The 57,671-nt window shown below is 37.9% G+C and carries 59 protein-coding genes, 1 pseudogene and 1 other annotated feature (2 of these 61 running past the window's edge); of the genes and pseudogenes, 48 read left to right on the top strand and 12 right to left on the bottom strand.

Going from position 1 to position 57,671, the window contains the following annotated elements; translation table 11 throughout:
- On the top strand, positions 1–354 hold the final stretch of the coding sequence (locus ACWM35_RS06245) for a DNA internalization-related competence protein ComEC/Rec2 (protein ID WP_454816514.1). Its footprint begins 1,980 nt before the window's first position; the window shows 354 of its 2,334 coding nt (coding positions 1,981–2,334); its start codon lies beyond the left edge, outside the window; the stop codon is at positions 352–354.
- 68 nt (positions 355–422) lie between these two features.
- On the opposite strand, the gene ACWM35_RS06240 is transcribed toward ACWM35_RS06245, so the two are convergent.
- Entirely contained in the window at positions 423–557 is a 135-nt protein-coding gene (locus ACWM35_RS06240) for a YqzM family protein (RefSeq protein WP_454816512.1), read from the bottom strand.
- A 314-nt stretch (positions 558–871) separates the two neighbouring features.
- Between ACWM35_RS06240 and holA the strand changes: the two genes are divergently transcribed.
- Positions 872–1,888 carry a DNA polymerase III subunit delta gene (holA, locus tag ACWM35_RS06235; RefSeq protein WP_454816510.1) on the top strand — a complete coding sequence of 339 codons (1,017 nt, stop codon included), beginning with the start codon at positions 872–874 and terminating at the stop codon, positions 1,886–1,888.
- 42 nt (positions 1,889–1,930) lie between these two features.
- Here holA and rpsT read toward each other — a convergent pair whose 3' ends face one another.
- A complete protein-coding gene (gene rpsT, locus ACWM35_RS06230; protein ID WP_454816508.1) occupies positions 1,931–2,191 on the bottom strand; it encodes a 30S ribosomal protein S20 in 261 nt (86 codons plus the stop codon).
- A gap of 212 nt (positions 2,192–2,403) precedes the next feature.
- Between rpsT and gpr the strand changes: the two genes are divergently transcribed.
- The 12 genes from gpr (at position 2,404) to mtaB (ending at position 16,504) form a co-directional block, all read left to right on the top strand.
- Entirely contained in the window at positions 2,404–3,528 is a 1,125-nt protein-coding gene (gene gpr / locus ACWM35_RS06225) for a GPR endopeptidase (RefSeq protein ID WP_454816506.1), read from the top strand.
- A gap of 94 nt (positions 3,529–3,622) precedes the next feature.
- Positions 3,623–4,813, top strand: a complete 1,191-nt coding sequence (locus tag ACWM35_RS06220; protein ID WP_454816504.1) for a stage II sporulation protein P — start codon at positions 3,623–3,625, stop codon at positions 4,811–4,813.
- A 19-nt stretch (positions 4,814–4,832) separates the two neighbouring features.
- The gene (locus ACWM35_RS06215; protein WP_454816502.1) at positions 4,833–5,162 is read left to right on the top strand and encodes a DUF3679 domain-containing protein; all 330 of its coding nucleotides are present in this window, start codon (positions 4,833–4,835) and stop codon (positions 5,160–5,162) included.
- Positions 5,163–5,331: 169 nt separating this feature from the next.
- The gene (gene lepA, locus ACWM35_RS06210; protein ID WP_454816500.1) at positions 5,332–7,167 is read left to right on the top strand and encodes a translation elongation factor 4; all 1,836 of its coding nucleotides are present in this window, start codon (positions 5,332–5,334) and stop codon (positions 7,165–7,167) included.
- A gap of 78 nt (positions 7,168–7,245) precedes the next feature.
- Complete coding sequence (gene hemW / locus ACWM35_RS06205; RefSeq protein WP_454816499.1) at positions 7,246–8,379, top strand: radical SAM family heme chaperone HemW; 1,134 nt, start codon at positions 7,246–7,248, stop codon at positions 8,377–8,379.
- A gap of 111 nt (positions 8,380–8,490) precedes the next feature.
- Entirely contained in the window at positions 8,491–9,519 is a 1,029-nt protein-coding gene (gene hrcA, locus ACWM35_RS06200; protein ID WP_454816497.1) for a heat-inducible transcriptional repressor HrcA, read from the top strand.
- A gap of 105 nt (positions 9,520–9,624) precedes the next feature.
- Positions 9,625–10,221 carry a nucleotide exchange factor GrpE gene (grpE, locus tag ACWM35_RS06195; protein WP_454816495.1) on the top strand — a complete coding sequence of 199 codons (597 nt, stop codon included), beginning with the start codon at positions 9,625–9,627 and terminating at the stop codon, positions 10,219–10,221.
- A 32-nt stretch (positions 10,222–10,253) separates the two neighbouring features.
- Positions 10,254–12,083: a molecular chaperone DnaK gene (dnaK, locus tag ACWM35_RS06190; RefSeq protein ID WP_454816493.1), complete on the top strand. Its 1,830-nt coding sequence runs from the start codon at positions 10,254–10,256 to the stop codon at positions 12,081–12,083.
- Between the two features lie 120 nt (positions 12,084–12,203).
- On the top strand, positions 12,204–13,331 hold the full coding sequence (gene dnaJ / locus ACWM35_RS06185) for a molecular chaperone DnaJ (RefSeq protein ID WP_454816491.1): 1,128 nt from the start codon (positions 12,204–12,206) through the stop codon (positions 13,329–13,331).
- Between the two features lie 18 nt (positions 13,332–13,349).
- Entirely contained in the window at positions 13,350–14,291 is a 942-nt protein-coding gene (prmA, locus tag ACWM35_RS06180; protein WP_454816489.1) for a 50S ribosomal protein L11 methyltransferase, read from the top strand.
- A 96-nt stretch (positions 14,292–14,387) separates the two neighbouring features.
- On the top strand, positions 14,388–15,137 hold the full coding sequence (locus tag ACWM35_RS06175) for a 16S rRNA (uracil(1498)-N(3))-methyltransferase (protein WP_454816487.1): 750 nt from the start codon (positions 14,388–14,390) through the stop codon (positions 15,135–15,137).
- An 8-nt stretch (positions 15,138–15,145) separates the two neighbouring features.
- Positions 15,146–16,504, top strand: a complete 1,359-nt coding sequence (gene mtaB / locus ACWM35_RS06170; RefSeq protein ID WP_454816485.1) for a tRNA (N(6)-L-threonylcarbamoyladenosine(37)-C(2))-methylthiotransferase MtaB — start codon at positions 15,146–15,148, stop codon at positions 16,502–16,504.
- A gap of 21 nt (positions 16,505–16,525) precedes the next feature.
- On the opposite strand, the gene ACWM35_RS06165 is transcribed toward mtaB, so the two are convergent.
- Positions 16,526–17,449 carry a Na/Pi symporter gene (locus ACWM35_RS06165; protein ID WP_454816483.1) on the bottom strand — a complete coding sequence of 308 codons (924 nt, stop codon included), beginning with the start codon at positions 17,447–17,449 and terminating at the stop codon, positions 16,526–16,528.
- 212 nt (positions 17,450–17,661) lie between these two features.
- On the opposite strand from ACWM35_RS06165, the gene rpsU reads away from it, so the two are divergent.
- The 23 genes from rpsU (at position 17,662) to ACWM35_RS06050 (ending at position 39,312) form a co-directional block, all read left to right on the top strand.
- Entirely contained in the window at positions 17,662–17,835 is a 174-nt protein-coding gene (gene rpsU / locus ACWM35_RS06160; protein WP_007087607.1) for a 30S ribosomal protein S21, read from the top strand.
- Between the two features lie 14 nt (positions 17,836–17,849).
- Complete coding sequence (locus tag ACWM35_RS06155) at positions 17,850–18,296, top strand: GatB/YqeY domain-containing protein (RefSeq protein ID WP_454816482.1); 447 nt, start codon at positions 17,850–17,852, stop codon at positions 18,294–18,296.
- A gap of 126 nt (positions 18,297–18,422) precedes the next feature.
- Positions 18,423–19,055 (top strand): NfeD family protein, encoded by a 633-nt coding sequence (locus ACWM35_RS06150; RefSeq protein ID WP_454816480.1) that lies wholly within the window; start codon positions 18,423–18,425, stop codon positions 19,053–19,055.
- Between the two features lie 26 nt (positions 19,056–19,081).
- Positions 19,082–20,074, top strand: a complete 993-nt coding sequence (gene floA, locus ACWM35_RS06145) for a flotillin-like protein FloA (protein ID WP_454816478.1) — start codon at positions 19,082–19,084, stop codon at positions 20,072–20,074.
- 35 nt (positions 20,075–20,109) lie between these two features.
- Entirely contained in the window at positions 20,110–20,520 is a 411-nt protein-coding gene (locus ACWM35_RS06140) for a hypothetical protein (RefSeq protein ID WP_454816476.1), read from the top strand.
- A 64-nt stretch (positions 20,521–20,584) separates the two neighbouring features.
- The gene (yqfC, locus tag ACWM35_RS06135; RefSeq protein ID WP_454816474.1) at positions 20,585–20,884 is read left to right on the top strand and encodes a sporulation protein YqfC; all 300 of its coding nucleotides are present in this window, start codon (positions 20,585–20,587) and stop codon (positions 20,882–20,884) included.
- The gene (gene yqfD, locus ACWM35_RS06130) at positions 20,884–22,077 is read left to right on the top strand and encodes a sporulation protein YqfD (protein ID WP_454816472.1); all 1,194 of its coding nucleotides are present in this window, start codon (positions 20,884–20,886) and stop codon (positions 22,075–22,077) included. The genes yqfC and yqfD overlap by 1 nt, the downstream gene beginning before the upstream one ends.
- Entirely contained in the window at positions 22,074–23,045 is a 972-nt protein-coding gene (locus ACWM35_RS06125) for a PhoH family protein (RefSeq protein ID WP_454816471.1), read from the top strand. The genes yqfD and ACWM35_RS06125 overlap by 4 nt, the downstream gene beginning before the upstream one ends.
- Positions 23,046–23,205: 160 nt before the next feature.
- Positions 23,206–25,377, top strand: a complete 2,172-nt coding sequence (locus ACWM35_RS06120; protein ID WP_454816469.1) for an HD family phosphohydrolase — start codon at positions 23,206–23,208, stop codon at positions 25,375–25,377.
- Entirely contained in the window at positions 25,374–25,847 is a 474-nt protein-coding gene (ybeY, locus tag ACWM35_RS06115; protein ID WP_454816467.1) for an rRNA maturation RNase YbeY, read from the top strand. The genes ACWM35_RS06120 and ybeY overlap by 4 nt, the downstream gene beginning before the upstream one ends.
- On the top strand, positions 25,825–26,214 hold the full coding sequence (locus ACWM35_RS06110) for a diacylglycerol kinase family protein (RefSeq protein ID WP_454816465.1): 390 nt from the start codon (positions 25,825–25,827) through the stop codon (positions 26,212–26,214). Before ybeY ends, ACWM35_RS06110 begins: the two co-directional genes overlap by 23 nt.
- A gap of 278 nt (positions 26,215–26,492) precedes the next feature.
- Positions 26,493–27,410, top strand: a complete 918-nt coding sequence (gene era, locus ACWM35_RS06105) for a GTPase Era (protein ID WP_454816463.1) — start codon at positions 26,493–26,495, stop codon at positions 27,408–27,410.
- Between the two features lie 161 nt (positions 27,411–27,571).
- Complete coding sequence (locus ACWM35_RS06100; protein WP_454816461.1) at positions 27,572–27,712, top strand: YqzL family protein; 141 nt, start codon at positions 27,572–27,574, stop codon at positions 27,710–27,712.
- A gap of 34 nt (positions 27,713–27,746) precedes the next feature.
- Positions 27,747–28,499 carry a DNA repair protein RecO gene (gene recO, locus ACWM35_RS06095; protein ID WP_454816459.1) on the top strand — a complete coding sequence of 251 codons (753 nt, stop codon included), beginning with the start codon at positions 27,747–27,749 and terminating at the stop codon, positions 28,497–28,499.
- Between the two features lie 50 nt (positions 28,500–28,549).
- Positions 28,550–28,721 (top strand) — a binding site (T-box leader).
- A 65-nt stretch (positions 28,722–28,786) separates the two neighbouring features.
- Positions 28,787–30,169 (top strand): glycine--tRNA ligase, encoded by a 1,383-nt coding sequence (locus ACWM35_RS06090; protein WP_454816457.1) that lies wholly within the window; start codon positions 28,787–28,789, stop codon positions 30,167–30,169.
- Positions 30,170–30,287: 118 nt separating this feature from the next.
- On the top strand, positions 30,288–30,920 hold the full coding sequence (locus tag ACWM35_RS06085; RefSeq protein WP_454816455.1) for a helix-turn-helix transcriptional regulator: 633 nt from the start codon (positions 30,288–30,290) through the stop codon (positions 30,918–30,920).
- 34 nt (positions 30,921–30,954) lie between these two features.
- Entirely contained in the window at positions 30,955–31,764 is an 810-nt protein-coding gene (locus ACWM35_RS06080; protein ID WP_454816453.1) for a pyruvate, water dikinase regulatory protein, read from the top strand.
- 593 nt (positions 31,765–32,357) lie between these two features.
- On the top strand, positions 32,358–34,178 hold the full coding sequence (dnaG, locus tag ACWM35_RS06075) for a DNA primase (protein ID WP_454816451.1): 1,821 nt from the start codon (positions 32,358–32,360) through the stop codon (positions 34,176–34,178).
- Between the two features lie 45 nt (positions 34,179–34,223).
- On the top strand, positions 34,224–35,354 hold the full coding sequence (gene rpoD / locus ACWM35_RS06070; RefSeq protein WP_454816449.1) for an RNA polymerase sigma factor RpoD: 1,131 nt from the start codon (positions 34,224–34,226) through the stop codon (positions 35,352–35,354).
- Between the two features lie 365 nt (positions 35,355–35,719).
- Positions 35,720–36,859 (top strand): acyl-CoA dehydrogenase family protein, encoded by a 1,140-nt coding sequence (locus ACWM35_RS06065; protein WP_454816447.1) that lies wholly within the window; start codon positions 35,720–35,722, stop codon positions 36,857–36,859.
- A 182-nt stretch (positions 36,860–37,041) separates the two neighbouring features.
- Complete coding sequence (cccA, locus tag ACWM35_RS06060) at positions 37,042–37,401, top strand: cytochrome c550 (protein WP_454816445.1); 360 nt, start codon at positions 37,042–37,044, stop codon at positions 37,399–37,401.
- A gap of 86 nt (positions 37,402–37,487) precedes the next feature.
- Positions 37,488–38,219 carry a tRNA (adenine(22)-N(1))-methyltransferase gene (locus ACWM35_RS06055; protein ID WP_454816443.1) on the top strand — a complete coding sequence of 244 codons (732 nt, stop codon included), beginning with the start codon at positions 37,488–37,490 and terminating at the stop codon, positions 38,217–38,219.
- Positions 38,197–39,312, top strand: coding sequence for a Nif3-like dinuclear metal center hexameric protein (locus ACWM35_RS06050; protein WP_454816441.1), 1,116 nt, complete (start codon positions 38,197–38,199; stop codon positions 39,310–39,312). The genes ACWM35_RS06055 and ACWM35_RS06050 overlap by 23 nt, the downstream gene beginning before the upstream one ends.
- Before the next feature lie 27 nt (positions 39,313–39,339).
- Here the strand turns inward: ACWM35_RS06050 and ACWM35_RS06045 are convergent, their stop codons facing one another.
- Together ACWM35_RS06045 and vrrA are read right to left on the bottom strand one after the other, a co-directional pair.
- Positions 39,340–40,278, bottom strand: coding sequence for a 4-hydroxy-3-methylbut-2-enyl diphosphate reductase (locus ACWM35_RS06045; protein ID WP_454816439.1), 939 nt, complete (start codon positions 40,276–40,278; stop codon positions 39,340–39,342).
- Between the two features lie 134 nt (positions 40,279–40,412).
- Positions 40,413–41,081, bottom strand: coding sequence for a VrrA/YqfQ family protein (gene vrrA, locus ACWM35_RS06040; RefSeq protein ID WP_454816437.1), 669 nt, complete (start codon positions 41,079–41,081; stop codon positions 40,413–40,415).
- A gap of 256 nt (positions 41,082–41,337) precedes the next feature.
- On the opposite strand from vrrA, the gene ACWM35_RS06035 reads away from it, so the two are divergent.
- Both ACWM35_RS06035 and ACWM35_RS06030 read left to right on the top strand, forming a co-directional pair.
- The gene (locus ACWM35_RS06035; protein ID WP_454816435.1) at positions 41,338–42,648 is read left to right on the top strand and encodes a DEAD/DEAH box helicase; all 1,311 of its coding nucleotides are present in this window, start codon (positions 41,338–41,340) and stop codon (positions 42,646–42,648) included.
- Positions 42,649–42,669: 21 nt separating this feature from the next.
- A complete protein-coding gene (locus ACWM35_RS06030; RefSeq protein ID WP_454816434.1) occupies positions 42,670–43,563 on the top strand; it encodes a deoxyribonuclease IV in 894 nt (297 codons plus the stop codon).
- 26 nt (positions 43,564–43,589) lie between these two features.
- On the opposite strand, the gene ACWM35_RS06025 is transcribed toward ACWM35_RS06030, so the two are convergent.
- A complete protein-coding gene (locus tag ACWM35_RS06025; RefSeq protein WP_454816433.1) occupies positions 43,590–43,844 on the bottom strand; it encodes a DUF2624 domain-containing protein in 255 nt (84 codons plus the stop codon).
- Between the two features lie 174 nt (positions 43,845–44,018).
- Between ACWM35_RS06025 and ACWM35_RS06020 the strand changes: the two genes are divergently transcribed.
- The 3 genes from ACWM35_RS06020 to ACWM35_RS06010 are packed head-to-tail and all read left to right on the top strand — an operon-like array spanning position 44,019 to position 46,064.
- On the top strand, positions 44,019–44,798 hold the full coding sequence (locus ACWM35_RS06020; protein ID WP_454816431.1) for a metal ABC transporter ATP-binding protein: 780 nt from the start codon (positions 44,019–44,021) through the stop codon (positions 44,796–44,798).
- Positions 44,795–45,640 (top strand): metal ABC transporter permease, encoded by an 846-nt coding sequence (locus ACWM35_RS06015; RefSeq protein WP_454816429.1) that lies wholly within the window; start codon positions 44,795–44,797, stop codon positions 45,638–45,640. Before ACWM35_RS06020 ends, ACWM35_RS06015 begins: the two co-directional genes overlap by 4 nt.
- 13 nt (positions 45,641–45,653) lie before the next feature.
- Positions 45,654–46,064 (top strand): Fur family transcriptional regulator, encoded by a 411-nt coding sequence (locus ACWM35_RS06010; protein WP_454816428.1) that lies wholly within the window; start codon positions 45,654–45,656, stop codon positions 46,062–46,064.
- Positions 46,065–46,102: 38 nt separating this feature from the next.
- On the opposite strand, the gene ACWM35_RS06005 is transcribed toward ACWM35_RS06010, so the two are convergent.
- Positions 46,103–46,666 (bottom strand): hypothetical protein, encoded by a 564-nt coding sequence (locus ACWM35_RS06005; protein ID WP_454816426.1) that lies wholly within the window; start codon positions 46,664–46,666, stop codon positions 46,103–46,105.
- A 185-nt stretch (positions 46,667–46,851) separates the two neighbouring features.
- Between ACWM35_RS06005 and ACWM35_RS06000 the strand changes: the two genes are divergently transcribed.
- Complete coding sequence (locus ACWM35_RS06000) at positions 46,852–47,220, top strand: hypothetical protein (protein ID WP_454816424.1); 369 nt, start codon at positions 46,852–46,854, stop codon at positions 47,218–47,220.
- Between the two features lie 63 nt (positions 47,221–47,283).
- Here the strand turns inward: ACWM35_RS06000 and ispG are convergent, their stop codons facing one another.
- The 3 genes from ispG to ACWM35_RS05985 all read right to left on the bottom strand — a co-directional run bounded on the left by ispG (position 47,284) and on the right by ACWM35_RS05985 (position 49,699).
- The gene (ispG, locus tag ACWM35_RS05995; protein ID WP_454817099.1) at positions 47,284–48,387 is read right to left on the bottom strand and encodes a flavodoxin-dependent (E)-4-hydroxy-3-methylbut-2-enyl-diphosphate synthase; all 1,104 of its coding nucleotides are present in this window, start codon (positions 48,385–48,387) and stop codon (positions 47,284–47,286) included.
- 116 nt (positions 48,388–48,503) lie between these two features.
- Positions 48,504–48,833 (bottom strand): hypothetical protein, encoded by a 330-nt coding sequence (locus ACWM35_RS05990; protein WP_454816422.1) that lies wholly within the window; start codon positions 48,831–48,833, stop codon positions 48,504–48,506.
- Positions 48,834–48,919: 86 nt separating this feature from the next.
- A complete protein-coding gene (locus ACWM35_RS05985) occupies positions 48,920–49,699 on the bottom strand; it encodes a DUF1189 domain-containing protein (protein WP_454816420.1) in 780 nt (259 codons plus the stop codon).
- 132 nt (positions 49,700–49,831) lie between these two features.
- Here ACWM35_RS05985 and ACWM35_RS05980 point away from each other — a divergent pair, with 132 nt between their 5' ends.
- On the top strand, positions 49,832–50,314 hold the full coding sequence (locus ACWM35_RS05980; RefSeq protein ID WP_454816418.1) for a DUF456 domain-containing protein: 483 nt from the start codon (positions 49,832–49,834) through the stop codon (positions 50,312–50,314).
- 147 nt (positions 50,315–50,461) lie between these two features.
- On the opposite strand, the pseudogene ACWM35_RS05975 reads toward ACWM35_RS05980, so the two are convergent.
- Both ACWM35_RS05975 and ACWM35_RS05970 read right to left on the bottom strand, forming a co-directional pair.
- Positions 50,462–51,701 (bottom strand): annotated as a pseudogene (locus tag ACWM35_RS05975) (transposase).
- A gap of 141 nt (positions 51,702–51,842) precedes the next feature.
- Entirely contained in the window at positions 51,843–52,538 is a 696-nt protein-coding gene (locus ACWM35_RS05970; protein WP_454816416.1) for a Crp/Fnr family transcriptional regulator, read from the bottom strand.
- A 268-nt stretch (positions 52,539–52,806) separates the two neighbouring features.
- On the opposite strand from ACWM35_RS05970, the gene ACWM35_RS05965 reads away from it, so the two are divergent.
- The 4 genes from ACWM35_RS05965 to ACWM35_RS05950 all read left to right on the top strand — a co-directional run.
- A complete protein-coding gene (locus ACWM35_RS05965) occupies positions 52,807–53,415 on the top strand; it encodes a superoxide dismutase (protein ID WP_454816415.1) in 609 nt (202 codons plus the stop codon).
- Positions 53,416–53,571: 156 nt separating this feature from the next.
- On the top strand, positions 53,572–54,789 hold the full coding sequence (locus ACWM35_RS05960) for an MFS transporter (RefSeq protein ID WP_454816413.1): 1,218 nt from the start codon (positions 53,572–53,574) through the stop codon (positions 54,787–54,789).
- 137 nt (positions 54,790–54,926) lie between these two features.
- Positions 54,927–57,065, top strand: a complete 2,139-nt coding sequence (locus ACWM35_RS05955; RefSeq protein WP_454817097.1) for a peptidoglycan D,D-transpeptidase FtsI family protein — start codon at positions 54,927–54,929, stop codon at positions 57,063–57,065.
- Between the two features lie 260 nt (positions 57,066–57,325).
- Positions 57,326–57,671, top strand: the beginning of a protein-coding gene (locus ACWM35_RS05950) for a PstS family phosphate ABC transporter substrate-binding protein (RefSeq protein ID WP_454816411.1). 617 nt of this gene lie beyond the right edge of the window; 346 of the gene's 963 nt are visible here — the first part of the coding sequence; the start codon lies at positions 57,326–57,328; the stop codon falls past the right edge of the window.

Below are 57,671 nucleotides of genomic sequence, written 5' to 3'. Positions count from 1 at the left end.
ATCGCCATTTTTGCTAAAGTCGGAGGACTTAAATGGTTTTTTGGCGGTGATCTTGATCAAGCGGGGGAAGAAAAAATTATTGAAAAATATCCCGATTTAACGATCGACGTTTTAAAAGCAGGGCATCATGGCAGTAAAACGTCTACAAATGAAAAATTTATAAACCATCTCGGGCCGCGAGCGGCATGGATTTCTGCAGGTGATAATAACCGCTATGGGCATCCACACGAAGAGGTTTTAGAAAGGCTAAAGGATACAATTATTTTCCGGACGGATTTCCAAGGGGCGATTACCTATCGTTTTTATCTGGAGAATGGAACCTTTTCTCCCTTTTTACATAAGATAAAGCAATAAAACTTGAGACAAATGAAAAGAGACTGCATTTACCTGCAGTCTCCAAATGATATTATGTAGCCATTTATTTAGGATCCGATTACTTTAATGACAGTAGCAATAATAAACATGGTTGCAAAAAAACCAAAAGAAACGATAAAACCTACTCCAGAATCAATTGCGTCATTACGTTTACTTTGCACATTCTTTTCAAATTCATTCACAGTATACCCCTCCTATTTTCACATTTTAGTATAAGCGATTTATTTGGAAAAATCCAGCCCGCTTGATAAAACAGCTTTCCTTTATTGACAAGAGTTGTCACAAATACTTTTTCATAGGTAGGGTGACACTAATTTTACACAGCGAAACCCCGCCAGACTGCTAAAGATCCTAGGGCTTTAGCTGACGGCGTTCAATATAGATCGGGAATTGGCCCAGCTTAGGATGCTGCCAATTCCCTTTTACCACTTGTCAAATGGTCCAAGCTTCTTTACGATAATAGGTGGAAAGAGAATTGAAGGGGAGCGCTGGATAGATGGTATTCGATATATGGAAGCAAATCAGACAACGGGAAATTGCTCCCATTTATTTATTATATGGAACAGAAGCATTTTTAATCAACGAAACCAAGCATTTATTGGTTAATCAGGTGTTAAATGATGATGAAATGGATTTTAATTTCAATGCCTACGATCTAGAAGAAACACCGATTGAATTGGCGTTGGAAGATGCAGAAACCTTTCCTTTTTTGGGGGACCGAAAAGTCATCTTTTTACATAACCCAACATTTTTAACAGCGGAAAAAACGAAAGAAAAGGTGGAGCATAATGTTTCCAAGTTGGAAGCATATTTGAAGGAGCCTGCACCTTATACTGTTCTTGTTATTTCAGCACCTTATGAGAAATTGGATGAGCGTAAGAAAATAACCAAGGAATTAAAGCGTACAGCGGTTACCGTTGAAGCGAAAAAGTTAAATGAGCATGAGTTAAAGAATTGGATAAAGGAAAGAGCGAAAGGAAATAGCATTATATTTGATCCCGAAGCGCTCGAACGGCTAATTACCCTCGTTGGAACGAATATGTTTATGATTGCTAGTGAAGTCGATAAATTAGCTTTATATGCGAATGAGGATAAACAAATAGATGCTGCTACCGTAGAGAAATTGGTTTCCCGCTCGCTGGAACAAAATATTTTTACATTAATAGAGAAGGTTGTTCAAAGACGGCTTGATGATGCTTTAAGAATTTATTATGATTTATTAAAGCAAAATGAAGAACCAATCAAAATATTAGCCTTAATTGCTGGTCAGTTTAGACTTATCTATCAGGTAAAGGAACTTTCACGGAGAGGTTATGGTCAACAGCAAATTGCCGGCTATTTGAAAACTCATCCGTTTCGGGTTAAGCTTGCTGCTGGGCAGGCAGGTAAATTTACTGATGAAGAGTTAACCCACTTAATGGGATTAATTGCAGATGCTGATTATCAAATGAAAACAGGCGGTATGAATAAATCGCTACTGATTGAAATGCTATTATTTAAACTAAAGAGATAAAAAAACGATTCCTCATTGGGAATCGTTTTTTGCGCTATAAAATTATAGAGCGTTAGCTTTTTTAGCAAGACGTGATTTTTTACGAGCAGCAGCGTTTTTGTGGATAAGACCTTTCGCAGCAGCTTTGTCTAATTTACTTGCAGCAGCAGCAAATACTTCTTTCGCAGCAGCACCGTCGTTGTTAGCCACAGCAGCTTCAACTTTTTTCACAGCTGTACGCATTGCAGACTTTGCAGTTGTATTTTGAGCATTACGAGCTTCGCTTGTTTTTACACGCTTAATAGCAGATTTAATGTTAGGCATTCCATTCACCTCCTACAAAGAATCGAGACTATATGAACTCGACTTTACATTCATTCACATTTAATCAGAACAAGAGATATTTTATCAAACGAAACCCTTTATTGCAATACTAGATTATTTAAGATAGGAGAATTACTTGAATGTTTTTGCGGAATAAGGGGAAAAATAGGAAATAGTTTCTAGTTTGATAATTGGATAGGAGCGATAGATCAATGAACGAAAATATCGATTTAAGTCTGTACTCTATTCGAACGGATTTAGCGATTGAAGCTAGAGAAATGGTTCTTGCAGACAAGGAAGGGACAGTGCAGCAGGGCGAGAACTTATCGCAAATTGAGGGCGTTATTATTAAGGAAAAACATGTAAATGATATAAAAATTTCACTCGTTGAGATTAGTGGTGAAGGCGCAAAGCAGCTTAATAAAAAAGCAGGCCGCTATTTATCCCTTGAAGTTCAAGGGATTAGGCAACAGGATACCACTTTGCAGCAACAGGTTGAGGAGATTTTTGCAAAGGAATTTGCTCACTTTCTAGAGGGAACAGGGATCAAAAAAGATGCCTCCTGTCTTGTTGTCGGTCTAGGAAATTGGAACGTCACACCAGATGCACTTGGTCCGATGGTTTGTGAGAACCTATTAATTACAAGGCATTTATACCAATTACAGCCTGAAAATGTTGAGGAGGGCTACCGCTCGGTCAGTTCATTGGTCCCTGGAGTTATGGGGTTAACGGGTATTGAAACAAGCGATATTATTTTTGGAGTAGTCGAAAAAACGAAACCAGATTTTGTTATCGCAATTGATGCCCTGGCGGCGAGATCAATTGAAAGGGTTAATTCAACGATTCAGGTGTCAGATACAGGGATTCATCCTGGATCTGGAGTAGGAAATAAAAGGAAAGAGTTAAGCAAAGAAACATTAGGAGTTCCGGTCATCGCAATAGGAGTGCCAACCGTGGTTGATGCGGTGTCGATAACAAGTGATACAATTGATTACATTCTTAAACATTTTGGCAAGGAACTAAAGGAAGGGAATCGGCCATCACGTGCATTGGCCCCTGCCGGTATGACCTTTGGCAAGCGTAAAAAGCTGACAGAGGAAGATTTACCAGAGGAAAAACATCGCCAAACCTTTCTGGGGATGATCGGTACTTTAGAAGAAGAAGAAAAACGGAAACTAATTTATGAGGTTCTTTCACCTTTAGGTCATAATTTAATGGTCACACCAAAAGAAGTGGATGTTTTTATTGAAGACATGGCCAATTTAATTGCTAGCGGATTAAATGCTGCTCTTCACAGCAATGTAGACCAGGGTAATGCTGGCTACTATACAAGATAATGTCCTAATCTCCGATTAAAGGATAATAATGGTTCTATCAATTCTAGTAATGTCATAAGTATTTACTAGAATCGAATTTGCGAGGTGGAACCATTTGAAATCTACTAGGAGTTCAGGAATGTTTTTGACGGTGCAAGGGTCGAACCTATTAAAAATGACTGCCCTCTTTTTGTTGTTTATGATCGTGGTATTTTCACTCAGCGGGCTTTTAACCTCATTAAAGCCCCAATATAGACTGTCATCATCGTCGGTGAACACAGCCGCGAATCAAGTGAATGGAAAACTGCTCTATCAATTAATGGCTTGGGAAAATCATCATTTTTTGTCGATTGAAAAAAATCTAACTGCAAGCCCCAAACTGCACAAATTAATTTTTCAGTTATCCAGCAATATTAATTTAGATGACCCAAGGAGTTTGTTAGGTAGGGAGCTACCAGGATTTGACCTATTTGATAGCAAAATCGTCGTGGCTGGTGAAGGTTCAAACTATACCAATATGCCAATGGAGTCAGCTCCTCCAATAGAAATAATGCAGGCTGAAAGAGAAGCTGCATTACAAAATCTTGATGGTATTGATGAGGGGAAAGATAGCGATAAACCATCACAACCTTCACTTACAACTGGTGATAAGAAGGTGGTACATCTCTACTTTACACATAATCGCGAGTCGTATCTCCCTTACTTACAGGGTGTAACAGATCCAGATCTAGCTTATCATTCTCAATTGAATGTAACGAAAATTGGGGATAAATTAATGGAGAGCCTAGAAGCAAGAGGGATTGGTACCTCCGTTGATAAATCAGATGTAATGGGCGCAGTCAAAATGGCCAGTACCTACAGGAAATCAGGTGAATTGGTTCAGACAGCAATGGCTCAAAATCGTGATTTACAGTATATAATTGATATTCACCGAGATGCCCGACGGAAGGATCAAACTACTCCAATCATAAATGGACAGGCTTATGCACAGATGGTTTTTGTTATCGGAGGAAACAATCCTAATTATGAAAAAAATGAAAAGCTTGCAACAGATTTGCATAATCTTCTTCAAAAAAAATATAAAGGTGTCAGCTGGGGAGTATTGAAAAAAGGTGGTGCTGGGACAAATGGGGTATTTAATCAAAACCTTTCAGAAAATGCTTTGCTAATTGAATTTGGCGGTGTGGATAATACGTTTGAGGAAATAAATCGTTCTGTTGAGGCACTCGCGGATGTATTCAGTGAATATTACTGGCAAGCAGAAAAGGTAAACCAAGACATGGATCAATCCACAGATAAACAATAGAAGTAAAGGGGCATTTCATATGAAAATGTTCATGTTAAAAAGTTTCTGTATTGCATCCTTGATGTTTATCTCGGTAATCGCGGGGATGCAAATGGCTAATGATGGCATTCATAAAATGAAGGGCTATGACGACCCGAATTTTCAAAATGCCATTGCTTTAAATGAAAAAGGTGAAAATGTAAAGGCAACGTTTCTGGGTAATGATATTTCCAGTCATGACCTTGAGGAGAAAAAGAAAAAGCTGGAGGAAATCAGTGCATTTAATTTTTTCTCTTCAATTGGTAAGAAGATATCAAATGGAGTTTCTACTGCGTCTGAACAAATCATCGAGCTTATAACGGGAAAATAAGAACTGCGGTACCTCTTGGGGTGCTGCTGTTTTTATTTTTGGAATTTGTACAGTGTCCAGCTGTCGCCCCTGACCAAGGCGCTTCTGCTTTTAGTCATTGAATCTTATTTCCCGTACTGCTATAATCAGAAATAGTCTACATGTGCGAGATATAGTAGGAGTGGAATACATGAATAGAGAAGAAAAGCTTAAGCGACAATCAAAAATTAGGAATTTCTCGATTATTGCCCATATTGACCATGGGAAATCAACTTTAGCTGACCGTATCCTTGAAAAAACAAATGCATTAACTTCCCGTGAAATGAAGGATCAGCTACTGGATTCAATGGATTTAGAAAGAGAACGCGGGATTACCATCAAATTAAATGCGGTTCAATTAAAATACAAAGCAAGAGACGGGGAAGAGTATATCTTCCATTTGATTGATACACCTGGACATGTCGATTTTACTTATGAGGTATCAAGAAGTCTTGCAGCCTGTGAAGGGGCGGTTTTAGTAGTGGATGCTGCCCAGGGAATTGAAGCCCAGACATTGGCGAACGTTTATCTTGCATTAGATAACGATCTTGAAATTTTACCTGTCATTAATAAAATTGACTTACCTAGCGCCGAACCTGAAAGAGTTCGTAATGAAATCGAAGAGGTTATCGGCTTGGATGCTTCGGAAGCCGTTTTAGCATCGGCGAAAGCAGGAATTGGGATCGAAGACATCCTTGAGCAAGTGGTAAAAACTGTACCTGCGCCAACTGGAGATCCTGAAGCTCCGTTAAAGGCTTTGATTTTTGACTCTCTTTACGATGCCTATCGTGGCGTAGTTGCTTACATTCGTGTTGTTGAGGGAACGGTAAAAGTCGGCGATAAAATTAAGATGATGGCCACTGGTGCAGAATTTGAAGTCAACGAAGTTGGAGTATTTACACCGAAAGCAACGCAGCTCGATGAACTGACGGTTGGTGATGTAGGATTCTTAACTGCATCGATTAAAAATGTTGGTGATACACGTGTCGGTGACACGATAACAAACGCAAAAAATGGGGCAACAGAAGCACTGCCAGGTTATCGGAAACTAAATCCGATGGTTTATTGTGGTCTTTATCCAATTGATACTGCGAAATTTAATGATTTGCGTGAGGCATTAGAGAAGCTCCAGTTAAATGATTCCGCACTTCAATTTGAACCAGAAACTTCACAGGCACTAGGCTTCGGTTTCCGTTGTGGATTTTTAGGACTTCTTCACATGGAAATCATTCAAGAGAGAATTGAGCGAGAGTTCAAGATTGATTTAATCACAACAGCACCGAGCGTTATCTATGATGTTCATATGACAGATGGTTCTCAATTGAAAGTTGATAATCCTTCAAATTTGCCAGATCCACAGAAAATTGACCGCGTTGAAGAGCCGTACGTTAAAGCAACGATGATGGCGCCAAATGATTATGTTGGAGCGATTATGGAGCTTTGTCAGCTAAAGCGGGGAATTTTCATCGATATGCAATACCAAGGTGAAAACCGTGTCGGGATTGTTTATGAAATCCCATTAGCTGAAATTGTCTATGATTTCTTTGATCAATTGAAATCAAGTACTAGGGGCTATGCTTCTTTTGACTATGAGCTAATTGGTTATAAGCCTTCTAGTCTGGTTAAAATGGATATATTACTAAATACAGAAAAAGTGGATGCATTAAGTTTTATCGTCCATAAAGATTTTGCCTATGAGCGTGGCAAAGTAATTGTTGAAAAGCTGAAGGAACTAATTCCAAGGCAGCAATTTGAGGTTCCCATTCAGGCTGCTATAGGACAAAAGATTGTTGCTCGTTCAACCATTAAAGCAATGCGTAAAAACGTGCTAGCAAAATGTTACGGCGGCGATATCTCCCGTAAGCGTAAATTACTTGAGAAACAAAAAGAAGGTAAAAAGCGAATGAAGCAGGTAGGTTCTGTAGAGGTTCCACAAGAAGCCTTCATGGCCGTTTTAAAAATGGATGACAACAATTCAAAAAAATAAAACAGTAACGGGAGGTTGGAAGAGTCTAATTACAGGCTAAATCCAACCTCTTTTCCTTATAAAAAGTAGGTGTACGAAATGATAAAAGCTGCTTATCTCCATATTCCTTTTTGTGAGCATATTTGCCATTATTGTGATTTTAATAAAGTTTTCCTAAAAGGGCAGCCAGTTGACGAATATTTACAGGCGTTAGACCAGGAAATGATGCTTACATTTAAGCAATATCCAACAAATGAGCTGGAAACAATCTTTGTTGGCGGTGGAACGCCAACATCTTTAAACGCAAAGCAACTGAACCAATTCTGTGAAAGTATCAACAAAAACTTACCAAAGAGTAAAGATGTTGAATTTACCTTTGAAGCCAATCCAGGTGATTTAACACGAGAAAAATTACAAATATTAAAAGATGCAGGAGTTAACCGACTTAGCCTCGGTGTCCAAACTTTTAATGAAGACTTATTAAAAAAAATCGGCCGTGTTCATCGAGCAAAAGATGTTTATGAATCAGTTGAAAATGCCAAGGCAGTTGGATTCGAAAATATTAGCATTGACCTAATATTTAGTCTTCCGACGCAAACGATTTCAGATTTCCAAGAATCATTAAATGAAGCTTTTACACTAGACATTCAGCACTATTCGGCCTATTCCTTAATTATTGAACCAAAGACCGTTTTCTATAACCTTATGCAAAAGGGTAAACTTCCGACTCCAGGTGAAGATGTTGAGGCTCAAATGTACGAATTACTCATGGAAGAAATGGATAAACATAACTTCCGGCAGTACGAAATTAGCAATTTTTCAAAACCAGGTTTTGAAAGCAAGCATAACCTCACCTATTGGAATAATAACTATTATTATGGATTTGGGGCAGGGGCACATAGCTATGTAGATGGTTGGAGACGTTCCAATATTGGGCCAGTGAAAAGATATATCGATACCCTTACAGATGGGAATTTACCCATTTTTCAAGAAAATCATGTTTCAATAGCTGAACAGATGGAAGAAGAAATGTTTCTTGGCCTGCGTAAAGCTCAAGGGGTTAACATCACTCATTTCATTGATAAGTTCGATACAGATCCAATCCAATTATTTAAAAATCAACTGTCAGAATTACAGGCAAAAAAATGGATAGAAATAAATAAAGATAATATATATTTAACCAAAACAGGAAGATTATTAGGAAACGAAGTGTTTCAAATGTTTTTAGGATAAGATTCGTTTGAGGAGCTGGGGTTTTTTCATTGACACCATCCCCCTATTTTTGATAATTTATTATTAGAATTAGCACTCGGCTTCTATGAGTGCTAACAGAGGTGATGAAAGTTGTTAACAGATCGTCAATTATTGATTCTTCAGGTTATTGTTGATGATTTTATTCGATCTGCACAACCTGTCGGCTCAAGGAGTTTGTCGAAAAAAGAGGTAATATCCTTTAGTTCTGCGACTATTCGAAATGAAATGGCTGACCTTGAGGAGCTGGGTTATATTGAAAAAACGCACACCTCTTCAGGCCGTGTCCCGTCCGAAAAGGGATATCGGTATTATGTGGATCATTTGTTGTCGCCACAAGCTTTAAACAAGCAGGATATCACAACCATACAGTCGATTTTTGCGGAAAGGATTTTTGAATTTGAAAAAATTATTCAAAAATCAGCCAAAATACTATCCGAATTAACGAACTATACGTCGATCGTTCTGGGCCCTGCTGCCAGCATGAATAAGCTTAAACGGATACAAATAATCCCTTTAAATAAAGAAACGGCCGTTGCCATTTTTGTGACCGATACAGGACATGTAGAAAACCGTACCTTCTATTTACCGCCTTCAGTTGATGCAAGTGATTTGGAGAAAACAGTAAACATTTTAAATGAACGGTTAACTGGCTTGCCGCTTGAGGTTTTAAACGATCATATCTACAAGGAAGTTGCCATGTTATTAAGGCAGCATATCCATAATTTTGATCTTATGATGCATATCCTTTCTGACTCTTTAATAATGCCGCCAAACGAAAAACTTTTCTTTGGTGGTAAAACAAATATGTTAAGTCAGCCTGAATTTCATGATATCAGTAAGATTCGTGGACTTCTGCAAATGATTGACCAGGAAGATTGGATTTATCATCTAATCAAAAATAACTCTGAGGGTATTAACGTGAAAATCGGCAGGGAAAACAATGACAGTGCCATGGAAAATTGCAGCCTCATTACAGCAACATACTCAGTTGGTACGGAGAATTTAGGTACGATTGCAATCCTTGGACCGACGAGAATGGAATATTCTCGAGTGATAGGTTTGCTGCAGTTCTTAAGCCGGGATCTAACAACGGCATTAACTAGGCTGTATCAAAAATAATTTGGCTGGAAATATTGAGTAAGGGTGGAGTAGCGATTGCTTCACCCCCCTTTCCATGAAATTACTAAATAAATATGATAAATTCCTTTAAGGGAGGTGAGTAAGTTGACAGAAGAAACAAAGCAAACGATTCACGATGAAGAAGTGAAAGATCAAGTAAATGAAGATGTTGAACTTACCGTAGAGGAAGTTGAAACAGTTTTTGCTGAAGATGGTGAAACGGCGAAAGATGAGTCGGATACTAGCGATCTTCAAGCAGAGATTCAAATGCTTAAAAATAAATTAGAAGAAGCAGATAATCGGTACTTAAGACTTCAAGCTGACTTTGATAATTTCCGCCGCCGTACTCGTATAGATATCGAAGCGGGTGAAAAATATAGAGCGCAAAAATTGGCTGTTGAATTGCTGCCAGCAATAGATAATTTTGAAAGAGCCTTGAAAATCGAAGCAGATAACGAACAAACCAAATCCTTGCTTCAAGGAATGGAAATGGTTTACCGTAGTTTAGTGGATGCCTTGAAAAAAGAAGGTGTTGAGGCCATTGAAGCTGTAGGGAAAGATTTTGATCCGAATTTCCATCAAGCAGTTATGCAAGGGGAAGATGAGAATTATGGCTCAAATATCGTTACAGATGAATTCCAAAAGGGGTACATGTTAAAGGATCGAGTCATTCGTCCATCAATGGTTAAAGTTAATCAATAAAACCTACATATTATTTTTAGGAGGAAAAGGGTATGAGTAAAATTATTGGTATTGACCTTGGAACTACGAACTCATGTGTCGCTGTTCTAGAAGGCGGCGAGCCAAAAGTAATTCCAAATCCAGAAGGAAATCGCACAACACCGTCAGTTATTGCCTTTAAAAATGGCGAACGTCAAGTAGGTGAAGTGGCGAAGCGTCAGGCGATTACAAATCCAAATACGATTATGTCCATTAAACGTCATATGGGGACTGATTATAAAGTAGAAGTTGAAGGTAAGAACTATACTCCACAAGAATTATCCGCTATTACCCTTCAATATTTAAAGTCTTATGCTGAAGATTATCTTGGCGAGCCTGTAACTAAGGCTGTAATTACAGTACCTGCCTACTTCAATGACGCAGAACGTCAAGCAACAAAGGACGCAGGGCGTATTGCAGGTTTAGAGGTTGAACGTATTATTAACGAGCCGACTGCAGCGGCACTTGCGTATGGTTTAGATAAAACAGACCAAGATCAAACGATCCTTGTTTACGACCTTGGCGGCGGTACATTTGACGTATCTATCCTTGAACTTGGTGATGGTGTATTTGAAGTAAAATCAACGGCGGGTGACAATCGTCTTGGCGGTGATGATTTTGACCAAGTAATCATTGATTACTTAGTAGAACAATTCAAAAAAGAAAATGGTATTGACCTTTCTCAAGATAAAATGGCTTTACAACGCTTAAAAGATGCTGCTGAAAAAGCGAAAAAGGATTTATCTGGTGTAACATCAACTCAAATTTCTTTACCATTTATCACTGCTGGTGCAGCTGGCCCGCTTCACCTTGAAGTAACGATGTCACGTGCTAAGTTTGATGAAATTTCTGCTCATCTTGTAGAGCGGACGATGGAACCAACTCGCCGTGCATTAAGTGATGCAGGTTTATCTCCATCTGAATTAGATAAAGTAATTCTTGTTGGTGGATCTACTCGTATCCCTGCTGTTCAAGAAGCGATTAAAAAAGCTACTGGTAAAGAGCCGCATCGCGGTGTAAACCCAGATGAAGTTGTAGCGATGGGAGCTGCGGTTCAAGGCGGAGTTATCACCGGTGACGTAAAGGATGTTGTTTTATTAGATGTAACTCCACTATCACTTGGTATTGAAACAATGGGTGGAGTATTTACGAAATTAATTGATAGAAATACAACGATCCCAACATCAAAATCTCAAGTTTTCTCAACAGCGGCTGATAACCAGTCTGCAGTTGACATTCATGTGCTACAAGGTGAACGTCCAATGGCTGCTCATAACAAAACGCTTGGACGCTTCCAATTAGCAGAAATTCCACCAGCACCACGTGGAATTCCACAAATTGAAGTAACTTTCGATATCGATAAAAACGGTATTGTAAATGTTCGTGCGAAAGATTTAGGCACAAATAAAGAGCAACAAATTACGATTAAATCATCAACAGGATTATCAGATGAAGAGATCCAACGTATGGTGAGAGAAGCTGAAGAAAATGCAGATGCCGATAAAGCTCGTAAAGAGGAAGTTGAACTTCGCAATGAAGCAGATCAACTCGTTTTCACAACGGAGAAGACATTAAAAGACCTTGAAGGTAAAGTAGATGCTGCTGAAGTTGCGAAAGCTAATGAAGCAAAGGATGCTTTAAAAGCGGCAATCGAGAAAAACGAACTTGAAGAAATTCGCACTGCAAAGGATGCATTACAAGAAATTGTTCAAGCTCTTACAGTAAAGCTTTATGAGCAAGCTGCTCAGGCTCAACAAGCACAAGGTGCAGAGGGAGCAGGCGCTGCTGGTAAAGATGACAATGTTGTCGATGCAGAATTTGAAGAAGTAAAAGACGATAAATAATTTTCTAGACTTACAAGTAAAAAAGTCAAAGCCAGGCTATCTGCTTTGGCTTTTTTATTGCAAAGGCACTGTTTAGAGTGTTAGAATAATCTTTATGTGACAGATTCGGGAGTGGTAATCATGAGTAAACGGGATTACTATGAAGTGCTTGGTGTAAGTAAAAGTGCTTCTAAGGATGAAATTAAAAAGGCGTATCGCAAGCTCTCCAAGAAATATCATCCTGATATTAATAAAGAGCCAGATGCTGCAGATAAATTTAAAGAGATCGCTGAAGCTTATGAAGTCTTAAGCGATGAACAAAAAAAGGCCCATTATGACCAATTTGGCCATACGGATCCAAACCAAGGCTTTGGCGGTGGAGGGGATTTCGGCGGCTTTGGCGGCTTCGAAGATATCTTTAATACCTTCTTTGGTGGTGGCGGTGGATCAAGAAGACGTGATCCGAATGCGCCGAGACAAGGTGCAGACCTTCAATATACGATGACGATTTCTTTTGAAGAAGCAGCTTTCGGAAAAGAAACAGATATTGAAATTCCACGTGAAGAAACATGTGAAACATGTAGTGGTTCTGGTGCTAAACCGGGAACAAAGCCAGAAACTTGTAAGCATTGCCATGGTACAGGGCAATTAAATGTTGAACAAAATACCCCATTCGGTAGAATTGTTAATCGTCGAACATGTAACCACTGTAATGGTACGGGGAAAGAAATAAAGAATAAGTGTACTACTTGCGGCGGTCAAGGAAAAGTGAAAAAGCGCAAGAAAATTCATGTGAAAATTCCTGCAGGTATTGATGATGGTCAGCAATTAAGAATTTCTGGCCAGGGTGAGGCCGGTGTTAACGGCGGACCTTCTGGTGATTTATATATTGTTTTCCATGTAAGAGAGCATGAATTTTTTGAAAGAGATGGCGATGATGTCTATTGTGAAATGCCAATTACCTTTGTTCAGGCATCACTTGGAGACGATATCGAAGTTCCAACCTTACATGGTAAGGTAAAACTAAAGGTACCAGCTGGTACGCAAACAGGTACGAAATTCCGCTTAAAAGGGAAAGGAATTCCAAATGTACGCGGTTATGGGGTAGGGGATCAGCATATTATTGTTCGACTGGTTACTCCTACAAAGTTAACGGACAAACAAAAACAACTTCTTCGCGAGTTTGCTGATATTAGCGGTAATTCACCGATTGGAGAACATGAAGAAGGATTTTTTTCTAAAGTAAAACGAGCCTTTAAAGGCGAGTAAGGATTGGAGTTGGTAGATATGAAGTGGTCAGAAATTAGTATTCACACCACCAATGAAGCGATTGAACCTATTTCACATATTTTACACGAGGCTGGTGCCAGCGGTGTTGTAATTGAAGATCCTTTTGAACTTACGAAGGAAAGGCAGGATCAATTCGGGGAAATCTACCAACTCAATCCAGATGATTACCCTGAAGAAGGCGTCATTGTTAAAGCGTATTTACCGGTGAACAGTTTCTTGGGTGAAACCGTTGACGCGGTAAAAGAAGCGATTAACAATTTAATCATTCATAATATTGATATTGGTTTGAATAAAGTTACCATCAGTGAAGTGAATGAGGAAGAATGGGCAACTGCATGGAAGAAATATTATCATCCTGTGAAAATATCTGAGAGATTTACGATTGTTCCAACCTGGGAAATCTATACTCCGGTGACCAGTGATGAATTAATCATTGAACTGGATCCAGGTATGGCATTTGGGACTGGAACACATCCAACAACTGTAATGTGTATTCAAGCTTTAGAAAGAACTGTTCGTCCTGGTGATCGGATCATTGATGTTGGAACCGGTTCAGGTGTGCTTAGCATTGCCGCTGCGATGCTGGAGGCTGAAGATATCCGTGCTTACGATCTTGATGAAGTCGCAGTAACTCAGGCGAGGTTAAATATTAAGCTAAACAAGGTTCATAATAAGGTAATGATATCTCAAAATAATCTTTTAGATGGTGTCGAGGAAAACTCAGCGGATGTAATTGTAGCCAATATACTAGCTGAAGTTATTTTACGGTTTACAGATGATGTTGCACGAGTGGTAAAAACAGGAGGCTCTTTTATAGCTTCAGGTATCATTCAGCAAAAAAAAGATCAAGTAAAACAAGCTTTGATAGATTCAGGTTTTGAAATTACTGAAACCATTCTGATGGAAGATTGGGTTGCCATCATTGCCAAAAGGAAATAATCGTTTTAGTTTGGGGGGATATCCCCTTTTTTCTATTTCTTTCTCTTTATTTTTTTAGTAAAATGAAGAGTAAAATGTTTTAGAGGGGTGCATCGCGTGCAACGGTACTTTGTTAAACATCGAGCAAATGATCATCATTTTTTAATTGATGGTGAGGATCGCCATCATATTATTAAAGTGATGCGTATGGAAATAGATGACAATATCATTTGTGTAGAGCCAGATGGGAAAGCGGCTGTCTGTAAAATTGTAAAAATTACCGATGAACAAGTCGTTGCAGACGTTGTACAATGGATGGACGAGACACCAGAGTTGCCTATCTCTGTTACGATATCAAGTGGTCTCCCGAAAGGGGACAAATTAGAATGGATCATTCAAAAAGGCACAGAATTAGGTGCTCATGAATTTCTGCCATTCGCAGCCAAGCGTTCGATTGTGAAATGGGATGAGAAAAAAGCTGCGAAGAAAATAGAAAGATGGCAAAAAATTGCAAAAGAAGCAGCAGAACAATCCCACCGCAGTTATTTGCCTGAAGTTGATATTCCTGTTAGTTTCAATACTTTACTCGAAAAAGGCAAGTACTTTAATTATAAATTAGTTGCTTTCGAAGAAGAGAGCAGAAACGGAGAAACTTCCACTTTCTCGGCTACATTACAAAAAATGAAAAAAGGGGATTCCCTTCTTTTCGTATTTGGTCCAGAAGGCGGATTAACAGAAGATGAGGTTCAGGCATTAAAGGATCATGATTTTGCCATTTGTGGCTTAGGTCCGAGAATATTAAGAACGGAAACCGCACCATTATATGTATTATCTGCGATTTCCTATCATTTTGAATTATTGAGGTGATGAATACTATGCCAACAGTCGCATTTCATACACTTGGATGTAAAGTTAATCACTATGAGACTGAAGCTATCTGGCAATTGTTCAAGCAAGAGGGCTATAACCGAGTTGATTTTGAAGCCATTTCGGATGTATATATCATAAATACATGTACAGTAACGAATACTGGAGACAAAAAAAGCCGCCAAGTTATTCGTCGGGCCGTTCGAAAGAATCCAGATGCGGTTATTTGTGTAACAGGTTGTTACGCACAAACATCTCCTGCTGAAATTATGGCGATTCCTGGGGTTGATATCGTAGTTGGGACGCAGGACCGAGTCAAGATGCTTGAATATATTGAGCAATATAAAACAGAGCGCCAGCCTATCAATGGTGTTGGCAACATAATGAAAAATCGGGTTTACGAAGAGCTGGATGTCCCTGCTTTTACGGATCGGACAAGGGCGTCTTTGAAAATTCAAGAGGGATGTAATAATTTCTGTACCTTCTGTATTATTCCTTGGGCTCGTGGATTAATGAGATCACGTGATCCAAAAGAGGTCATTCGTCAGGCCCAGCAACTTGTAGATGCTGGTTACAAAGAAATCGTGCTGACAGGAATTCATACAGGTGGCTATGGTGAAGATATGAAGGAGTATAATCTTGCTGGCCTACTACGGGATTTAGAAGCACAGGTACAAGGTCTTGCAAGACTTCGTATTTCATCGATAGAGGCTAGTCAAATTACCGATGAAGTAATTGAAGTCATCAACCAATCGAACATCATTGTTCGACACTTGCATATCCCGATTCAATCAGGTTCTAATACTGTGCTAAAAAGAATGCGCCGTAAATATACGATGGAATTCTTTGCTGAAAGATTGGACCGACTAAAAGAAGTACTTCCGGGCTTAGCAGTGACTTCGGATGTTATTGTGGGCTTCCCTGGGGAAACAGAAGAAGAATTTATGGAAACCTATAATTTCATTCGTGAACATAAATTCTCTGAGCTCCATGTGTTCCCGTATTCGAAGCGTACAGGTACACCTGCTGCACGTATGGAAGATCAAGTGGATGAAGAAGTGAAAAATGACCGTGTTCACCGCTTAATCGCTCTTTCTGATCAATTGGCAAAAGAGTATGCCTCACAATTTGAAAACCAAGTGTTAGAAGTTATTCCTGAAGAGGAATTCAGCCCTGGATTATATGTCGGTTATACTGATAATTATTTGAAAGTGCTACTTCCTGCAACAGAAGATATGATTGGTAAGCTTGTTAAAGTGAAAATTTCTAAAGCTGGTTATCCATATAATGAAGGGCAATTTGTCCGTATCTTGGATGATGAATCAGTTAAGGCAGAGGTTTTCAATAAAACAGAAGCTGCTATTTAAGGGCCAATTTTGGCTCTTTTTTTATTTCCGATCATGAATTCGCAGAATCATTTTTCCAAATTTTGTTGCAAAAGGTAAAACCATTATTGAGGAAACAACATTAAATAGTACACTAATATGTGCTAACTGCACCATTTTTTCTTCCGCTAATAGATGGGCATTTTCGGCCAATAATGGAATAAAGGGGGAAAAGATTAACACCCCTCCAACATTAAGCCAAACATGTGCAAAAGCGGCCAAACGTGATTCTTTTCCTCCTCCAATGGAAGCAATCAGGGCAGTAATGCAGGTTCCAATATTGGCACCAAAAACGATCGCAATTCCTGCATCTAATTGAAGAAGTCCGGCAGTTAAAAATCCCATTGTTATCCCAGTCATTGCTGTGCTCGATTGAATAATTGCCGTGATGATTGCACCAGTTAAAAGGCTTAAAATAAGATTATCATTGATGGAAAGTATATAGGTATTGATAAAAGGGAGAGCTGTTAACGGCTGTGCTAAAAGTTCAAACCCTTTCATAGCTGTAAAAACAGAGGCAATTCCGAAAAGCAGCATGCCAATACTTCTTATTTTTATGTTATGGAAGAAGGTCAATATCGCTCCAATAACTGCTAGAGGAACAAGGAATTGATCTATATTGAAGGTAATTAACTCCGTTTTAAACGTGGTCCCGATATTGGTACCTAAAATAATCCCGATTGATTGTGGGAAGGTCATGATTTTAGCTGAGATTAGTCCAATTGTGATGACCATTACGGCCGTGCTGCTCTGCAGGAGTGCCGTAATAAAGGTGCCTGTCACCATGCCTTTTAATGGTGTACTAGTCAGCTTAGTCAGCCACCCTTTAAGTTTATCAGCTGATAGGTTAAATAATGCGAACCTAATAATGGTCATCCCAAAAATAAATAATAATATAAATAAGATAAATAATATGATATACAGCATGTCTTCACCCCTCCATTCATTCTATGTCATCTGGAAGGGGACATGCCTAAAATAACGGAAGTAATCAAAAATTTGCAGGGATTCGTATAAAAAAATAAAAAGCTTGTTTCATCTAATAGAAATACAGTTGACCTTGTATCAAGGTTATATTATAATTGCAAGGTACATGGATTGAATGTAAGTGTGTTGTGTTTCGGAGGGAGGGAAAGAGAATGTCTAAAACCGTTGTTCGTAAAAACGAATCGCTTGAAGATGCTCTTCGTCGCTTCAAACGTACTGTATCAAAAACAGGTACTTTGCAAGAGGCAAGAAAGCGCGAATTCTACGAAAAGCCAAGTGTAAAACGTAAGAAAAAGTCTGAAGCTGCAAGAAAACGTAAGTTCTAAGAGAGGGTGTAATCATGAGTCTTCTCGAGCGTTTAAATAATGATATGAAACAAGCGATGAAAAACAAGGAAAAAGACAAACTCACCACAATTCGGATGGTAAAAGCTTCATTACAAAATGAAGCGATTAAGCTCGGAAATAAAGAGCTTACCGAAGAAGATGAGTTAACAATCCTGTCTCGCGAAGTAAAGCAACGCAAAGATTCCCTCCATGAATTTGATAAAGCAGGTCGACAAGACCTTGTTGATAAATTGCGTGCAGAATTGGCGGTTGTCGAGCTGTATTTACCGAAACAACTTTCTGAAGAAGAGTTGTCAGACATTGTTAAAGAAACAATTTCTGAAGTCGGCGCAAAATCAAAAGCGGAAATGGGAAAAGTGATGGCTGCTATTATGCCTAAAGTAAAGGGTAAAGCAGACGGGTCACTTGTTAATAAATTTGTACAACAACACCTTTCATAATTATTCTTACAACCAAAACCGCAGGCAATATTGCCTGCGGTTTTTTCATACCTATAATTATTGAAACTTTTTTGACGGTAAAACGTATTAATAGCTGTCTAAAAAAGTTTAGAAAGGAGGGTAATGATGGTTGAGTTTCTAACGAACCCAATAGTAGTGACGTTCCTATTAACAATAGCTGGTGCTGCGATTGTCTACGAGCTGTTTTCAACAAAATTTGGAGTTTCCGGATTTATTGGCTTATTCGCTTTACTATTATTCTTTTATGGTCATTTCCAAGCAGGACTTGCTGGAGTCGGTACGATAATATTATTTGCAGTCGGTATATTGCTAATTTTTTTAGAATTTTTCCTGCCAGGAGCCATTTCAGGTACATTGGGGCTGGCAGCGCTTATAGCAAGTCTATTTCTAGCAGGTGACAATCCACTTTATATGGGGATATCAATATTTATTTCTTTGGGAATTTCCATCGTCCTGCTGTTTATTATGATAAAAATTTTTGGAAAGAAGATGGTTCTCTTTAATCGGATGATTCTCTTTGAAACGGCAAAGAAAGAAGATGGTTATGTATCAAATGTAAATCGTACAGACTTATTAGGAAGTGTGGGAGAAGCCATAACCATGTTAAGACCAGCCGGGACTGCAGTCTTTCATAATGAAAGAGTGGATGTTGTGAGTGAAGGTGGTTTTATTGATCAAGGTGCAAAAATTAAAGTAATTAAGGTTGAGGGAGTAAGGATAGTTGTAAGAGAAGTGTAAAACACTTTACAAGGAGGCTGCAGAATATGGAATTAACAAGTGGAACACTATTTGTCATCGCAATTATTGTTGTTGCGCTAATTTTTCTAGGAATTTTATTATCTTTTGTACCGGTTATGCTTTGGGTTTCCGCGCTTGCTGCTGGTGTTAAGATTAGCATTTTCACTCTAGTAGGTATGCGGTTACGAAGGGTAACACCAAGCAGGGTTGTCAATCCACTTATTAAGGCACATAAGGCTGGTTTGAGTGTTACAACAAATCAGTTAGAAAGTCATTATCTAGCCGGTGGTAATGTTGACAGAGTGGTCAATGCTTTAATTGCTGCTCACCGGGCAAATATTGAGTTATCATTTGAACGCTGTGCTGCGATTGATTTAGCAGGACGTGATGTATTAGAAGCGGTACAAATGAGTGTTAATCCTAAAGTAATTGAAACTCCATTTATCGCAGGTGTTGCCATGAACGGTATCGAAGTGAAAGCAAAAGCGAGAATTACGGTACGTGCGAATATCGACCGACTTGTTGGGGGGGCAGGTGAGGATACTGTCGTGGCTCGTGTAGGTGAAGGGGTCATATCGACGATCGGTTCCTCAGCCGACCATAGTAAAGTGCTTGAGAACCCTGAATTGATTTCTCAAACTGTCTTAGCTAAAGGGTTAGATGCTGGTACCGCTTTTGAAATTCTATCGATTGATATTGCCGATGTTGATTTAGGCAGAAACATCGGTGCTGAATTACAAACGGAACAAGCGGAAGCGGATAAGAAAATTGCCCAAGCCAAAGCAGAAGAGCGGAGGGCTATGGCTGTCGCTACAGAGCAGGAAATGAAGGCCAAAGTAGAAGAAATGAGAGCGAAGGTTGTTGAGGCAGAGGCAGAAGTGCCACTGGCTATGTCAGAAGCATTAAAATCTGGTAATATCGGGGTAATGGACTATATGAATTATAAAAATATTGCAGCCGATACCGATATGAGAGGGTCTATTGGTAAAATTACCGGTGAGAAAAAAGACGATCGTTAACAGCCAGTGCTTTTTCCATGAAAGGAGTCTGACAAGTGGAAACGATACTATTTATTATTATCGCTGGTATTCTCTCGACTATTTTTGGGAAAGCAAAGCGGCAGGGTCAACCCAAGGGAGCAAAATCAATTAAAACAAAAGACTTTCATGGCATTCGCTCCATGTTGGAACAACCCCAAAAAAATAGCCGAAAAGAAATAGGGGAAATTACTACTGGATTGCCAGTAAAAAGCAGTAGTCCAAAGTTTGAGGAAAAATATCAACCAATAAAGAAAGACATTGAAATAAATCCTGTTGGAAAAATTTATCCTCAATCTAAAGGAAAGTTAGAGGAAGAACAGGTATTTACTCATGAACAAGATGAAAAGACAATAATCAACGGAATCATTTGGGCGGAAATCCTTGGACCACCTCGAGCAAAAAGACCATTTAGTAACAAAAGGTAAAAAGAAAAAGTGCTAGAACCTTCCTTCATCTCATATTTATGAAATGAAAGGGGGTTCTTTTTTTATGGCAAAAAAATGGGGACAGCGTGTCCGCAACTGGATGGCAGAAAAAATGGATCTTCCTCAAGATGTCATCATGGACCTGCCTAGAATCACGATGATTGGACAAATCCATATTTATATAGAAAATCACAGAGGTTTACTGACCTTTACGGATAAGGAATTACGCCTGCTGCTTAAACAAGGTCAATTGCAGATAAAAGGTAAATCCTTCGTAATAAAAACAATTCTGCCTGAAGAGATTTTACTCGAAGGGAGAATTGATCAGGTCGTATATATAAATGAAAATCCGGGAGGAACATGATGAAAAATCAGTGGATTGAATTTTTATTTGGAAAAGTAACCGTAAAAGTATCTGGACGAGGAATTGAACGATTCTTGAATATCCTAATCAGAAATGATCTTATGATTTGGAATGTAAAACGTCATGGGACCGAGACGATTACCTTTACAATAAGGCTCAAAGATGCCTTGAAGATAAGACAGTATGCAAGGGGAAAGGATTGTTCGATCTCGTTTTTAAGACGGAGCGGAGTGCCCTTTCTGTTTAAGCGGCTGCTAAAAAATAGTGGCTTTGTACTTGGAGCCACCTTTTTTTTATTCATTATTTTAATCCTTTCCAATATGATTTGGGGAATTGATATTAAAGGAGCAAAACCGGCAACGGAATATCAAATTCGCAAAGAGTTGGACAAGATGGGGGTGAAAATTGGAAAGGTTCAATTATTTGTCGATAATGTAGAGGGGATTCAAAGAAAATTAACCGACAATATTGGAAACCTAACCTGGGTTGGTGTGGAGTTAAAAGGGACAACCTATCATCTTCAAGTTGTGGAGAAAAAGGAACCGAAAAAGCCTGAACATTTACCTCCTCAGAATTTGATTGCGAAAAAGAAAGCAACCATCGTAAAGATGGACATTGAAATAGGGCAGAAAGTTGTCGATAAAAATGATTATGTTGTTCAAGGGCAATTACTCGTATCAGGGGTCTATGGAAAAGAAGGACAAGAACAAATCGTTGCGGCTGAAGGGGAAGTTTGGGGAGAAACATGGTATAGAAGCCATGTGGAACAGCCTTTAGTAACAAATTTTAAAGTATTTGACGGACGGGAAAAACAAAAACATTTTCTTAAAATTGGAAATTTAGAGATTCCTATTTGGGGATTTGGTAAACCTGAATTTACTGAGTTCGAAACAGAAAAAAATGTTCAAAAAATTCATTTTCTCAAATGGGATTTACCTATTTCGTATGGAAATGAAACCTTAAGGGCAAGTGAAAGCTTTACTCGGACTTACACAGAGAAGCAAGCGGAAGAAATGGCAATCGAGCTTGCAAAGAAAGAAATAAAAAATGGTCTGGATGAAGAAGCTATTCTTAAAGAGGAAAAAATTTTGCACAAGCTGGTGGAGAATGGTAAAGTTATACTAGATATCCATTTTAAGATACTCGAAAATATTGCAGTCGGACAACCGATACCCAAGGAGACGCCTGAATGACAATAAACTTAAAAACCATGAATGTTCAACTTGAAAATCCAGCAGAAGCGATTGCCCTATTAGGGAATGCGGATTCTAATTTGAAAATTATTGAAGAAGAACTCGAGGTTTCGATTGTCACTAGAGGTGAATCGGTAAGCCTATCTGGTGATGAAGAAAAGGTTGTACTTGCGAGCCAAATTATTGACAGACTCATTTTTGTCATACGAAAAGGAATTACGATTAGTCAGAGAGATGTTTTGTACGCGATTCAAATGGCAGAAAAGGGTACCCTTGATTACTTTGAAAACCTCTATGATGAAGAAATTGCTAAGAATGTTAAAGGAAAGTCAATACGAATAAAAACGCTTGGACAAAGACAATATGTAATGGCAATCAGGAAAAATGATCTTGTCTTTGGGATTGGACCAGCAGGGACTGGAAAGACTTATCTCGCTGTCGTCATGGCAGTCAATGCTTTAAAAAATGGGCATGTTAATAAGATTATTCTTACAAGACCAGCTGTTGAGGCCGGTGAAAGCCTTGGTTTCTTACCAGGGGATTTAAAGGAAAAAGTCGATCCTTATTTACGACCTTTATATGATGCGCTGAATGATGTACTTGGTGCTGAGCATACTCAAAGGCTAATTGAACGAGGGACAATTGAGATTGCTCCACTTGCCTATATGAGGGGACGAACCTTGGATGATGCTTTTGTCATTTTGGATGAGGCTCAAAATACTACACACGCACAAATGAAGATGTTTTTGACGAGACTTGGCTTTGGTTCTAAAATGGTTATCACTGGGGATCAAACGCAAGTAGATTTGCCAAAAGGTGCAAAGTCAGGACTGATTGTTGCTGAAGAGATTTTGATGAATGTGAAAGGTGTTTCATTTGTTTTCTTAGAGCAAAGCGATGTGGTCCGACATCCATTAGTGGCAAGAATTATTGAGGCCTATGAGAAGAAGTCACTACAAAATAAATGAGCGAAGGAAGAGGGATAGACCATAAATCGGTTTATCCCTTTTTCCACTGATAACAGCTCTTTTTATTAGAAGGTGAAACTTATTAGAAAAACTGTTATCATTTTACATAAGTGTATAGGTAGACTTTTGGATGATTTTAGGAGGTTTTGGGGGGAGTTACTTGAAAAAAATACAGAAGTACTTTATTCAAATAAAAAAGCTTCTCGATTTTACCTTTTTCCGAGTGTTATTTTTCTTTGTGATGGGACTTGTGTTATATACATTATTGTATAGTAATGTAAAACCAGAGAAATTGGATGTTGGTTTGTTAACTGTAGCGGAAAAAACCATCCGCTCTCCTGTCACAGTAGAAGATAAAATAAGTACCGAGAAAAAGCGCCAGGATGCTTTGAATCAAATTCAAGATGTATATACGTTAAAGCGGGAGTATACCTCTAACCAAGTGGAGTTAATTTCCTCTATTTTTGATTCGGCGACAGATGTAAATGATGAAGTTGAAAGTGAATTGAAAAAACAAAACATAGTTGTCGATGAAATACCAAATGATCCTGCAGTTCCAACGGATGAGGAAAAGGTTTCGATGCTAAAATCGAAGCTGACTGATCGAGTAACAAAGGAGCTATCGAATCAGGTTTTTACTGCACTGGTTCAAGCCAGCAATGACGAATTATCGATTGCCAAGGATTTAACTGTTACGGCGATCAATAATGTGATGAGTAAAAAAATATCAGCCGATGATGTTGAAAATGCTAAAAAAAGTCTTGAAGAAGAATTAAAATTTACTACTTTAAATGGTGATTTGAAAAATGCTGCGATTGATTTAGGAAGATATGCCGTCATTCAAAACACATTTTATGATCCTGTGGCAACAGAAGAGCAACGTGAGCAGGCTGCTGAAAGTGTTGAACCTGTAAGAATACTTCAAGGCCAAATTATTGTTGAAGAAGGGAAATTAATTAGGCAGGAAGAGTATCGGCAGCTAGAGCTGGTTGGTCTCTTGGAAAACGAAAAATCCTTTAAACCTTTTATAGGATTAGGTATTCTGCTTATTATTGTTCTGGCAGCTCTCTATTTTTATTTTTATCAAATGAAAGAGGAGCCTGAAAAAAGACAGACAAATCTATTATTATTTGGGATAATTTTTATCCTATCATTGTTTCTTCTAAAAATTATCAGCATGCTGCAAATCTTTAATTATTCTGGGATTGGCTATTTGTTCCCAGCAGCGATGGCTGGAATGCTACTTAAGATTTTAATTGATGAAAAGCTAGCTATTTTGACGTCGATTGTTTTGGCGGTTTGTGGAAGTATCCTATTTAACGAAGGTGTTTCTGGGACACTTAACTTTTTTGAAGGGATTTATATATTATTTAGTGCATTAGCTGCAATTCTATTCTTAGGCGATCAGAATAAGCGGACAAAGATCCTTCAAGCAGGATCATTTGCGGCCGCCGTAAACCTGTTCACGATTTGGGCATTAATGTTCCTTCCGAATGGACAGTTTTCAGGCTTAGAATATGGCTATTACATTATCACAGCCATTTTTTCTGGAATTGGCTCTGCTGTTTTAACGATAGGACTTTTACCGTTTTTTGAAGCTAGCTTTGGGATTCTTTCTACGATGAAGCTCATTGAACTTTCAAACCCCAATCATCCGCTGCTAAGAAAAATATTAATGGAAGCTCCTGGGACCTATCACCATAGTGTCATGGTTGCCAACCTTGCTGATGCTGCTTGTGAAGCCATTGGGGCAAATGGTCTTTTAGCAAGGGTCGGCAGTTATTATCATGATATTGGAAAGACGAAACGGCCAAACTTTTTTATTGAAAATCAAATGCATCTTGAAAACCCGCATGATCGCCTGTCGCCTGACAGAAGTGCAAATATTATTATCGCTCATGTCACGGATGGTGCAGATATATTAAGAAAAAATAATATGCCAAAGGAAATCACTCAAATTGCCGAGCAGCACCATGGTACAACCTTACTTAAGTTTTTTTACCATAAAGCATTACAAAATGATGATGAGGTTAAGGAAGATGATTATCGATACCCTGGGCCAAAGGCACAGTCAAAAGAATCAGCCATTATTGGTATAGCAGACAGTGTCGAGGCCGCGGTAAGGTCGATGCGGCAGCCAACCCCGGAAACAATTGAATCGCTAGTAAAGAAAATTGTAGCGGATCGTCTGCAGGATGGGCAATTGAATGAATGTGATCTGACGTTAAAAGAATTAGAAATTGTTTCACACTCCTTTTGTGAAACCTTAAAGGGGATTTTTCACTCTAGGATTGAATATCCAGAAATGTCGAAGAAGGTGCTTCAAGTATGACAGAATTAATGATTGATTTAATTGATGAAACAAATGAATTATCGAATGAACAAATGGAAGAGATTGAGAAGTTATTAAACTTTGCTGCCGAAAAAGAAGGGGTAGAAGCGAATAGTGAGTTATCTGTTACATTTGTATCCAACGAAAGGATTCATGAAATAAATTGGGAGTATCGAGATAAAGATGCGCCGACTGATGTTATTTCCTTTGCAATGGAAGAACTAGGTGAAGGGGAAATAGAATTGACTGGTGTGGATATGCCACGGGTATTGGGAGATATCATTATCTCTATTCCCCGGGCAAGAGAACAGGCAGAGGAATATGGTCATTCCTTTATTCGGGAGCTCGGGTTTTTAACGGTTCATGGATTCCTTCACTTATTAGGCTACGATCATATGACTGATGCAGAGGAAAAACAAATGTTTACACTCCAAAAGGAAATATTAAATGAATATGGACTCAAAAGATAAGCGTGTACACTTACTGAAGTCCTTTTCTTATGCAATCACTGGTATCTTCACAGCCATTCGAAGTGAAAGAAACATGAGAATTCATCTGATTTTATCGATAATCGTTATTGGCATCTCTCTGTTTTTTTCCATTAGTACAGTAGAATGGCTATTTGTAATTGCCGCGATCGGGGGTATCTTTTCCCTTGAAATACTGAATACCGCAGTAGAACGGGTAGTGGATTTAGTAACTGAAGAGTATCATCCGCTGGCAAAGCAAGCGAAGGATTTGGCAGCTGGAGCTGTTTTTATTTATGCGCTCGCAGTTGTGGTAATAGGACTAATCATTTTTTTGCCACGTTTTGTTAAATGGTTTAATATTTTTTAAGTTTCCCGTGGATTTGAAAACGGAGAATGAATTCGATAAAATAACTTATCAGAAAGAAATTGGTTAATTAGCTGATTTTTATGAAAATTCTAATTTTTATATTACTTTTTCGCAACAACTAATGATTTTATGACATTTTTAAGGTAAAATATAGGAAGCGGCAAATTTATTTGCTGGAAGGGAAGAAAGAATATTGAACACCGAGAAATTAATTGATGTAGCTTTTAAAGCAAGCCTAAAAGAAGTACTGCCTGGTGCTTTTTCTCTGGAGGACCTCCATGCTGAATAATAATAATAATGGTTATAAATCAGGTTTTATTTCAATTATTGGGCGTCCGAATGTAGGAAAATCAACGTTTTTAAATCGGGTTATTGGTCAGAAAATCGCCATTATGAGCGATAAACCACAAACAACACGGAATAAAATTCAGGGAGTATTAACACTGAATAATACCCAGATGGTTTTTATTGATACACCGGGAATACACAAGCCGAAACACAAACTAGGCGATTTTATGATGAAGGTAGCGCAAAATACTTTAAAAGAAGTAGATTTAATTCTATTTATGGTAAATGCCGAAGAAGGGTTTGGCCGTGGGGAAGAATTTATCCTTGAAAAGTTCCAAACCGTTCAAACACCAATCTTTCTTGTCATTAATAAAATTGATCAAATTCATCCAGATGAATTGCTGCCATTGATTGAATCATATAAAGAAAAGTATCCGTTCAAAGAAATTATTCCAATTTCGGCCCTTGAAGGTAATAATGTAGAGCGTTTATTAGAACAAATTAAATCCTATTTACCAGAAGGACCGCAATATTACCCTGCTGACCAAGTAACCGATCACCCAGAAAGATTTATTATTACAGAATTAATCCGTGAAAAGGCATTGCACTTAACAAGGGAGGAGATACCCCATTCGCTAGCTGTTGTTCTCGATAAAATGGAACGGCAAAAGGGAAAGGATATCATCCATGTAATGGCTACGGTCATTGTTGAGCGTGATTCGCAAAAAGGTATTATTATTGGGAAACAAGGCAGTATGCTGAAAGAAATCGGAAAACGTTCCCGAGTGGATATAGAAAATCTATTAGGATCGAAGGTTTTCCTCGAACTTTGGGTCAAGGTCCAAAAAGATTGGCGTAATAAGATGTCCCAGCTTCGCGATTTTGGCTTTAATGAAGATGAATATTGATAGAAATTACCCTAATAAAAATATTAAAACAACTTTTAAATTATGCATGGACAACATTAACAAAATTTTCGTCTTATGATTTTTGCTTAGGCAGGCTATGATAATTGTAAGGTTTGGGATTGAAATGAAGCTAGTCTAAATAATGAAAGGTGGGGTTTTCGATGATGGATTTTACGTGGAAAGTATTCCTTCAGACAGGTAATATTGACACATATCTTCTCATTAAAGAACTTGAGAAGGAAAACCAAGAGATACCCGGAAATCAGAATGAAGAGCTAGCACAATTTGATTATCCCGTTTGATAAGTTTGTCTAAAGCAACGGGATGGTGACATAAATGCTTCAGAAATGTGAAGGCATCGTCATTAGAACAACAGATTATGGTGAAACAAACAAAGTGGTTACCTTATATACAAGAGAATGGGGGAAGATAGGTGTGATGGCAAGAGGGGCAAAGAAGCCCAACAGCCGTCTTTCCTCTATTTCCCAGCTCTTTACTCATGGCTATTTCCTTGTCCAAAGAGGTTCTGGCTTAGGCAGTGTTCAGCAAGGCGAAATGATTTCCTCTTTTCGATCGATTGCGGAAGACATTTTTTTAACAGCTTATGCTAGTTATATCGTGGAATTAACAGATAAATGTACGGACGATAGAAAGCCAAATCCTTTTCACTTTGAATTACTCTATCAGACCTTAAACTATATGAATGAAGGCTATGATCCTGATATTCTCATGCATATTTATGAAATGAAGATGCTTAACGTAATGGGATTATATCCAACATTGAATCAATGTTCCGTTTGCGGAAGCACAGACGGACATTTTTCTTTTTCAATTAGTGAAGGTGGTTTCATTTGTCACCGTTGTTTAGAAAGAGATGCCTATCATTTAAAGTTAACACCGGCGGCCGTAAAGTTGTTACGGATATTTTATTATTTTGATCTTTCTAGATTAGGAAATATCTCAGTAAAACCTGAAACCAAGGCTGAATTAAAGAAAGTAATATCAACCTACTATGACGAATACTCCGGACTTCATCTTAAGACAAAGAAATTTCTCAATTCGATGGATCAATTTCGCAATCTTTTATAGAAGGAAGATTGACAAATGCACTAGTTTTCGTTATTATGATTTTTAATATCATAGTTGCTATGAAGGAAAATAGTACTTAGCAATCTCTATAAAAGCGAACCTAGGGTGGTGGAAGCTAGGGTATAGAGCACTAAGGAAGGCGTTCTCGAGCATCGTGTAACTTAAAGAGGCTGCTTACAGCAGCAAATAGGGTGGAACCGCGGGTAAACTCTCGTCCCTATGCTTAATTGCATAGGGACGGGAGTTTTTTTATTTTTATTTTTATTAAATTAAAGGAGATTTTGAAAATGAGTGTATCAATGGAGCAAATTGTTTCTCATGCGAAACATAGAGGTTTTATTTTTCCAGGTTCAGAAATCTACGGTGGTCTAGCAAATACATGGGATTACGGACCACTCGGAGTAGAATTTAAAAACAATATTAAACAAGCTTGGTGGAAAAAATTCGTTCAAGAATCTCCCTACAATGTTGGATTGGATGCAAGCATTTTAATGAATCCAAAAACATGGGAAGCTTCAGGACATATCGGTAACTTTAACGATCCGATGATTGATTGTAAAAACTGTAAAGCTCGCCATCGTGCTGATAAGTTAATTGAAAATGCTCTTGATGAAAAAGGCTTAGAAATGGTAGTCGATGGTTTGCCGTTTGAAAAAATGGAAGATCTCATTAAGGAACACAATATTGCCTGTCCGGACTGCGGAAGTCATGACTTTACCGGCATTCGCCAATTTAATTTAATGTTTAAAACCTTCCAAGGTGTAACAGAGTCCAGTACAAATGAAATATTCCTTCGTCCAGAAACAGCACAAGGGATCTTTGTTAACTTTAAAAATGTTCAGCGGACAATGAGAAAAAAATTACCTTTTGGTATCGCGCAAATCGGTAAGAGTTTCCGTAATGAAATTACACCAGGTAATTTCACTTTCCGTACTCGTGAATTTGAGCAAATGGAGCTTGAATTCTTCTGTAAACCAGGTGAGGAATTAACATGGTTTGATTACTGGAAGCAATATGCGGAACAATGGTTAACATCTCTAGGTATAAGTAGAGAAAATTTACGTCTTCGTGATCATTCTGAAGATGAGCTCTCCCATTATAGTAATGCAACTACTGATTTTGAATATAAATTTCCATTTGGCTGGGGCGAACTTTGGGGTGTAGCATCACGTACTGATTATGACTTGAAACAGCATATGCAATTTTCAGGTGAAGACTTTAATTATATCGATCCAGAAACAAATGAAAGATATATTCCATATTGTATCGAGCCATCATTAGGTGCGGATCGTGTTACATTAGCCTTCCTTATTGATGCCTATGAGGAAGAACAGCTTGAAGATGGTACTTCAAGAACGGTTATGCATTTCCACCCAGCGCTGGCTCCATTTAAAGCAGCAGTGCTTCCGTTATCAAAGAAATTGTCTGAAGAAGCGAAAGAAGTATTTGCATCTTTAGCAAAGTATTTTTCGGTTGATTATGATGAGGCAGGGTCAATTGGTAAACGTTATCGCCGACACGATGAAATCGGTACTCCGTTCTGTATTACCTATGATTTCGATTCAAAAGAAGACAAAATGGTAACGGTTCGCGACCGCGACACAATGGAGCAAACCCGTGTTCCAATTGCAAACCTAATTAACTTTATCCAAGAAAAGATTTCTTTTTAACTAATGATAGAAAAGGTGCTATTTCGCACCTTTTTCTTTATATTTAATTTAAAAAATAATTAGTATATAATATTTCTATATACAGGATAACGTTTTTATACATATAAAGATAAAAATGGTGGTGAGTAAAATAGAACTGACGAAACGCCAAGATCAAATCATCCAAATCGTAAAAGACCAAGGGCCAATTACAGGGGAACAGATTGCGGATCAATTAAACTTAACTAGGGCTACGTTAAGACCAGATTTATCGATACTTACGATGGCTGGATATTTGGACGCCCGACCAAGGGTTGGCTATTTTTATACGGGGAAATCTGGTACGCAACTTTTAACTGAAAATCTTCAAAAAATCTACGTCAGAGATTATCAATCGATGCCTGTAGTGGTGAAAGAAAATGTTTCAGTTTATGATGCGATTTGTACAATGTTCCTTGAAGATGTGGGGACATTATTTGTTGTAGATAATAATTCTCTGCTAGTGGGGGTGCTTTCTCGGAAGGATTTACTGAGGGCAAGTCTTGGCAAACAAGAACTTACCGCACTGCCAATTAACATTATCATGACAAGAATGCCTAATATTACGATGTGTGAAATGGAAGACCTATTAATAGATGTGGCCAAATTACTGATTGAGAAACAAATTGATTCTTTACCAATTGTTAGAAAATCAGAAAATGGCTTTGAAGTTATCGGGCGAATTACAAAAACAAACATTACAAAAGCATTCGTTGCTTTAGGAAATGAATAGTAAAGATTACTTACAGAGGAGCTGTTGAGGAAGAATGAACAAGCCAGTTATATATGTTGTATCTGATTCAGTAGGGGAAACGGCTGAATTAGTAACAAAAGCCGCAATCAGCCAATTTAATGGCGCAGGAATGACATTAAAGAGGTTTCCGTACGTCGAGGACAAGGAGCATATTGATGATGTTATCTCACTTGTAGCTTTAGATTGTGCTATGATTGCCTTTACACTGGTTAAACCCGATATGAGGGCTTATATTAAAGAAAAAGCGGACGAAGCAGGAATTTATGCCGTAGATTTAATGGGTCCAATCATGGATCAAATCGAGATATTTAGTGGGAAAACACCTTTGTGTGAACCTGGTCTGGTAAGAAAACTAGATGAAGATTATTTTAAAAAAGTGGAAGCAATCGAATTTGCTGTAAAATATGATGATGGACGTGATCCTAGAGGGATATTAATAGCTGATATCGTTTTAATTGGTGTTTCCAGAACCTCTAAAACGCCTTTATCACAATATCTTGCCCATAAACGTCTTAAAGTGGCAAATGTACCACTTGTTCCAGAAGTGGACCCGCCTGAGGAGTTGTTTAAGGTTCCCCCTGAAAAATGTTTTGGATTAAAAATAAGTCCTGAAAAATTAAATACGATTCGTCGTGAACGATTAATCTCATTAGGATTAAATGATCAAGCCAGCTATGCAAATATTGAACGAATCCGAGATGAGTTAACCTTTTTCGAGAAAGTAGTTAATAAAATCAACTGTCCTGTTATTGATGTTACGAATAAGGCAGTGGAAGAAACGGCAAATGTTATTCTAAATTACATTCATAAAAGAGGAACATAGCACATAATCTTAGGATTATGTGTTTTTATATCATGATTTCTTTTAAATTTATGAAAAAAAGTTATGGAAAAATAAAAATGAATGTACTATAATAAAAAATTGTGATAAAAATGAATCTTTTAGGTTTAGACTTGCATGTGAACGAATAAACTATTTATTGTTAGATGTCAAGGAAACCTCCAGAAAAAAAATCGACACTTATGCTTTTTATAAAAGTTGACTGTTAAAGAAGGAATATGCGGAGTGATGTAGAATTAGTACTTATATAAAAGGCATTCCGACTATTTTTGTCGATGCAGATTCACGCCCAGTAAAAGAGGATATTGTCGAAATTGTTTTTAAATTTTCCGTGAAAGTTCTTTTTGTCGCTTCTTATGATCATCATGGGAACCATAAAACTACATATGCTAACGCAACATGGAAATATGTTGATTTCTAGGAAGGAAGCTAGAAAAAGGGGTGTATATAGTAAGAGACCAAAACCTTTTAATTCTGAAGATCGAAGAAATTTTTGTTAAAATTAACTTAAATTTTGTCGAATTTTGAAGGAATTTAGCAGGTTCGTGGAGAATGTTTAAATTGGAGATGTTTTCATGGCTGACCGTATTGCCGAAGAAAAAATTGATCAAATTCGCCAGAATGTTGATATCGTCGAATTAATCAGCGATTACGTTCAACTAAAAAAACAGGGTCGAAATTACTTCGGATTATGCCCATTCCATGGAGAAAATTCACCATCCTTTTCCGTATCACCCGATAAACAAATTTATCATTGTTTCGGATGCGGAGCAGGAGGAAATGTTTTTTCATTTTTAATGGAGCTTGAAGGTGTAACCTTTCAGGAAGCTGCCATTAAATTAGCAGATAAGGCTAATGTCGAGCTGCAAATATCATCACCAGCTAATCAGAAGGGAAAGAATGTGTCACCTGAGCTTCAGGGTATGCTTGATGCTCATGAGCTGTTACGTAAATTTTACCACCATCTTTTGGTAAATACAAAAGACGGCCAGCACGCATTAGAGTATTTACTGAAGAGAGGCTTCACTCGTGAATCGATTGATAAATTTCAAATCGGCTATTCATTGAATTCCTGGGACTTTGTTTATAAGTTTCTAAGCAAAAGAGATTTTTCACCAGATTTGATGGAAAAAGCGGGATTGATTATCAAACGAGAAAGAGACGAAACTTATTTCGACCGCTTTCGTGATCGAATCATGTTTCCGATTCATGACCGCAACGGAAATACGATTGCTTTTTCAGGGAGAACACTTGGGGCAGAAGAGCCAAAATATTTAAATAGTCCCGAAACAGCAATCTTTAATAAAAGTAAAATTTTATATAATTTTCATTTGGCGAAGCCAAATATTCGAAAAATGCAATACGCCGTTCTTTTTGAAGGATTTGCCGATGTCATTGCAGCTGACCGCTCTGGTGTAGAGAATGGTATCGCAACAATGGGAACCTCGTTAACGGACGAACACATCGCCCTCATACGGCAGAATACCCAAGCGATAACGATCTGTTATGACTCGGATAAGGCCGGTATTGAAGCTGCTTACCGTGCAGGAAACATGCTTACAGGTGCTGGCTGCCATATTAAAGTAGCAATGATGGCGGATGGACTAGATCCTGATGAATACATTAAATTGAATGGTCCGGAAAAATTCCGCAAAGAAGTTATTGACGCAAGCTTGACATGGATGTCCTTTAAATTTCTCTATTTTCGCAGAGGAAAAAATCTTCAAATTGAAGGAGATCGGCTTGCTTATATCGAAGAAATATTAAGAGAAATAAGCAAATTGACAAACGCTGTTGAAAAAGATCATTATTTGCGGCAATTAGCTACTGAGTTTTCACTCTCGTTGGATGCTTTGCAATCTCAGTTAAAACAGCAGGAAAAACAAAATTTCTTTGCTGAAAAGAAAAATGAGAAAGGAAAGAATCCCCCGGTTCAAAAGCCGGTCATCTCAGCAAAATCAAAAAATGAATTAAAACCTGCACATTATACGGCTGAGAGACGACTGATTGCACATATGCTAAAAGATCGTGATTTCGCTTATAAAGTTCAGGATTTATTGCAAGGAAACACGTTTAATATCGATGAGCATCAGGCAGTCATCACTTATCTCTTTGGATTTTACGAAGAACATATGAATCCTGATTCTAGTGCGTTTTTATCCTATATTCAAGATGATAATCTTAGAAGAATGGTTGCAAACATTGAGATGATGTCGATAAATGATGAAATAAGCAATCAAGAATTAAATGATTATATCAAACAGGTGTTGAATTATCAAAAAATGTTAAAAATAAAGGAAAAAGAAGTGGAACTTAAAGACGCAGAGCGAAAAAGTGATTTTATCAGAGCTGCTGCAATTGGAATTGAAATTAATCAATTGCGTAAATTGCTATAGATTTCATCTGTATTGTCTTTGAATTTGGAAGGAGGGGACTCCCTTATGGCTGCAGAAAAATCAGCACGTTCAAAAGAGGCCGAGAATGAATTGACCTTAGAACAAGTGAAAGACCAGTTAACTGAACTTGGTAAAAAAATCGGCGTCCTAGCCTATGATGATATTGCCGAAAAAATGGCAGGTTTTGACCTCGAGCCTGATCAAATGGATGAGTTTTATGAATTCCTTGGTGAACAAGGAGTCGAATTAGTTGGCGAAAGCGATGAAGAAGACCCGAGTATTAAACAACTGGCTAAAGAAGACGATGATGAATTTGATCTAAACGATTTAAGCGTTCCTCCTGGGGTTAAAATCAATGACCCGGTTCGCATGTACTTAAAAGAAATTGGCCGTGTCGACCTTCTATCTGCCGAAGAAGAAATTAAGCTTGCTAATCGCATCGAAGAAGGCGATGAGGAAGCAAAACGACGTCTTGCCGAAGCAAACCTCCGCCTCGTTGTAAGTATTGCTAAACGCTATGTTGGCCGTGGAATGCTATTCCTTGATCTTATTCAAGAAGGGAATATGGGTTTAATTAAAGCAGTAGAAAAATTTGACTATCGAAAAGGATTTAAGTTTAGTACGTATGCCACTTGGTGGATTCGCCAAGCGATTACACGTGCGATTGCTGACCAAGCAAGAACGATCCGTATCCCGGTGCATATGGTTGAGACCATCAATAAGTTAATCCGTGTTCAAAGACAGTTACTACAGGATCTTGGCCGTGAACCAACACCTGAAGAAATTGCGGAAGATATGGACTTAACACCGGATAAGGTTCGAGAAATTTTAAAAATAGCTCAAGAGCCTGTCTCACTAGAAACACCTATCGGTGAAGAAGATGATTCGCACCTTGGTGATTTTATCGAAGATCAGGATGCAACTTCCCCTTCTGAGCATGCTGCTTATGAATTATTAAAAGAGCAGCTAGAGGATGTCCTAGACACGCTTACAGATCGTGAAGAAAATGTTCTGCGCCTCCGTTTTGGACTTGACGATGGACGTACCCGAACTCTTGAAGAAGTTGGTAAAGTTTTCGGTGTTACGCGCGAACGTATTCGTCAAATCGAAGCCAAAGCTCTACGGAAATTACGTCACCCAAGCAGAAGCAAGCGTTTAAAAGACTTTTTGGAATAGATCGAAAAGCGGAAGCGTCTAGGCGCTGCAGCTAAACAAATATTCATAAATGGTTTACCTCTTTTATTAGGGGTAAACTTTTTTTTAGCCTAATATGAAAGCACTTTCTCATTTGTATTTATTTTACTGAATTGTCTTTCACTTTGCAAATAGACTTAAAAAAATTCTTGCTATCTATAATCACATTTTATTTTCTAAATAAAGTTTATTCTGAAGTAAAAATCAATAGACGCAAGGTTATTATCGAAAAAATATTATCCTGTCATAGCTATTTTATCGTAAAATTAAAAATGTTGGGAAAATTGCATAAACCCCCGTATAATAGTAATGGTAGCGCATACAAAAGGATTTTTAGGGGGATGATTATGAATTTTGATTTAACTTCAGAACAAGCGATGATTAAAAAAATGATGCAAGAGTTTTCCGATGAGGTTGTTGCACCTGGTGCCCTCGATCGTGATCGTAATAAGCAATTTCCATTAGCCGTCTTTAACCAATTAGCGGATATGGGGATAATGGGACTGCCATTTCCTGAAGAATATGGTGGGGGAGGAGCTGACACGATTAGCTTTGCAATTGTTACGGAAGAACTAAGCAGAGCTTGCGGATCGACAGGAATCACTTATTCGGCCCATATTTCATTAGGAGGGGCGCCGCTATACTTATTTGGAACAGAAGAACAGAAACGAAAATATTTAACGCCAATTTGTACTGGAGAATCATTTGGGGCATTCGGTTTAACCGAACCAAATGCCGGCTCTGATGCGGGTGGTACGCGAACTTCTGCAATCATTGAAAATGATGAATATGTTATTAATGGGAATAAATGCTTCATTACCAATGCTAGCTTTGCCAACCATTTAGCCTTAACTGCGGTGACAGGCACCGAAAATGGAAATAAGGAGATTAGTGCGATTATTGTGCCTACTGATGCGTTGGGCTTTAAAGTAATCGACAATTATGAAAAAATGGGGCTAAACGCTTCAAATACAACAGAACTTGTGTTGGAAAATGTCAGAGTCCCTGTAGAAAATTTGCTAGGTAGAAAAGGACAGGGATTTAAGCAGTTTTTAATCACTCTTGATGGCGGCAGGATAGGGATTGGAGCCATGGCTGTAGGAATCGCTCAGGGTGCCTATGAAAAAGCTCTTCAATATACGAAGGAACGTAAGCAGTTCGGCAAATCGATTTCATCTTTCCAAGCTGTTCAATTTAAACTTGCAGATATGGCAATGAAAATTGAATTAGCACGTAATATGGTTTATAAAGCCGCATGGTTAAAGGATCAAGGAAGACCGTTTAGTAAAGAAGCGGCTATGTGTAAGCTATATGCCTCAGAAATATGTATGGAAGTTACCAATCAGGCCGTGCAGTTGCATGGGGGATACGGCTATATGAAGGAGTATCATGTGGAGAGAATGATGCGTGATGCCAAGCTCTTGGAAATTGGTGAAGGTACCTCAGAAATACAAAGAATGGTCATTGCAAGACAAATTGGTTGTTAACAAATTAATAGGGTATATTATTAAGGCTGATAATAAAATATCAGCCTATTCGCTTTTTTTATTAAATATTATCGTGACAAAGTAAGTTTAGGGCTTTTCCTTCTTGCATTTTTAAAGTAAAATAGTAGTTGTTTGTAGAATGACTATATTTACAGATTTACGTACATAAGGGAGGTTATAGTATGAATCGAAATCCGATTATTCCTTACATCCTCATCTTTGTTTTTGGAATCGGACTAATGTTCTTTTTGTCTTTCAAAGGCCTCGGGGATGCAGATGAATTAGCTAAGGAAAAAGAAGGCGGTGCGGAAACAACCGAAACGGTTGCCGCTAAACCTGAAGACATTTATACCAAATCCTGCGTTAGCTGTCACGGCGATCAGTACCAAGGGGGAATGGGACCTGCACTTAAAGGTGTTGGTGACAGATTGTCTAAGGATGAAATTGTTGAAATTGTAACCAAAGGTAAAGGGAATATGCCTCCTGGTATGGTTACACCAGAACAAGCTCCAGAAATGGCAGAATGGTTATCTGGTCTATAAAATTTTTGTTTAAAGAAAAGTCCTTTGCATCTGTAAAGGACTTTTTCTATACTTATAATGGATAATACATAAAAAGTGGTGGTTATTTGAATACAGATAAATTGTCAGCTCGTTTAGAAACAGTCGCGAAATATGTTCCAAACGGAGCTAAGCTGGCTGATATCGGCTCTGATCATGCCTATTTGCCATGCTATCTTGCTAAGAATGAAACGATAAGTTTTGCTGTCGCCGGTGAAGTGGTTTTGGGACCTTTTCAATCTGCGGTAAAAAATGTCCAGGCTGAAGGCTTGACTGATATGATTTCCGTTAGAATGGGTAATGGGTTAGAAGTGGTGGAACAGGATGAAGTCGATTGCATCACCATTGCAGGAATGGGCGGTACCCTAATCGTTAGTATATTAGAAAATGGTAAAGAGAAATTAAATTCGGTTTCCAGGTTAGTGTTACAGCCGAATATTAATGCGATGTCCATTCGACAGTGGTTTATGGAGAATCAATGGGAACTCATTGTTGAAGAGATTCTCGAAGAAGACGGGAAAATTTATGAGGTGTTGGTTGCTGAAAGAGGTAATCCATCTGTGCCGTATCAGAACGGAAAACTTGAAGTTGGTTTACTATTTGGACCGTTCCTATTGCAAAAAAAAGATCAAGCTTTTATCAAGAAATGGAATCTTGAAAGAATAAATTGGCAGCGAATTTATCGACAACTTGAGAGTGCGGCACAAACCTCAGAAACAATAGCGAAAAAAGAAGAGCTTTTAAAGAAAATATCATTTGCAGGGGAGGTATTGGGAGATGAAGATAGCCAACGGTCATGAATTAATCCAACTGTTTGAACAGTTTTCACCGAAAGGTCTTGCGATGGAAGGGGATAAGATTGGATTACAGGTTGGGCGTCTGAACAAAAAAGTTGAACGTGTCATGATTGCGCTTGATGTATTAGAAGAAGTGATTGATGAGGCAATTGAAAAAAATGTTCAGCTCATAATCGCACATCATCCCCCGATCTTTCGTCCGCTTAAAAATGTGATTACCGATACTGTTCAAGGGCGGATGATTGAAAAATTAATAAAGCATGACATTGCAGTCTATGCGGCACATACAAACCTAGATGTAGCCACAGGTGGTGTCAATGACCTGCTCGCTGAGGCACTTGGCTTAGAGAATCCCGAAGTGCTAGTCCCGACGTACGAGACGGAGCTTAAGAAATTGGTTGTTTTTGTACCTTCTAGTCATGAAGGAGAGCTTCGCGAGGCTTTAGGGAGAGCAGGGGCAGGACATATTGGCAATTATAGTCACTGTTCCTTCTCAACAAGTGGAACAGGAAGATTTTTGCCGGGCATGAATACAAATCCGCATATTGGCCAAGAGGGCAAGTTAGAAGTAGTGGATGAAGTCAAAATTGAAACAATCGTTCCGGAGCAGCTGTTAAAAAAAGTTTTAACTGCGATGCTAAAAGCACATCCATATGAAGAAGTTGCGTATGATATCTACCCTGTCGAAAACAAGGGTGAAGTACTTGGTCTTGGTAGAATTGGAACAGTGAATGAAATGAGTTTAGCTGAATTTGCTGAAAGTGTGAAAACTGCGCTAGAGGTGGATAAAGTTCGGGTTGTTGGAGATTTAACTTCCAAAATAAAAAAGGTAGCCGTTTTAGGCGGCGATGGAAATAAATATTTCAGTCATGCCAAGTTTAAAGGGGCAGATGTTTATGTTACGGGTGATATTTACTATCATACAGCGCATGATGCGATGATGCAGGGACTAAACATGGTCGACCCAGGTCATAATGTCGAAAAAATCATGAAAAAAGGTGTAACAGCCAAGCTTACAAAAATGTGTAAACAAGCTGGGTACGAAGTCGAAATTTTCCCTTCTGTAATAAATACAGACCCGTTTCAATTTATATAAAAAAATCGGTCCTCAGGACCGACTTTTTTATTTTTTTACCTTAGGTAAAATTTTGTTTAATGGGACTTTTCTTCGACGCTCCCATGTTGCTTCATTGTTTGGATCAAATTGTTCAAGGAAAGAAATGACTTCCTTGGTAATCGGGGTTGGTGTCGACGCACCTGATGTTACAGCTACGTTTTTAGCATCCTTAATCCAGTCAATTTCAAGCTCAGTAATATCGGCAATTCGATAAGCCTTCGTCCCGGCAATTTCCTCTGAAACCTGTGCAAGCCGGTTGGAGTTGTTACTCATTGGATCACCAACAACTATGGTAACATCAGCCTCAGTTGCCTGATTGGCAACTGCTTCTTGACGAACTTGGGTAGCTAGACAAATTTCTTTGTAAGCTTCAGCATGGGGGTACTTTTCCTGCACTTTTTTCATCGTTTCAGCTACATCCCATTGACTCATCGTCGTTTGATTCGTCACAATCAGTTTTTCACAATTAATATTTAAAGCTTCTACATCGTTCGGGGTTTGAACGAGATGAACCCGACCAGGTGCGACCCCAACAGCTCCCTCGGGCTCTGGGTGACCTTTTTTTCCGATATAAATGACTTGATAGCCTTGCTTCGTTTTTTCCTCAATCAAATCATGAGTTTTGGTTACATCAGGACAAGTGGCATCAATGGTTACAAGCCCTTTCTTTTTTGCCAGCTCTCTAACTTCTGGAGAAATACCATGAGCTGTGAAAATGACCGTACCTGAATCTACTTTATCTAGTATTTCTTTGCGATTATCACCATCAAGGGTAATGATTCCTTCTTCGGCAAAAGCATCAGTGACATGTTTGTTATGAACAATCATCCCCAAGATGTAGATTGGACGAGGTAAGGATTTATCTAATGCGGCATTTCTGGCAATGACCATGGCATCTACAACGCCATAACAATATCCGCGGGGTGAAATTTTAATAATTTGCATCTATATAAGTCCTCCTAAAGAACATTGACTTTGAATCTATGTATTTATTATATAAAACTAATAGAAATAATACAAAGATACATTTTTCCTGTTGATTTTAGAGGGAAAAATAAAAGATGCTGTCAGCAGCATCCTTAAATATAAAGCTTCGGAATTGAATTACCTCTGTGTTTTGGCGGCATTTCTTCAACGGTATCTACCGTTTTGGTTTGTTTTTTCCTTTCAGCCTTCTTTGGGGCAGTTTCCTCTTCCGAAACGTCAGTCTCTACCATGACAGAGGTATCTTCTGTTTCTGAAACAGAATCTGCAGTGTTTTCTTCAGTTGATTCATTACTAGGTAAATCCTTAAATCCCTTATATAATTTCCACATTACAGGGAGATTCTTGACGATTGGTCCATATTGCTGAATCATCGGCCCAATCGTTTGTGCTGTCTTTATTACTTGCTGAGTATTATTAAGAAATCCTGATATGCCTTCTGGTCGACTTAATGTTTGGAGAATGGATCCTAGTCCACCACCGCCACTTGAGGTACTTCGGCCAGCATGCTGCATAACGCCAAGTCCTCCGGTCCGCATTCCTTGATTTTTTCCGCCAAGAATTCTAGCCAGTAATCCGCCGCCACTTCTTCTGCCTTGTCCTCTGACCATCATTTGCCTGCCACCTTGGAATGGGTTTGGCCCACCCATCAATTGACCTCCGCCAAAGGGATTTACCATCGGACTCTGACCAGCATAGGGACTTGGACCGACCCTATATGGTCCCATTCGTCCTTGAAGTGGCATTCTCTGTCTAGGCTGCATATTGACAGCCTCCTCTCCAAAATTAATCCTCATGGTTTACAGTATGCAGATAACGAAATTTGGTTTAGGTATAATTTGAAAAACAAACTGAAAATTTGATGATTAAAAGCAAGCGAAAGGTAAAAGATGATAAGAGAGAAGTATTTCTGGTTATTTTGATTAAACTTTACTATAATTACATGATGGATAAAAAGGTGGAAACTCTTGCTATTGTAAGAAAACTACTCCAAATCATTTATATATAAGGAGATTTTATATGAAGGTAAATCGTTTTGAACGCTTTAAATTTCAGCCGTTTATTATAGAAGCAATAAATGAACTTGGTTTTTATGAGCCAACAGAAATCCAGGAAAAGATGATCCCACTTGTCTTGAAAAAGGAAAGTGCGATTGGGCAATCACAAACAGGTACAGGCAAAACATTGGCTTATGTCCTGCCAATTTTAGAAAAAATTAATCCGGCGCGACAAGAGGTGCAAGCTGTTATTACAGCACCTACAAGGGAGCTTGCCTCACAGATCTATCACCAAATCCTTAAGCTTACCGAGCACTGTAGTCCTGAGCAATCGATCATGACAAGATGTTATATCGGCGGTACAGACAAGCAAAGAACGATAGAGAAATTAAAAGTACAGCCTCATATTGTTGTAGGAACACCTGGAAGAATAAAAGACCTAATGGTGGACCAAGCCTTGTTTATTCACACAGCAGATACGCTCGTCGTTGATGAAGCCGATATGATGTTGGATATGGGCTTCATTGAGGATTTGGATCAGGTAGCTGCTAAAATGCCTGAAAAGCTGCAAATGCTGGTTTTTTCAGCGACAATTCCTGAGAAGCTAAAGCCATTTCTTAAAAAATATATGGAAAATCCAAAGACAGTCCATATCCAAGCGAAAAGACGTGCGGCTGAAAATTTAGAACATTATCTGTTGCCATCACGACATCGCAATAAAAAGCAGCTCGTTCATGATGCGCTCATTCATTACAATCCGTATTTAGCGATTGTTTTTACCAATACGAAAAAAATGGCGGAGGACCTTGCAGGCTTCTTAACTGAAAAGGGATTAAAAGTCGGAAGAGTACATGGTGATTTAAACCCGCGTGAACGTAAAAAAATGATGAAACAAATTCAAGATTTAGAATACCAATATATCGTTGCTACCGATCTTGCTTCTCGAGGAATCGATATTGAAGGTGTCAGCCATGTCATAAATTATGAACTGCCATCAGATCTTGATTTCTATATTCACCGTGTAGGTAGAACAGCGAGAGCTGGTAACTCTGGCATTGCCCTTACTGTCTATGAATTGTCTGATGAGGATGCTTTAAATCGATTAGAGAAAATGGGAATTCAATTTAAGTATGTTGATCTCAAAAATGATGGCTTTGTTGAGGCAGACGACCGAAACAAGCGAAAGACAAGGGTAAGGAAGGAAGACGAGGCGGAAAGAATAGCTAAATCGTTCGTCAAGAAACCACAAAAGGTAAAACCAGGATATAAAAAGAAAATGCAATGGGAAATGGATAAAATTAAAAAACGTCAAAGAAAATTAAAAAAGAAATAACCAAGAGGGGAGAGAGAAAACGTGTTAAAGATTGGATCACATGTATCGATGAGCGGGAAAAAGATGCTTTTAGCAGCAAGTGAAGAAGCTGTTTCATATGGTGCTAATACCTTTATGATTTATACTGGTGCACCGCAAAATACCCGCCGGAAGAAAATTGAAGATTTAAATATAGAAGCTGGGAGAAAGCATATGGAGGACAATGGAATATCAGAAATCGTTGTCCATGCGCCGTATATTATTAATATCGGAAATACAACAAATCCTGATACATTTGAGCTAGGTGTCAGATTCCTTCGTTCAGAAATTGAAAGAACGGAAGCTATTGGTGCCAAACAAATTGTCCTTCATCCAGGTGCCCATGTAGGTGCAGGAGAGGAAGCTGGGATAAAGAAGATTATAGAAGGCTTAAATGAAGTTTTAACCGGGAAAGAGCAGCTTCAGATTGCGTTAGAAACAATGGCTGGAAAAGGTTCGGAATGTGGGAAGTCATTTGAAGAACTTGCGATGATTATGGATGGAGTGCATTATAGTGATAAGCTTTCCGTTTGCTTTGATACATGCCATACCCATGATGCTGGCTACAACATTATCGAGGATTTTGATGGAGTGTTAAATGAATTTGATAAAATCATTGGCATTGATAAATTAAAGGTACTTCATATCAACGATAGTAAAAACGGTGTTGGAACGAGAAAAGACCGTCACGAAAATATTGGTTTTGGACATATTGGATTTAACGCGTTAAACTATATCGTTCATCATCCTCAGTTGACAAATGTTCCGAAAATCCTGGAAACTCCATTTGTTGGTGAAGACAAGAATAATAAAAAGGCACCATACTTATTCGAAATTGAAATGCTTCGTCAGCAGAAATTCAATGAGGACTTGCTTGATAAAATATTACAATCATAGTTAAAAGCTGTGCATGCGCACAGCTTTTATTTTGTAAATTGAAGAAATAGCTTATTTACTTCACGGGCTGTCTCTGGTCCAGCAATTTTTGCAATTTCCTTCACGAGTGCTGCTCTTTGGCTGACATCAAAAATATTTACATTCTTTCCCCTTAAGTATTCAGCAACCTTATTTGCTTGCTGGCGGTTAACTTTAATATTAAATTGATTTGCGTATTTTATTAGTTCTGCACCGGTAATGGTATTAATCTTATGATTAATAATATTCTCGAAAATTTTCACTCTCACCACTCCTTCCTGTTAATGTATGAAGAAGTCAGAAGATGGTGACAAATGGATAAATAACTAGCTTCATTACAGCCGGCAAGTAAAGAGACTTTACATAAAAAAAATACTGGTGTATACTACTTTAAGTTAAATCGGAATGATTCTTAAAATTAAAAGGTGAGATCGACTATGACTAGTAAAGCTATTATTGATATCAAACAGCTTTCCTACCGTTATGAAAAGGATATAGTTTTAGAAGACATTAATTTATCTATCCCCGATGGTTCTTTTTTGGCGATTGTTGGACCCAATGGTTCAGGAAAATCAACATTGTTAAAATTGATTTTGGGCCTGTTAAAGCTGCAAAAGGGAGAAATCTTTCTATTCGGGCAGGAAATGAATAAATTCAAGGATTGGCAGCAAATTGGCTATGTATCGCAAAAGGCAAATTCCTTTAATACGGGATTTCCGGCAACTGTTTTTGAAGTGGTGGCTAGCGGGCTGACAAAAAAACTTGGGTTATTCCATTTTTTTAAAAAGGAACATCGTCAACGCGTAGACGATGCTTTAGAAGCAGTTGGAATGAAAAAGTTTAGTAATCGAAATATTGGTGAGTTATCTGGCGGGCAGCAGCAACGTGTGTTTATTGCTCGTGCCCTTGTTAGTGAGCCAAGGCTACTAATCCTCGACGAACCTACTGTAGGGGTGGATGCTGAGAATGTAAATGCTTTCTATCAGATGCTTGGCGATTTAAATAAAAGCAGAGCCATTACACTTTTATTGGTGACACATGATATCGGAACGATTTCAGATAAGGTTACCCATGTTGCATGCTTAAATAAACATTTGCATTTTCATGGCGAAACGAACGAATTTGAGGAGCATCGAGTAGAAGGAATGTCAGAGTTTTATGGTCATGATGTTCACTTAATTTCACATCATCATGATCATGGAGGCGTTTTAAAATGATTCAAGGTATTCTTCAATATGAATTTTTACAAAATGCCTTTATAACGGGAATTATGATTGGAATTCTAGCCCCATTATTAGGAGTCTTTATCGTTGTCAGAAGACTGTCATTAATTGCTGATGCACTCAGCCATGTTACCCTTGCAGGGATTGCAGCCAGCCTGCTGTTAGAAAGGTATGTTTCAGCCATGAGCGGGTTGAACCCTCTATATTTAGGAATGGCTTTCTCTGTGGGTGGTTCGTTATTTATTGAAAAACTTCGCAGTGTCTACAAGCATTATCAGGAGCTGGCGATTCCGATCATTTTATCAGGTGGAATTGGGCTGGGTGTTATTTTTATTTCCTTAGCCGATGGCTTTAATACTGATTTGTTCAGCTATCTATTCGGGAGCGTTTCCGCTGTCAGCCGGACTGATTTGTGGGTGATATTCGCTATCAGTGTGATCGTCATTTTAGTGATTATTTTATTGTATAAAGAATTATTCTTATTATCCTTTGATGAGGAACATGCGAAAGCTTCAGGTATAGCTGTTAAGACTCTCCATTTTATTTTCATCGTAATGGTTGCTCTTGTCATTGCCGCTTCGATGCGAATTGTGGGTATTATGCTCGTCTCCTCTTTAATGACCTTACCTGTGGCAGCCAGTATCCGAATTGCCAAAGGTTTTAAACAGACGATCTTTTTCTCTGTCCTATTTGGTGAAATATCAGTGCTTGGAGGAATGTTCTCATCCTATTATTTAGATCTTGCACCAGGTGGAACAATTGTCATGATCGCTGTTGTTATTTTAGTTGTGACAATACTTTACAAGAAATTTACGATTCAGAAACAGATACAGTAAGGGGTGTAATCAGGTGAACGTAAATGAAGCCATCCAATTTTTAAAAGAAAATGGATTTAAACAAACTGGTAAAAGAGAGGATATGCTGCAATTATTTGCAGATAGTGATAAATATTTAACAGCAAAAGATGTTTTGGATGAGTTAAAGGAAGATTATCCAGGACTAAGCTTTGATACGATTTATCGAAACCTTTCTCTTTTTGTTAAGATGGGTATTTTAGAAATGACAGAACTATCTGGAGAAAAGCATTTCCGCTTTACCTGTTCCGGGCATCACCATCATCATCACTTTATTTGTCTTGATTGTGGAAAGACAAAGGAAATTGAAACATGTCCGATGACCAGTTTAAGTGAGGACTTGAAAGGATACGACATTTCGGGACATAAATTTGAAATTTACGGACGTTGCCCCGAATGTCATTAAAAAAGCTTAAGCGCATTAAAAGCTTAAGCTTTTCTCATTTATTTTAACCATTGTTGCACCCAATTGTTTGCTTCAATCCAATTATTTACCCGGATGACACCTTTTGGTATTGGGTCTTGATTATAGGGTGTATTGAATAAAAGGACAGGAATATCGCATTCTTCATGGATCGCAACAGCATTATCATGCTTGTCTTCGAGAAATATATCAACTTTATACTTTTTAGCTGTAGCCACCTTATCATGGGAACCGATTAGCTCTATATGATGGTAGGTTAAGCCTTTTTTGTTGAACCAATTCTTTGTATTTTCCAGCAGATGCGATCCTCTGGCGCTAATAAAGAACAATTCATGTTCTTTCTTCCATGTATTCAGCACATTTTCCGCACCTTGGGCTAGAGGAGATTCCTCATAAATAACTGGTTCATTCTCTCTGAACCAATTTGCAAATATTTCCTCTGGAACATTCACTGCTTTCGTTAAATCATATTGTTTAACATCTTCCAACGTTATATTCAAACCAAATCCTTTATTGATAAAGGGTAAAAGCGAGGTTGGACATGTTACTGTTCCATCAATATCAATTCCAAATCGTTTCTGCATATGCTGTTCACCTTCAAATGCTAAGTATTATTCTTTATTGTACCAAAGACAAGCATGATGCTAAAGAAGTTTGAAATAATTTTGGGCCGGAAATAAATGCCTAATTCAGACAATCATTAACATACTAAAAGGTGAAAAAAAACAAACAATAAGAAGGCTCCTATTACTGAAAGTGAGGGATTCGAATGGCGGATGAAAGAGACACTAAAGTGCGCGATAATCTCCAAAGTGCGAACATTGGCGAGGATATCCCGAATCAACCTTCAGAATTTAGGGAAGAAACAGCGGCAGAAATTGCCGCACCAGTTCCTTTAGTTCGAGGAAGGGACCGAGATGTCGATCGGGAAAGGGCAGAGGGCGGCGTCGGCATGGGCTGGGCAGCCTTAGCACTTTCGATTTTATCACTATTTGTAATGCCAATCCTTTTTGGTGCAGCAGGAATTGTGTTAGGATTCATTGCCCGCCGTCGTGGAGCAGAAGGTCTAGGAGCGTGGGCAATCGGTATTGGTGCCATTTCCATCATTGTCGGTATCTTCATATTACCGTTCTTTTAACACATAATGCTTAGGAGTAAAAAAGAAACCCGGCATAGATTGCCGGGTTTTCTTGATCTTTATTTATTTTGTAACAGCAGCTTCCTCTGCTGCTTTTTTCTGAAAGTATTCCTCGGCAATTTGGTCGATTTCCTTTTTTAATTCTTCAACCATTTGCGCTTCAGGAACCTTGCGGACAATTTCTCCCTTTCGGAATAACAATCCTTCACCACGTGCTCCTGCGATACCAATATCCGCTTCTCTTGCCTCACCAGGGCCATTAACGGCACAGCCGAGGACAGCTACTTTTATTGGAGCTTTAATCGTCGAGATATATTCTTCTACTTCATTAGCAATACTTATAAGGTCGATTTCAATTCTGCCACAGGTTGGACATGAAATGAGCGTGGCAGCATTAGAAGATAGACCAAATACCTTTAACAGTTCTCTGGCGACCTTAACCTCTTCAACAGGGTCAGCACTTAAAGAAATTCTTAAGGTGTTGCCAATTCCTTTACTAATAATCGCGCCTAATCCGGCTGCACTTTTCACAGTTCCTGCAAAAAGTGTTCCTGATTCAGTTATTCCTAAATGCAAGGGATAGTCAAATGCCTTTGCGGCTTTCTCATAGGCCTCAATGGCTAGATTAACATCAGATGCCTTCATCGACACAATGATATCATGAAAATCTAAGTCCTCAAGAATTTTTATATGATGAAGTGCACTTTCAACCATACCATCCGCTGTAGGATATCCGTATTTTTCAAGAATTCTTTTTTCTAAGGAACCGGCATTTACACCAATTCGAATAGGGATTCCTCGTTCTTTTGCAGCCTTCACAACCGCTTCGACTTTTTCACGTTTACCGATATTACCTGGATTAATCCGGATTTTATCAGCGCCGCCTTCAATCGCTTTAAGCGCTAATTTATAATCAAAGTGGATATCTACAACTAGTGGAATGTTTATTCTTTTTTTGATTTCTGAAATGGCGTTGGCTGCACGCTCATCTGGACAGGCAACACGGACGATTTGACATCCGGCTTCTTCCAGACGTTTGATTTCAGCCACGGTTGCTTCGACATCATGTGTTTTGGTTGTCGTCATACTTTGTATAATTAATTCGTTACTACCGCCAATCGTTAAATTTCCTACTTTAATTGGACGGGTTTTCGTACGATGAATAATTTCACTCAAGAGAAATTCGCTCCTTCAATTTGGATTCGAATAATATTTATTTTGTCATGCTTTCATTATTTTATCAGTGACTGACTAATCTTGACAAGACTGATGCATTTATCTGTCTAATTAGAGTAGTCTGGAAACTGATAGCTCGAGCCAATTTTAATTTTTTCGGGTGCTTGTCCTGGATTTAAAGCTTCGAAATCCTTAATTAATTCATCAATTGAGACCGGCAGCGGTTGATCTAATTGATTTTCAATAATAGAAATCAAGGTTTCACCTGGTTTTACCTCTGCTTCAAATGCGGATATTTCAAGAGTGTCATTTGACACGGCATTTGTTGTCACTTGAGTTTGTTTCGCAACTGTGCCAGGCAAAGTTCCTTCTGTTAAATCTATGTAAATGACATACAAAATTAACAATCCGAAAAGGGGGAGTAGAATTCTTTTCATAAAATTATGCCTCCAAATGAGATATTTCTACATCCCTATGCTTGTCCACGATAAATTAGAACAAAAAAACGCACCATTAGGATGCGTTAATCAATATTCTTACTTTTAGGTTTAGGTATTTCTCTAATGGCTAAATATAATACAATAATCGCCACAAACCAATTAATCATAAAGCTGTTAGGAACTGGTGTTTTAAGGGCTGCCATAATTGTAAAGAAAAGAGTTGGTAATGTTTCACTGTAGGCCGACATTCTCCATAATTGACCGTAGTTGAGTTTTCTATCAGTAAGATTTTTTAAGGCTAGACCAAATAAAGCTAAAATAGAAACTTCAATAAAGTTAGCTGCACTTAAAATGAGGAAGATGATGACCGAAATAATGGGAATCATAATTCCTTTTACTCCATCGATCATTTCAATAATTTCCAGCAAATCTGTATTAGTGATGTAAAATCCTTCAATCATTGAATAGTGATAGGAATCTGTTGTTCCGCCTGATGTAAAGACAAATTCATCCTTCAATAATGCCAGTGCAGTTTCTTCATCTGCAATATCCTCATCGGTTAGTGTACCTGTTGGATCAAGGATAAAAGAAAAATCATCTTTTTCAATGGTGACAGGTACATCTGTATCTGCTGTAAGTACCCCATTCTCGACTGTAAAAGGAGGGACCTCATATTTAATAATAGTCCGAGCTGTTTCGACTCCGGATGAAATAGCTGTAATTAAGTAAAAAATAGTAGGTAGAATGGAGATAAAGGTTAGGAAGAATACATATAAGATCGTTTTGCCTATTCCTTGCAAACGGAAAGAGGCTATATCCCTAGGGGAATATATGCTTTTATAAAATTGTTTAAAAATATTCATGTTAAACCACCCTTAAAAATATTCATCATCTTATTGTAGCTTTTGGAACTGTTATATACAAATTATTGAAACCAATTCATGGATATTACGTATAAGAACGTAGAAATTGAATAGAAATTGAAGGTGGTCTATATGGAAATCGTTTATTGGTCAATTATTTCAATTTTATTTATCGTCGCTTTTGTCGGTTTAGTTTATCCGATTATTCCAAGTGTTTTATTCTTGTTGGCGGGGTATTTACTGTATGGGGTCTTTTTTTCCTTTGAGCCGTTTGGTTGGTTCTTTTGGCTGGTTCAAGGATTCTTGATTATACTATTGTTTGTCGCCGATTATATTGCAAATATGGTTGGCATCCAGAAATATGGCGGTTCTAAAGCTGGGATATGGGGGAGTACGATTGGGCTTTTGGTGGGACCATTCGTTATTCCATTTTTGGGAATCATTATCGGCCCCTTTATTGGTGCAATTGCAGCTGAACTTCTCGTCCATAAAAGAAGCTTTAAGGAAAGTGTGAAAATTGGTTTTGGATCCGTTGTCGGCTTTGTTAGCAGTGTCATAACTAAAACAATCGTTCAACTTTTAATGCTCGTCTACTTCTTTATCGTTGTATATTAATAGTAAAAAATCCTCCTCCGGTTTGGAGGGCACTGAAAAACTTCCGTTTTTCAAAAGGTTTAGAATGCTTATAACAAAAAAGACAGCTCAAATTCATTTTTTTGAATTTTGAGCTGTCTTTTTGTGTTTTTATTGATAGTTTTATCCCTATTTTTGGTTGATTAGTGTTAATATTCTTTTTACATTTACCGTGAAGATAGCCATTGCTCCTTGTAATTGCATACCAATTAGACCCGAGGATTCTGCAACATCAAACCCGTGTCTGTGTTTTAATTCGCTATTTTTAGCTTCTATTTTATATCTCTCTTTTGATTTTTCTTTAAAATAGTCGCTTTCTTGAAATTTTATTTGTTCTGTATGTACATCGGATTTAATCCGACAGAGTAGCTTTTGGTTTTAGCACCTTCTTTATAACATCCTTCTTTAAATGGACAAAGTTTACATTTTTCCACATCAATGTAATACGTATCAGTTTGATTTTTTCCTACACCTTTCTTACCTTGTCGAGCTTTTCTTATTGCCATATGTCCAGCCTTACAAACATACATACCAGCGTCTTTATTGAATTCAAATTCATCTTCTTTTTGACGGAAACCTTGTGTGACTGATGGGTTTAATTTAGCTACTAATTGTATTTCGTTGGTATTGGCGTAATCAATATTTCCTTTTTCAGAATAGGCTGTATCACCTATTATCGTTTTTACTTCCATCCCAGCTTCTTTACTTTTCTCAACTAATGTTTCTAATTGTTTTCCATCATTCTTTTCGACTACCTCCATTAGCTTTTGGCAATACACAATTTCATCTTCTAATAGATCTGTCATGGATTTTGGTGGAAACTGATTCTTTATACTTTCATCAACTTGATCGATTGCTTTTCGAAGAAGCTTTGATTTATCCATTAATATTTCTTTTGGAGACTTTTGATTATATCGAGCTTTCGAGTGGGTGGCATCAACAATAATAGAATTACTCTTGATAATTTCCTTTTCAACCGCTATTTCCACTGTTTTATTAATAAGTAAATCTAAAAGTTCAACATCTTTTAAGCGAAGTTTACGAAATTTAGTCAAAGAACTAGGGTCAGTGACTTCTTCTTCAGGAGACATGTCTAGAAAATATTTAAAAGACATATCGTACTTTGAACGTTCCACAATATCCACATCCGATAAGTCGTGTATAGATATTAAAATAGATATTTAAACATATGTTTTGGATGAACAGCATTTCTTCCATTGTGGTGACAATAATTGTTTTTGAGTTCCTCATATACAAAAGAAAAATCAATGAGCTCATTAACTTTTCGAAGCATATTATCTTTCGGCACGATAATATCGTAAAGTGCCATATAAGGACTGAAACTCATAGACTGTTGGTTTGGAATCATCAGTAACACCCACTTCATATTGATAATTAAAATATTCTACAAAAAAATCACCCATTCCTTCAAAATACTTTTTGAAGGAATGGGTGATTTGAAATATTCGAGGGACTTTTTCAGTGCCCTCCCGGTTTGAGGACGACTTTTTTAATTCACACCGCATATTTCGTAAGAGCAGTTTTGGCAATCGACGTGTTCTTTTAAATAGTTAATATTTTTTATAAGGAACTTCTGCTGGTCATAGAAAATGACATCTTTTTCTCTCAGTTCCATTAAGGTACGCTGGATGACTTCTCTGGTGCCAAATGTTAGATTTGCTAGCTCCTGATGTGTTAGCGGCAAATCAATTAGAATTCCATCTTCCGTCATCACGCCATATGAATTACAAAGACGGATTAGAATGGAGAACAAACCACCCTTTTTTCCATTCATAATGAGGTCCTGACATTTCATTTGGGCTTTTAAATAACCTGTGCTTAGCCAAGTAACTAAAGCATTCATAGCATCGGGGTCATTCATGATAAACTCTTCAAACTGTTCTTTTTTTATTTGAACTACTTCACAATCTGATATTGCCTTGGCATAAAAATGATAGCGAGGCTGTGGTTTAAATATTTGATACTCGACAAGAAATTCCTGATTATTTAAGATTTTTAAGATAAAATCTTTCCCGCGAAAGTGGACTCTGCCAAGTGCGATACTTCCACTAAGTAGAAGGTAAACATATTCTACCGAATCCTTCTCCTGAAATAAAAATGTGCCTGCCTTGATTCTTTGAATTGGTTCTTTTTCTTGAAAGAATTGAGACATTAGACGATTAATTGAAAAACTGCTTTTGAGCATATTTTTCCACTCCTTTACTTTGATTTAATCATTTAATAACGGCAAGTCAATATTATGGAGACTTTGTTAAATAAATTGTTATTATTTATAAGGCATATTTCTCTGCTAACTTGGATATTGTAAATATGTTAGTGTCCGAGCATTTTATTTGAAACCATCTAGCATCTTTGTTAATCTAAATCTGGAGCTTTAGGAATATTCTAAAATCGTTTTGATTTTAGACATATTTTTAAAGAAAATAATTTATTGTACATAGGAGGAATTTATTATGGCATTCGAATTACCACAATTACCTTATGCGTATGATGCACTTGAGCCTCACATCGACAAGGAAACAATGAATATTCACCACACAAAGCACCACAACACATATGTGACAAACCTAAATAACGCCCTACAAGGCAATGAAGAATTACTAGCTAAGTCTGTAGAAGAGGTTATTGCTAACCTTGATGCAGTTCCAGAAGCAGCACGTACTGCAGTTCGTAACAATGGCGGCGGTCATGCCAACCATACACTTTTCTGGCAAATTCTTTCTCCAAATGGCGGCGGTGCACCAACTGGCGATTTAGCTGATGCGATCAACAGCAAATTTGGAAGCTTTGAAAGCTTTAAAGAAGAGTTTGCAAAAGCAGCTACAACTCGTTTTGGTTCTGGCTGGGCATGGTTATCTGTTAGCAATGGTGAATTAGAAGTTTCTAGCACACCAAACCAAGACTCTCCATTAATGGAAGGTAAAACTCCAATTCTTGGTCTTGATGTTTGGGAGCATGCTTACTACTTGAACTATCAAAACCGTCGTCCGGATTACATCGGATCTTTCTGGAACGTTGTTAACTGGGATGAAGTTTCAAAACGTTACAGCGCAGCGAAATAATTTTATAAGATGATAAGGGCAGCTGTTAATCAGTTGTCCTTTTTTTTAATATTATCTTGAGCCCAAACATTCATGTTTACATAGCCAATTTATAAAAAAATGAATATTACCATATAGACTGTTGAAGACTAACCCTTATGATAAAGGGGAGTCTTTATGGCAAAAAAATTTAAGTTTTTAGGTGAAGTAGAATTTACAAAAGATTTATCCTTGCTACTCATTATCGGAGGCCTGTATTCATTAAGTGTTGCCCTTTCGAATACCTTCGTAAATATTTATTTATGGAAACAGACAGGGGAATATACCGATTTAGCGCTTTATAACCTTTCAATTGTTATATTACAACCTTTAACATTCATTTTAGCAGGAAGATGGGCTAAGAAAATTGATCGAGTCATTGTGTTAAGAATCGGCGTTACCGTTTTATCTCTTTTTTACATAATGGTATTAATAACAGGAAAAAATGCTTCAACCTTTCTTCTTTTATTAGGAAGTTTACTTGGGGTTGGATATGGTTTTTATTGGCTGGCCTATAATGTATTAACTTTTGAGATAACCGAGCCGGAATCGAGAGATTTTTTCAATGGTTTTTTAGGAATTTTATCCTCTACAGGCGGGATGATTGGACCTCTTGCAGCCGGATTTATCATTACTCGTTTTGAGAAATTCACTGGTTATACGATTGTGTTTGGATTATCACTTGCCTTATTTGCTCTAGCGGTGTTCTTAAGCTTTTCGATAAAACCTAGACCAGCGAAGGGGAAATACTGCTTTAAAAGAATTTGGGCAGAAAGAAAACATAATGAGAACTGGAAGTTAATTACTAATGCTCATTTTTTTCAAGGATTACGAGAAGGAACTTTTTTGTTTGTTGTTTCTGTATTGGTTTTTATTTCAACAGGAAGTGAGATGGCGCTTGGTACATTTGGGCTGATTAATTCGGGGATTTCATTTATTGCCTATTATGCAGCATCACGGCTTATAAAAAAGAAGGACAGGAAAAAGGCTATTCTAATTGGTGGGATATTACTTTATCTATCCGTTCTGTTACTTGTTTGGGATGTAAATTATGTTAAACTTCTCTTCTACGGGGGAATTATTGCCGTAGCTTATCCGATTCTACTTGTCCCCTATAGTTCGACTACTTATGATGTTATTGGAACTGGATGGAAAGCAGCAGAGATGCGGATCGAGTATATTGTAGTTCGAGAAATCTTTATTAATTTAGGTAGAGTTATATCCATTTTAGCTTTCTTGGCTGCTGTAACTTTATTTAATGAAAAACAAAGTATTCCAATCTTATTATTATTCCTGGGTGCAGGTCATTCACTAATATATTTCTTTATAAGAAAAATTCAGCTACCCACAGCCTAATGCGATGAGTAAAACTCATCGCATTTATTTGTGTTAATTGTCGAAATTGGTAAGTGTTATTCATAGAAATAAAACTATATTTCTATTAAAATAGATTTTGTGATGTCTGATTATAGGGAAGTGAGAAAAGATTGGTTATTAATAAAAAGAAAAAGAAGAATGTCTCATTTCGATTGAACATCTTATTTTTTGTTGTATTTGCGTTGTTTTCTGTCCTTATTTTACGTTTAGGACTTGTTCAAATAGTTTATGGTGAAGATTTTAAACGTGAAATTGAGCGAACGGAAGATATAACGGTCAATAACCCAGTTCCTCGTGGGAAAATGTTTGATCGCAATGGGAAAGTAATTGTCGACAATACTCCGTTAAATGCGATTACCTATACAAAATTTCAAAATACAAACCAAGAGGAAATGCTAGAAACAGCTGAAAAGTTAGCACAGTTCATTACCAAGGACACTTCAAAGGTTCGTGAACGCGATAAGAAGGATTTTTGGATTCTGAAAAATCCAGAAAAAGCGAAAGCTAAAATTACTGAAAAAGAATGGGATTTGTATGAAGAGAAACAATTAGATGATAAAGAAATCTATAATTTACAACTCGAACGAATCACCGAACCGGATTTAAAGAGTATTGAAAAAGATCTAGAAGCGTTAGCAATCTTTCGGGAATTTAATAGTGGTTACGCGCTAACACAGCAAATCGTTAAAAATAAAGATGTAACTCCCGAAGAATTTGCTATAGTTAGTGAAAATCTAGAAGATTTGCCTGGGATAGATACGACGACAGATTGGGAAAGATATTATGCTTTTGGTAATACCTTAAAGACGGTACTTGGAAATGTTACCTCTTCTGATGAGGGATTACCCGAGGATAAGCTTGATGAGTATCTTGCCCGTGACTATAGCCGAAATGATCGGGTTGGAAAAAGTTATATTGAAATGCAATATGAAGATGTTCTTCATGGGCAAAAAGGTAAAGTGAAAAATGTGACAGATAAATCTGGAAAAATCCTGTCAACAGAATTGATTTCGGAAGGGCAGCGCGGGAAGGATCTTGTCTTGACCATTGATATGGACCTCCAGCTTGAAGTTGAAAAGATTATTGAAGAGGAACTTTGGAATACGAAGCAAAATGCCAAATCGGCTCTATTAGACCGAGCCTTTGTCGTCATGATGGATCCTCATACTGGAGAAATCTTGACAATGGCTGGTAAACAAATTGCTAAAAATGAAGATACTGGGAAGCAAGAAATGCGTGATTTTGCACTCGGGAATATAACCACTTCCTATAACGTCGGCTCTGCAGTAAAAGGAGCGACGATCTTAACAGGATATAATACAGGAGCAATCAGTCCTGGTACCGTTCAATATGACACACCTTTATTAATTAAAGGTACACCAGAGAAATCTTCCTGGAAAAACTTTGGTTCAATTAATGATCTAAGGGCACTTCAAGTATCTTCTAACGTTTATATGTTTAAAACCGTTATCGCAATGGGTGGCGGTCAATATATCCAAAATGGACCGTTAAAAATAAACCCAACTGCTTTTGATACATTACGTGAATCTTTCAGTCAATTTGGACTGGGTGTCAAAACGGGTATTGACCTTCCTAATGAAAGTACCGGTTATAAAGGACCGCTGAAGCAGTCAGGTTTGCTTCTTGACCTTTCCATTGGCCAGTATGACACCTATACCGTGATGCAGCTGGCTCAGTATGTTTCAACGATTGCGAACGGCGGATATCGTGTACAACCTCATATTGTAAAGGAAATCCGTGAGCCTTCATTGGAAAGCGATCAATTGGGTCCAGTAATTCAGGAAATTGAACCAACCATTTTAAATCGAATTGATGGAAAAGATGAATGGATTAAACGAGTTCAGGAAGGATTTCGAATGGTTATGCAGGTGGGCGACGGTACTGGGGTTAGTGCATTTAACGGTGCCGCCTATAGCCCTGCAGGGAAAACTGGTACCGCTGAATCCTTTTATGATGGCCCAGAACGAAAGAGATTTGGGAAAGAGCCTCCTGAGGTTATGAACCTAAGTCTTGTAAGCTTTGCTCCATCTGATAATCCAGAGGTCGCCATGGCTGTCTTAGTTCCATGGGCATACCAGGGAAATAGTGGACCAAGCCCAAATAATGTGATTGGCAGAAGGGTATTAGACACCTACTTCAATCTAAAAAATCAGCGTCAAACCACAACTGAACAAACAAACACCAATCAAGAAACAACTACTAATACAGAAAACACACAACAAACTGAACAATAAAAAATGCACCTGTCTCATAAAGAGGCAGGTGTTTTTAATTGCTTATAAAGATAAAAATTATTGCACAAGATAAAAATGGACTTTCTAATTGAGATGTTAAAGAAAGGAGTTTAAGAAATATATTCAAGATTTACAAAAGTAATATATAAATTTACACAACCTTTACAATTGATTAAAACAGGCTTTACAGAAGGAGTCTATTATTAATCATGTAAGGTAATCAAACAACAAAAACCAAAAACCTTAGGGGGAATTAAAGAATGAAAAGCTTTAAGAAATTAGCACTTACAGCGATGATGTCTGGTGTGCTAGCAATCACTGCAGCTTGTGGAGCACAAGGAACTGAAGGCAACAAGGAACAAGCTGGTGAAGAAACAAAGCAACTTCAAGGTGAAATTAAAATAGACGGTTCATCTACAGTATTCCCGATTATGGAAGCAGTTGTTGAAGAATATGGAGCTGTACAACCCGGTGTTAAAGTTTCTGTCGGTTCATCAGGTACTGGTGGGGGATTTGAAGCTTTTATCGCAGGTGAAACAGAATTGAGTAATGCTTCTCGTCCAATTAAGGATGAAGAAAAAGCAGCACTTGAAGAAAAAGGAATTG

Source organism: Neobacillus sp. K501 (assembly GCF_053749995.1).
The sequence above is the reverse complement of the archived record's forward strand: the minus strand, read 5'-3'. Positions and strand labels throughout refer to the sequence as shown.

Excerpts from the sequence above, each read along its gene's own strand:
- holA (WP_454816510.1), top strand. The coding sequence starts at position 872 with ATGGTATTCGATATATGGAAGCAAATCAGACAACGGGAAATTGCTCCC.
- rpsT (WP_454816508.1), bottom strand. The coding sequence starts at position 2,191 with ATGCCTAACATTAAATCTGCTATTAAGCGTGTAAAAACAAGCGAAGCT.
- gpr (WP_454816506.1), top strand. The coding sequence starts at position 2,404 with ATGAACGAAAATATCGATTTAAGTCTGTACTCTATTCGAACGGATTTA.
- ACWM35_RS06215 (WP_454816502.1), top strand. The coding sequence starts at position 4,833 with ATGAAAATGTTCATGTTAAAAAGTTTCTGTATTGCATCCTTGATGTTT.
- lepA (WP_454816500.1), top strand. The coding sequence starts at position 5,332 with ATGAATAGAGAAGAAAAGCTTAAGCGACAATCAAAAATTAGGAATTTC.
- hemW (WP_454816499.1), top strand. The coding sequence starts at position 7,246 with ATGATAAAAGCTGCTTATCTCCATATTCCTTTTTGTGAGCATATTTGC.
- dnaK (WP_454816493.1), top strand. The coding sequence starts at position 10,254 with ATGAGTAAAATTATTGGTATTGACCTTGGAACTACGAACTCATGTGTC.
- dnaJ (WP_454816491.1), top strand. The coding sequence starts at position 12,204 with ATGAGTAAACGGGATTACTATGAAGTGCTTGGTGTAAGTAAAAGTGCT.
- prmA (WP_454816489.1), top strand. The coding sequence starts at position 13,350 with ATGAAGTGGTCAGAAATTAGTATTCACACCACCAATGAAGCGATTGAA.
- mtaB (WP_454816485.1), top strand. The coding sequence starts at position 15,146 with ATGCCAACAGTCGCATTTCATACACTTGGATGTAAAGTTAATCACTAT.
- ACWM35_RS06165 (WP_454816483.1), bottom strand. The coding sequence starts at position 17,449 with ATGCTGTATATCATATTATTTATCTTATTTATATTATTATTTATTTTT.
- rpsU (WP_007087607.1), top strand. The coding sequence starts at position 17,662 with ATGTCTAAAACCGTTGTTCGTAAAAACGAATCGCTTGAAGATGCTCTT.
- ACWM35_RS06155 (WP_454816482.1), top strand. The coding sequence starts at position 17,850 with ATGAGTCTTCTCGAGCGTTTAAATAATGATATGAAACAAGCGATGAAA.
- ACWM35_RS06150 (WP_454816480.1), top strand. The coding sequence starts at position 18,423 with ATGGTTGAGTTTCTAACGAACCCAATAGTAGTGACGTTCCTATTAACA.
- floA (WP_454816478.1), top strand. The coding sequence starts at position 19,082 with ATGGAATTAACAAGTGGAACACTATTTGTCATCGCAATTATTGTTGTT.
- yqfC (WP_454816474.1), top strand. The coding sequence starts at position 20,585 with ATGGCAAAAAAATGGGGACAGCGTGTCCGCAACTGGATGGCAGAAAAA.
- yqfD (WP_454816472.1), top strand. The coding sequence starts at position 20,884 with ATGAAAAATCAGTGGATTGAATTTTTATTTGGAAAAGTAACCGTAAAA.
- ACWM35_RS06125 (WP_454816471.1), top strand. The coding sequence starts at position 22,074 with ATGACAATAAACTTAAAAACCATGAATGTTCAACTTGAAAATCCAGCA.
- ybeY (WP_454816467.1), top strand. The coding sequence starts at position 25,374 with ATGACAGAATTAATGATTGATTTAATTGATGAAACAAATGAATTATCG.
- ACWM35_RS06110 (WP_454816465.1), top strand. The coding sequence starts at position 25,825 with ATGAATATGGACTCAAAAGATAAGCGTGTACACTTACTGAAGTCCTTT.
- era (WP_454816463.1), top strand. The coding sequence starts at position 26,493 with ATGCTGAATAATAATAATAATGGTTATAAATCAGGTTTTATTTCAATT.
- ACWM35_RS06100 (WP_454816461.1), top strand. The coding sequence starts at position 27,572 with ATGATGGATTTTACGTGGAAAGTATTCCTTCAGACAGGTAATATTGAC.
- recO (WP_454816459.1), top strand. The coding sequence starts at position 27,747 with ATGCTTCAGAAATGTGAAGGCATCGTCATTAGAACAACAGATTATGGT.
- ACWM35_RS06090 (WP_454816457.1), top strand. The coding sequence starts at position 28,787 with ATGAGTGTATCAATGGAGCAAATTGTTTCTCATGCGAAACATAGAGGT.
- ACWM35_RS06080 (WP_454816453.1), top strand. The coding sequence starts at position 30,955 with ATGAACAAGCCAGTTATATATGTTGTATCTGATTCAGTAGGGGAAACG.
- dnaG (WP_454816451.1), top strand. The coding sequence starts at position 32,358 with ATGGCTGACCGTATTGCCGAAGAAAAAATTGATCAAATTCGCCAGAAT.
- rpoD (WP_454816449.1), top strand. The coding sequence starts at position 34,224 with ATGGCTGCAGAAAAATCAGCACGTTCAAAAGAGGCCGAGAATGAATTG.
- ACWM35_RS06065 (WP_454816447.1), top strand. The coding sequence starts at position 35,720 with ATGAATTTTGATTTAACTTCAGAACAAGCGATGATTAAAAAAATGATG.
- cccA (WP_454816445.1), top strand. The coding sequence starts at position 37,042 with ATGAATCGAAATCCGATTATTCCTTACATCCTCATCTTTGTTTTTGGA.
- ACWM35_RS06050 (WP_454816441.1), top strand. The coding sequence starts at position 38,197 with ATGAAGATAGCCAACGGTCATGAATTAATCCAACTGTTTGAACAGTTT.
- ACWM35_RS06045 (WP_454816439.1), bottom strand. The coding sequence starts at position 40,278 with ATGCAAATTATTAAAATTTCACCCCGCGGATATTGTTATGGCGTTGTA.
- vrrA (WP_454816437.1), bottom strand. The coding sequence starts at position 41,081 with ATGCAGCCTAGACAGAGAATGCCACTTCAAGGACGAATGGGACCATAT.
- ACWM35_RS06035 (WP_454816435.1), top strand. The coding sequence starts at position 41,338 with ATGAAGGTAAATCGTTTTGAACGCTTTAAATTTCAGCCGTTTATTATA.
- ACWM35_RS06020 (WP_454816431.1), top strand. The coding sequence starts at position 44,019 with ATGACTAGTAAAGCTATTATTGATATCAAACAGCTTTCCTACCGTTAT.
- ACWM35_RS06015 (WP_454816429.1), top strand. The coding sequence starts at position 44,795 with ATGATTCAAGGTATTCTTCAATATGAATTTTTACAAAATGCCTTTATA.
- ACWM35_RS06005 (WP_454816426.1), bottom strand. The coding sequence starts at position 46,666 with ATGCAGAAACGATTTGGAATTGATATTGATGGAACAGTAACATGTCCA.
- ACWM35_RS06000 (WP_454816424.1), top strand. The coding sequence starts at position 46,852 with ATGGCGGATGAAAGAGACACTAAAGTGCGCGATAATCTCCAAAGTGCG.
- ACWM35_RS05990 (WP_454816422.1), bottom strand. The coding sequence starts at position 48,833 with ATGAAAAGAATTCTACTCCCCCTTTTCGGATTGTTAATTTTGTATGTC.
- ACWM35_RS05985 (WP_454816420.1), bottom strand. The coding sequence starts at position 49,699 with ATGAATATTTTTAAACAATTTTATAAAAGCATATATTCCCCTAGGGAT.
- ACWM35_RS05980 (WP_454816418.1), top strand. The coding sequence starts at position 49,832 with ATGGAAATCGTTTATTGGTCAATTATTTCAATTTTATTTATCGTCGCT.
- ACWM35_RS05970 (WP_454816416.1), bottom strand. The coding sequence starts at position 52,538 with ATGCTCAAAAGCAGTTTTTCAATTAATCGTCTAATGTCTCAATTCTTT.
- ACWM35_RS05965 (WP_454816415.1), top strand. The coding sequence starts at position 52,807 with ATGGCATTCGAATTACCACAATTACCTTATGCGTATGATGCACTTGAG.
- ACWM35_RS05960 (WP_454816413.1), top strand. The coding sequence starts at position 53,572 with ATGGCAAAAAAATTTAAGTTTTTAGGTGAAGTAGAATTTACAAAAGAT.